This is a genomic window from Shinella sp. (assembly GCF_052438155.1).
GTDB lineage: Bacteria > Pseudomonadota > Alphaproteobacteria > Rhizobiales > Rhizobiaceae > Shinella.
In genome coordinates this window covers 1-48,899 of the sequence record NZ_JBQVPI010000031.1, presented here as the reverse complement: position 1 = coordinate 48,899, position 48,899 = coordinate 1, and the positions used below count along the sequence as shown (strand labels likewise).

Below are 48,899 nucleotides of genomic sequence, written 5' to 3'. Positions count from 1 at the left end.
TCGATGGATTGTGTTTGGCTTAGGAGCCATGGCAGGGCGCCGATTCCAACGCGGGTTTTTAGCTGAGCGCGGACAAGGGCGTGGTAGCTGTCGAGGAAGGCACATTCGGCGGGGCTCAACGTGTCGAGATCGACCATTGCAAGATCGATGGGCACGAGCGTGAGCGAGGCGAAGCGGCAGAAGCCGTCGCCGTCGGCGATGACCTCCACCTGGTTTTCGATGCGCATGCCGAAAGCGCCTTCCTTGTAGTAGCCGGGCTCCACCGTCATGATGTTGCCGGGCACAAGGCCGTGAAGGTTCGGTTTTCGGTCGAAGCGGTGCGGATATTCGTGCACGAGCAGATTATGCCCCACACCGTGGCCGGTTCCGTGATCGTAGTCGAGGCCTGCCTCCCACAGCGCCCGACGCGCAAAGGCATCGAGTTGATGGCCCTGCGTCCCGACCGGAAAACGCACCGACAGCAGCGACAGGAAGCCCTTCAGGACGGCCGTATAGGCGAGCCGCATTTCGGCGCTCGGGGCGCCGAGCATCAGCGTTCGCGTCAGGTCGGTGGTGCCGTTCAGATATTGTCCACCGGAATCCACCAGATAGGGTGTGGCGGTGTCGATTGCCGCATCGGTTTCCGGCCGCGCCGCATAATGGCACATGGCCGCATTGGCACCGGCGGCGGAAATCGTGCGGAAGCTCGGCTCGATGAAGCCGGCCCGCTCCTGTCGGAAGGCGAGCAGCCGTGCCTCGACCTCAAGCTCGGTCAATGGCTTTGCCGTGCCCTGGCGTGCCGGCACCTCAGTGGCGACCCAGGCCAGAAATTCGACAACGGCGATGCCGTCTTCGAGATGGCAATCGCGGTATCCCTGGAGTTCGGCCGGCGTCTTCGCCGCCTTGGCAAGCGTGATCGGGCTCGTCTGCGCCGCCAGTCTGCCACCAGCCCCAAGGACGCAAGCACGGACCGCCTGTGGCGCGAAATCCGCGTCGATCAGCGCCGTCCTACCAGAAACCGTTTCCGCCAGGCGGCCGAGAAACTGCTCCGGCGGCGAGAGCGTCACGTCGGCAAGCTCGTAGGCGTCGAGATCGTTGCCGAGCTTGCGCCGGTCGACGAACCATTCCAGCCGGTTGTCCGCGCCGAGCAGCAGGAAGGAATGCGGCACGGGGTTCATCGGCACATCGGAGCCGCGCACATTGAGAAGCCAGGCGATGTTGTCCGGCAGGGTCTCCACCAGCAGGCCCGCGCCGCGCTCTCGCAAGCCTTCGGAAATGCGCACCCGCTTGTTGGCCGCCGTTTCCCCGGCAGCCTGCGGCGGCATCGCGCGGATCGCGCCGAGCGGGCGGGCGGGACGGTCGCGCCATACGGCATGGAAGGGATCGTCGTCGAGCGCCACCAGCTCCGCCCCCGCTGTCGCGCATCCGGTTGCCAGCCGGTCGTACAGGTTGCCGGCGATCAGCATGGTATCGATGCCGATGCGCCAGCCCGGGCGGGCATGGATTTTCAGCCAGCGGTCGAGCGGATCGTCGTGCAGGTGGCGCACCTCGAACAGCGCCGGATCGACCTCCTGTCGCACCTGGACCTGATAGCGGCCGTCCACGAAGATCAGGGCGCTGTCCTCAAGCACGAGCGCGAGGCCTGCAGAGCCGGAGAAACCGCTGAGATAGTGCAGGCAATCGTCGCGCGGGGCGGTCACTTCGCTCTGGTGGGCGTCCGTGCGCGGCACGATCAGCCCGTCCAGGCCGGACGCAGCCAGCCAGCCACGCAGCGCCGCCAGCACCGGCGCACGGTCGTTTGTCGTCATGATATGTGTCTTTCCCTTACCGGTCCGCGTTCAGCGGTCCGCCCTTTTCGGCCACCAGTGCGACAAGCCGATCGAAGACCGCGCCCGACTGGCGAATGCCGTCATGCTCGAATTCGTTGGTGATCCAGAAATCCAGGTTGCCGACGGCGCGTGCCGTCTGAAGCGACAGCCCGGCATCGACATACATGTCGTCGTGATAGATCGCCGCCGAAACCGGAACCGTATTGGCCGCAAGCCGGTCCTTGTCGTAGAGCCGGCTGTAGCGCGGGCGGCGGGCGAGTGCCTCGGCGGCAGCGCGGAACGGCCGCAACAGGGCAATCTCCTCGAACATCGACGGATAGATCATCTCGCCGGTGAAAAGCAGCGGTCGCGCCTTGGAATCGAACTCGGGGAACTCGCCGAGCAGGCGTTCAGCCGACCAGGCCGTGGCGCCCTCGCCCTCACCGTAGATCGCCTCGTGGATCGCGGCAAACAGCGGATTGCCATGATAGGCGGTCAGGTGCATGACGGACGCGAGGAACTGGTCGGACAGGCGGTCGCCAGCCGCACCGGCAAAGGCTTCCTCGACCAGCCAGTGAATGTTCTCGAAGCCCGTCCCCATGCCCAAGTCGAGGCCGAGGCTCTGGAAGCGTCGCACGGTCAGGCGGTCGCCATCGGGCAGCAGCACCACATTGGCATCGATGAAATCGGCGATGCGCGCCACCAGCGCGCCGTCCTCCGGATATCGCTTGTAGAAGATGTCGTTCTTGGCACGCACGCGCGGGTAGGTATGGCGATAGACCTCGTCGGCCGATGGGTCGAGGCTCGGTATGCCGCCGGCAATGTAACAGGCCGAAAGAGCCTCCGGCGCGCGGCTCAGATAGGTGAGCGTGAGGAAGCCGCCATAGCTCTGGCCGAGCGTCTGCCAGCGCTTGCCCCCGAAGCTGGTCTTGCGCAGGTGCTCGAGGTCGTCGACGATGGAATCGGCACGGAAGCATGCAAGATAGTCGGCTCCCGCCTCGGCTTCGAAGCCCGCGATCGTCGCCGCATCGACTGGCGTCGATCGGCCGGTGCCGCGCTGGTCGGGCAGAATGGCGCGATGGGTCTTCAGCGCCTTGTGCAGCCAGGGCGGGCCACCGCGCGTCGGCCGCGGCGACTTGCCGCCCGGCCCGCCTTGCAGGAAGCAGAGCAGCGGCAGCGCTTCATCCTTGCGGGCGGGATCGACCACCTCGCGGGCAAAAACCTCGATGGTCCTGCCGTCCGGCGCCGCCCAGTCGAGCGGGGCGGTGACGACGTGGTCGCGGATATGCAGGCCGGGAATGGTGTATTCGGAGACGATCATGGGAAGTCCTCAACGTACCCGCGGGTCGAGCAGCACATAGAAAAGGTCGACGACGATATTGGCAATGACAATGAACACGCCGCCGAGCAGCACCACGCCGATAATGATCGGCCGGTCCTGGTTGGCGACCGCCTGCACGGCGAGCGCGCCGACGCCTTGCAGACCATAGACCTGCTCGATGATGATGACGCCACCGAGCAGCATGGCGATATCCGCGCCAAGTTGGGTGACGAGCGGTGTCAGCGCGGCGCGCAGGCCGTGTTTCCACACCACACGGCGTTCGGAGAGTCCCTTGGCACGGGCGGTGCGGATATAGTCCTCGCGCATCACCTCCAGCATCTGACCCCGGGTCAGGCGCGCATAAACGGCGGCCATGGTCAGTGCCAGCGTGGTCCAGGGCAAGGCGAGGTGCCAGGCCCAAAGCATTGGATTGCTCGTCAGCGCCTTGTAGCCACCGGCCGGGAACAGGGTGAAGCCCGCCTGTTTCGGCAGGAAATACAGCAGGTAGAGCGACATCATGCCGAGCACGAAGGTCGGAAAGCTGAGGCCAACGAGAATGAAGGCCTGCCCCAGCCGGTCGCGCAGGCTGCCCACATGACGTGCCGACATGATGCCGACGGGCACCCCGATCGCCAGCCAGAGCACCGCACCACCCAGCACCAGCGACAGCGTCACGGGAATGCGCCGCAGGATGATCGGTGCGACGGGCTGCTGGTTGCGGTAGGAAAAGCCGAGATCGCCGGTGAGCGCCTTGCCCATGAAGGTGCCGTACTGCGCGAGGATCGGCCGGTCGACGCCGAGATTCTTGCGGATTTGCGCAAGCTGGCTTTCGGTCGCCTTGTCGCCGGCGATCATGCGCGCGGGGTCGCCCGGCGCCACGAAGAACAGCAGGAAAACGAAAGCCGAAAGAACAAACAGAACGCCTGCGCCGAAGGCCACGCGGCGGGAGAGGAACCGGATCATCGCTTGGTGGCTCCCTTCGGCTGGCGCTTCAGGCGACGCGCGGTGCGCGCGCTCTTCGGATCGAGCGCATCGCGCAGGCCGTCGCCGAGAATGTTGAAAGCAAGCGTCGTCATCAGCAGCGCCGTGCCCGGCACGAAGACCAGCCACCAGGCGACCAGATAGAGCGAGTTGGACGAGGCGTCCGCCAGCATTCCACCCCAGCTCGGTGTCGGCGGCACGATGCCCATGCCCAGGAAGGAGAGCGTTGCCTCGAAGACGATGGAATTGGGAATCTGCATGGTGGTGTAGACAATGATCGGCACGGCGAGATTGGGCAGGATATCGACGATCATGATCGACAACGGGCCCGCGCCAAGCGAACGGCTGGCCTGCACGAAATCCTGCCGGCGCAGCGAGATCACCTGCCCGCGGATGACGCGGGCCATCGGCGCCCAGCTGAAGAAGACGATGACGGCGACGCTGAGCGAAAGGCTCGGCCCGAAAACCGAGACCAGGGCTAGCGCGCAGAGCAGGAAGGGCACGCTCATCACGAGATCGGTGAGCCGGCTAAGGACAAGATCGACCGTGCCGCCGAAATAGCCCGCGGTCGTACCGACGACGACGGCGATGAAGGAGGCGATCAGCGAGGCGCAGACCCCGACCAGCAACGACACCCGCGCGCCATAGGCGAGCCTGACCAGCACGTCACGACCAAGCTGGTCCGTGCCCAGCCAGAACTCCGCCCCCGGCCCGACGGGAATGCCGGTCGGCGACAGGCCGGTGTCGCGGAACTGCTCGATGGGCGAATGGCCGGTCATCGTGGCGACCAGCGGAGCTGCAATAGCCAGTAGGACGATCGCCAGGATCACGGCGAAGGCCATCACGCTCGCGGTGTCGCGCCGCAGCCGCCGCAACGTCAATTCAAAGGAACCGCGCTGGACGACCCCGGTTTCGGGGATCGGTTCTTTCGTCACGCCGTCACTCATGATGCCACCTGCTTCCGCGTTTCGACCAGGGACCGCTGCTCGCCCTTTGCAAAGGCAGGAATCGTCTTGGAAGCCGCAAGCAAGGTCTTCGTGTAGGGATGCTGCGGATCGGCAAACAGCCACTCGGCGGTGGCGAGTTCGACGATCCGGCCATCCTGCATCACCGCGATACGATCACAGACATGGCGAACGACCGAGAGGTCGTGGGAGATGAACAGATAGGTCAGGCCGAACTCGCGCTGGAGGCGACGAAGCAGGTTCAGCACCTGCGCCTGGATCGACACATCCAGCGCCGAAACCGGCTCGTCGCAGATGATCAGCCCCGGGTTCAACGCCAGGGCCCGGGCGATGCCGATCCGCTGGCGCTGGCCGCCGGAAAACTCCGAGGGGAAGCGATTATAGTGTTCGGGATTGAGCCCGACGATCTCCATCAGGTCGCGCACCTTCGCCCGGCGCGCCTCGCCGGAAGCAATGCCGTGCAGACGGAACGGGTCGCCGATGATCGCGCCGACGCGGCGGCGCGGATTGAGTGATCCGAACGGATCCTGGAAGACGAGCTGGACCTGCTGGCGCATTTCCCGCCATTGCCGGGCATCAAGCGCGCCCATGTCGCGGCCAAGCACCCGGACGCTGCCGGACGTGGCCGGGATGAGGCCTGCAACGATGCGCGCCAGCGTCGATTTCCCGCAGCCGCTCTCGCCGACAAGGCCCACGGTCTCACCGCGCCGGATGGTCAGGTCGATGCCCTTCAGCACGTCGAGGGACCGTTTCGGACCAAAGAAGCTGCCGGCCTGATAGGTGAGGCGTACATTTTCGATTTCCGCGACCGGTTCGGAAACGGTTGCTGGCACGGCGACCGCGGTCGCTTCGGCCATTGGCCGGGCCTTTCCGGCGCCCTCTTCGAGCCAACAGAGGGATTCGACCCCGTCGCTGTAGAGGCGCAGTGGCGGCGGCTCGCTCGTACAGCGCGGCAACGCCTCGGCACAGCGCGGCGCAAAAACGCAGCCGGCCGGCGTCGCCAGCAGGCTTGGCGGCCGTCCGCCGATCGGGGCGAGGTCCGTGCCCGGCCGGTAGCTTGCAGGCGTCGAGCGCAACAGTCCGGCCGTATAGGGATGGGCCGGCTGGCGGAACACATCGGCAGCACGGCCGTATTCCAGCCGGTGGCCGGCATACATCACCATAACGTCGTCGGCGACGCTGGACAGCAGGCCGAGATCGTGGGTGATGAGGATGACGGTGGTGCCGAAATCCCGCCGCATGGTGTCGAGCAGTGCCACGATCTGCGCCTGCACGGTCACGTCGAGCGCGGTGGTCGGCTCGTCGGCGATGACGAGCGCCGGCTTCAGAATGAGCGCCATGGCGATCATCACGCGCTGGCGCATGCCACCGGAAAACTGGTGCGGATAGTCGTCGAAACGGTCTTTCGGCGAAGGGATGCCGACCTTGCCGAGCATATCAACCACCCGCGCCCGCGCCTCCGCAGCGCTCACCCGCTCATGGGCGTGCAGCACCTCGGCGATCTGCGCGCCGATCGTATAGAACGGATGCAGGCTGGAGAGCGGGTCCTGGAAGATCATGCCGATGCGGCCGCCGCGCAGCCGGCGCATGTCTTCCTGCGGCAGGCCGATCAGGTTGCGACCTTCGAACAGGACCTCGCCGCCAATCTCGGCATTGGCAAGCAGGCCCGTCACTGCCTGGGTGAGCACGCTCTTGCCGGAGCCGGATTCGCCGGCGATGCCGAACAGCGACCCCGCCCGCACGGAGAAGGAGACATTGCGCACCGCATGAACCACCCCGTCCTCGGTCGGGATGTCCACGGTGAGACCTTTGGCTTCGAGAATGGTCACGGTCGACCCTGTTTCCCTGTGAAAGAGGAGGCATCCGACGTCGCGAGGCCCGCGACGCCGGCAATCAGGCCTGGGCTCAGCGCTCGAGCCAGAGGTTCGTCCAGTCGCCCTCGACGCCTAGCGCATAGGGCAGGAAGTTCTTCACCGCCTCGCTGCGATAGCGCGGGTGTTTGTTGGCGATCAGCGGAACGACGGGTGAATCGGCCATCACCAGTTCGTCCACTTCTGCCCACAGCTTGGCCGTTTCCTCCGGCGTGGTCGCGTTGATCGCCTTCATGGCGATCTCGGTGGCCTTCGGGTTGTTGTAGTCGGTGTAGTTGTAGGTCTGATGCGTGCCGTCGAAGGTGAACTGCGGCTGGAAGACGGAGCGCGCCGCACCGCCGACCCAATCCGGCGTCCAGCCGACCGGCGCGATGTCCCAGGTGCCTTCCTTGGTGTTGACCGGGTTGGTCATGAACTTGGAATAGTAGTCGGCAGCCGTGACCGGGGTCATTTCCAGCGTGATGCCGGCGCGTGCGACGCTGGCCTGGATCGTCGCGGCGGTCGTCACTTCGAGATCCTTGTTGCGATAGGGCATCTTCAGCGTGATGCCGTTCGGGAATCCGGCTTCGGCAAGCAGGGCCTTGGCCTTCTCCGGATCGCCCTTCGCGTCGGGCGACGGGTAGAGATCGAACTTGTGATAACCGAGGACGCCGATGCCGAAGATACCGTTCGCCGGTTCCGCGACGGTCGAGCCGCCCCATTGCTGGACGATGGCCGCCTTGTCCACCGCATATTGCAGCGCCTGGCGCACGCGCAGGTCCTTCAGCGCGCCGTTGTTGTTGTTCGACACCGTGTTGATGAACAGAAAGTTCGTGTTGCCGGCGGACATCGCCGTCAGCTTCTCGTCACCCGTGGCAGCCAGCGTCGACAGGATTGCTGTCGGCACATTGATATCATAGGCGAGATCGGCATCACCCGATTGCAGCTGCTGCATGATCGCATCGGCCTGCAGGCCCATGGTGATGTCGATCTCCTCGACATAGGCCTTGCGCAACGGGTCGCTCTCAGCCTTCCAGGCCGGATTGCGCACGAGCCTCAGGCTGGTGTCGGGCGTATATTCGCCGATCGTATAGGGACCGTTGCCGACGAAATTGGCGCGGTAGTCCGGGCTGTCGGGAACATAGTCCAGCGTCTCGATCGCCACCGCCGCCGGCATCGGCAGCGAGAGCATGTAGACGAAATCGCCCGCACGCTCCTTGAGCTTGAACACCACTGTCGCATCATCCGGCGTCTCGATGCCGGTGACGTCGTTGCCTTCCATATAGGCCTTCATCGCTTCCGCCGTCGGCTCGACCTTGGCGAAGCCGTCGCAGAATTCGGTGAGGCCGGAGATCAGCGCGGTGAAATAAGTGAGCGTCGAGGCCTGCATGTGCGGATTGCACAGCCGCTTGAAGCCGCGCTCAACGTCGGCGGACGTGACCTGGCGTGCACCGGACGGCGCATTCCACATCGCGCCCTCGCGCAGCTTGAACGTATAGGTGAGGCCGTCATCGGTCGGCTGCGGCACCTCGGTCGCAAGGTCCCCCACCGGCTTGATCGCCGTCTCGGGGTCAGTCGATGCCTCATAGCTCACCAACTGGCGCGAGATGGCACGCATCAGGTTGTTCGTCGGCACCATGCCGGCCAGCGTCGGGTCCATATGGTCCGGTTCGCCGGTCGCCAGAATGCGCAGCACGCCGCCTGCCTGCGGCTCCTCCTGCGCCAGCGCGCCGCCGGCTGCAAGCATGGCAACGACGGCGACCGACGCCATCAAAGACATTCCGTTCCTGTGAATGCGCATTTGGCTCCTCCCTGAGCTTAGACCTTGGATGGCGAAGTCATTACTCAAAAATTGAACCATTGCAAAAGAAATTGAAGTTTTGTAGTGAAATTTTTATAGGGGGCCGAAACGAGCGAGCCGGCACGGTCGCATGCGGCAAAAACCTCGGCAAGGCCCGGCTCCCCTGATCGACATCGCAAAGCGCTTGCGCCATATCTTGGGCAGATCCGTCCATGCTGCGAACCGGGGTTTTGAATGTCGCCAGAATCGAACGTGCAGGAGGAAGGCGTGGCAGACAGCGTCACGGAAGAGGCCCTCGGCAAGAAGATCCGCAAACGTCGCCGCGCCATTGACATGACGCTGCAGCAGGTGGCCGACCGTGTCGGCCTGTCCATCGGTTTCCTGTCGCAGATCGAACGCGGCGTCTCGACGCCCTCGCTTGCGTCTCTCTGCAACATTGCCGAAGCGCTCGATACAAGCATCGACACCTTCGTCAAGGCCCCGCGGCAGGCCGGAACCGTATCGCGGCAGGGCAAGCGGGAGGCCTTCAGCCTCGGCGACACCCGGCGCACCTATGAGTTTCTGGGTGGTGCCTTTCCCGATGCCAAAATGCACCCGACCCTCGTGCGCCGCCCGCCCGGCCACGTGTCTGAGATCATGCACAACGAGGGCGAGGATTTCGTCTATGTCCTGGAAGGCAGCGTATTGCTGGAGGTAGACGGCGAACGCCATATCCTCAACAAGGGCGACTCCATGCATTTCCAGTCGCATCTCCCCCACCGCTCCGCCACCCTCGGCACGGAGCCCGTGCTGGAACTTTGGGTGCGAACACAGCCTTTGCTTCTGTAATTCACCAGCCGCTGGAAGGTGGCGTCCCATCAATCCGACACGCCACACCAGCCGGGCAGATGGCTTGCCGCTTTGGCACGCGCCAGCTTTTCTTACGGCATCGTAACGTTAACTGTTGATTTGCGCTGAGAACTGACCCGGGATTGGAGTGAACCCCTCGAGCTGGATCGGCGAGGCGCATCAAATTCAGCCGCCTGCTGGGCAAGTTGGGTTTCAAATTCTGCTGGCGATCGATAGCCAAGGGCAGAGTGCTGCCGCTTGGCATTGTAGACCTCTTCGATAAACCTGGGCAATCGGTCGGTCACGTCTACAAAATTCTCGCAGCCGGCGAGATACACGTCCTCCACTTTCAGGGTCTTCGTGAAGCTCTCTGCCTGCGCATTGTGATAGGGGTTGCGGACGGCTTTGCGGCTGCAGGCATCGAGAATGACAGCCAGATTGCAGAAGCCTGCGGGAATGCGGATGTACGTAAAATCGGCCACTACCGATACGAGAGCGTTGACGTCGAAAGTTTAGAATCCTGCTGCATGGTCGAGACGCTGTCGATGGCGACACGCATCAAGCCTTGTGCGACCGCTTTGACGCACTCTGCGGTGGTCGCCGGAGCGGGGCAGCTGACGTCATTTTTGCCTGCAATTTCATTTCTGCACCAACCCGGTCTGGCGACGCAAAATAGCGTCGCCTTACGTCCTCGTGAGGAAATCTTCGCGGTGACTATCAGCAATGACCATGATCAGTCGTCCCGAAGTGCCTCCAAGGCGGCTTGGTGGATTGTCGCATTTCCCGCCATCAACACGGTATCATAGCGGGGCGCGTCCGTTAGTGACCTGCCTTTCCAATCGGTCACGACACCGCCGGCGCCAAGCACGATCGGCATTTGCGGAAGGATGTCGTAGTCGAAGACATTGCTTTCGACGAGGAGATCGATGCCGCCCAGCGCCAGGAGACCGGCGGCGTAGCAGTCGTGCGAGAACCGCGTAAAGTGGACCTTCGCGGCCAATGCGGCGAAGCAGTCGTGACGCTGCCGGTCGAACTGCTCGAGAGCGGATGTATAAAGGATCGCCTGGTCAAGCGCTGTCGTTGCACTGGAGCGGATCGGGTCGCCGTTGAGGGTTGCCGGCGCGCCGGGCAGACCAAGCCAGCGTTCCCGGGTGATCGGCTGGTTGATCATGCCCAGCACGGGCTCGCCGCAATGCAGAAGGGCGATCTGCGTGCCGAAGGCGAGCGAACCGGAGACGAAGGATTTCGTGCCGTCGATCGGATCGAGCACCCAGACCCATTCGGCATCGGCCCGACAGACACCGAATTCTTCGCCCCTTATGCCGTGGTCGGGAAACTGCGCCTCGATCATTTGCCGCATAGTCGCTTCCGCATCGCGGTCGGCGATGGTGACGGGGCTGGCGTCGGCCTTGGCGTCGATTTTTAGGCGCTGGCGGAAGTGAGGGCGGATCACGTCGGCGGCGGCATCGGCCATTTTGTGGGCCAGCGCCAGGAAGGCCGGCGGGCAGGTCTGTTCTTTGGTCATTCTTCGATCCTTTCGGCTTCAGTCGCGATTGCGCGCAGCAGGGTTCTGACGGTCTCGACCTGCCGGTTGGCGGCGGCTGTCTCTTGCCGGAGGCGTGCTTGCAGATCGCCGGAGCCGATCGGCGTGAAGCTGGCGGTGCGGGCGGGAATGAAGGGGTCCGGCGCCTCCGAGGGGAAGCGCAAGGCCGGCGCAAAATAACCCTCCTCCTCCTCCAGCCCAAAGGCCAGGACCTGCGGCCGGTCGTCGCCGAGCAGCAGCAATTCCACAAACATCGCCGCAAGTGGCAGATGCCCTTCGCCGGACAGGCAGGCAAGATGGCCCCAACCGCCGCGATCCGCCTGTATCAGGCAGTCCTTCACATGCACGTCGACAATGTGGGGCGCCTGCGCCGCCAGCGCCGGCAACGGCAATTCATAGGCGTTGATCATGTTGCCGAAATCGAACAGCAGGCCGAGGCGCGGATTGTCCACGGCCAGCAGGATGCCGGTCAGTTCCTCCGATTTCAGGTCTTCGTGCTGTTCGAGCGTGTAGCGCAACCGGCCCTCGGGATCGAAGGTCGCAAGGCGGCGCAGGTCCGCGATGGTCCAGTCGATGATCTCGGAGACGCGCCCCTCGTAGCGCGGATAGCAGCGAAGCGACGTGGCGCCTACCGCGAGCGCGATGCGCACGGCATCCGAAAGCCCGGCCGCTTCCGTCGTACTGGTCTCGACATGCAGGTCCAGCCCGCGCTGCGCCACCGCTTCGCCGAAAGCGCGCAGGGCGTCATCGGGCATGCGGGCGAGGCTGGCCGCTTCGCCGTCTTCCACATGGATCTTCACGCCGGAAAGCAGCTGCGCCGCGGCGAACTCGGCCAGGTCCAGCGGCGTCATTCCGCCGAAGCGCATGTTGAGATGAAAGGCATAGGCATGGGCGAACAACGGCGCGCTTCGCGCCCGCGCGGCGAGCCGGACGCGGCATGGCGCGGAAAGTGCGGCGACGCGCTCCCGCCAGTCCGGCAGCGGCATGGCATTCCATGGCAAATCCGTCACCATGCCGGTTCCTCCGCAAGCGATCGGGTTGGTTGAGGGGTGTTCGTCACGCGGCAAGCACCAGCAGGTCGCGGTCCGAGATGCTGACTTCGACGAGCGCGCCGATGGCCGGCGGCGGCCGGTCGGGCTGGTTGAACGTGTCGAGGGAAACGATCTGGTCGGCGATCGCCACGCGGATGCGGATGACCGAACCGAGGAAATGCACTTCGGCAATGCGGCCGGAGAGCACGACATTGCGCCCCTCCGCCCGCCCCAGCGCCACCGTTTCCGGCCGCAGCGCCAGGCTGATATTGTCACCGGCCCGGCCGGGCAGCGGGCGGTTCAGCGCCACCGGCACGTCGCCCAGGCGGATCTTGCCGGCGGCTGCTTCGACCACCGCCGCGTCGAGCAGATTGAGCGTGCCGACGAACTCGGCCACGAAGCGCGTCGTCGGCCGGTTGTAGATCTCGAACGGCGTGCCGACCTGATCGGCGACGCCCTGGTGCATGACCACGACGCGATCCGACATGGAGAGCGCTTCTTCCTGGTCGTGCGTCACGAAGATGGTGGTGATGCCGAGGTCGCGCTGGATGCGGCGGATTTCCTCGCGCAGGCTGATGCGGATTTTCGCGTCAAGCGCCGAAAGCGGCTCGTCGAGCAGCAGCACCTGCGGGCGTGGTGCCAGCGCGCGGGCGAGCGCCACGCGCTGCTGCTGGCCGCCGGACAGTTGGAAGGGATAGCGGCCGCCGAGTTGCGGCAGGCCGATCAACTCCAGCATTTCACCAACGCGCCTTGCGATGTCCGCCTTGCCCTCGCCTGCCACCTTAAGGCCGAAGCCGATATTGTCGGCCACGGTCAGGTTGGGAAACAGCGCGTAGGCCTGGAACACCATGCCGATCTTGCGCCGGTTGGCCGGCAGGCCCGTGATGTCCTGCCCGGCGATGCGGATCGCGCCCGATGTCGGTGTCTCGAAGCCGCCGACCATGCGCAGCACCGTAGTCTTACCGCAGCCGGAGGGGCCGAGGAAGGAAACGAACTCGCCCTTTTCGATGCCGAGATTGAAATCCTTGACGACGCGCGTCGCACCGAAGGATTTTTCCAGATGATGGATGTCGAGAAAGGCCATGGTCAGCGCCTCGCGGTGGAGAATTTGGAAAAGCGGGTGAAGAGCTGCATCAGCCCCATGCAGGCCCAGGTAATGGCGAAGGCGACGACGGCGAGCGCCGAGGGCTCGTAGGCCCGGTTGCCGCCCATCCAGACCATGTAGGGGCCGAAGGAATTGACATTCAGCAGCGCGGCAAAAACATATTCGCCGATGACGATGGCAAAGGTCAGGAACGCCCCCGACATGACCGAGACGAAGACGTTCGGCAGGATGACGACGGCGAGGATGCGCGCCGAGCCGGCCCCGAGGCTTAGCGCCGCCTCGGTGAGGCTGGCGATGTCGATGGTGCGCAGGCCGGTGTCCACCGCGCGGTACATGTAGGGCAGCGACAGCGTCGCATAGCCGAACAGCAACAGGATGTTGGTGCCCCACCAGCTTCCCGTCAGCGGCAGGATTGAGGAGGTGTTGTAGACGCGGATATAGCCGAAGACGATCACGATCGGCGGAATGACCAGCGGCAGCAGCGTGATGAATTCCACGACGGGGCGCAGGCCCGGAAAGCGCAGCCGCACGAAATAGGCCGTCGGCACGACGATCAGGATGCCGAGCACGATGGTCAGCAGCGCCAGCACCACCGAATAGCCGAAGGTCTGCTGGAACTGCGGATCGGCCAGTACCACGCGATAGGCCTCGAAACTGTATTCGCCGCGCTTCATGCGCATCGAGAAATCGAACATGCCGAGGAGCGGCAGCAGGAAATAGAGCCCGCCGAACACGACGGCGAGCCAGGACCAGAGGCGTTTTCCCGTCATTTGACCCACCGTTCGGCGCGCATGCGCAGGAGGATGTAGATGCCGTTGGCGATGCCGGTCAGCACGATCATGGCAAAGGCGATGGCGTAACCGAGATGCGGATCGTTGAGCACGTCGCCGCGGATCTGCGCGAAGAGCACGATGGGTGCAATCGAAAGCGACGAGCCGGTGAGCGCAATGGCGGTGGCGACGGCGCCAAAGGCATTGGCGAAGAGCAGCGCCAGCGTGCCGAGCAGCGACGGCCATAGCACCGGCAGCGCCACCATGCGCCAATACTGGAAGCCGTTGGCCCCGAGGCTTGCAGCCGCCTCGCGCCATTCGCGCCGGAGCCCTTCCAGCGCCGGCGTGATGATCAGCACCATCAGCGGGATCTGGAAATAGAGATAGGTGAGTGCGAGGCCGAGGAACGAGACGATGCTGAAGCCGGAGCCGTAGAGGTTGATGTCGAACCAGTTGCGCAGCAGCATGGTCACGAAGCCGAGACGGCCGAGCGTGGCGATGAAGGCGAAGGCGAGCGGCACGCCGGCGAAATTCGAGGCGACGCCGGAAAAGGTGAGGATGGCGTTGCGCAACGGGCGCGGCAGGTCGCCAAGCGTGATGGCGGCGGCAATGAGGAAACCGAACAGGCAGCCGAGCACCGCCGTCAGCAGGCTGAGTTCGATGGAGATCAAGAAGGCCGACCGGATCGACGGCGAGAAGAGCTTGCCGAGATTTTCCAGCGTCACCTGCCCGTCCGTGTTGCGGAACGCGCCGACGACGATGTTGAACGTCGGCAGGATCAGGAACAGCGTGGCGAAGATGAAGAAGGGAGCAACCCCGAACCAGTTGAGAACCTGCCGCGGCCTGAGGGCGGCCGGCAGGAATGCCGCGCTTGTCGTCATCGGATTTTCCTGATGGTGGGGCAGCGGGAGGCTCCGCAGCAAGCGGAGCCTCCGTAACGAACGCGCGCCTTATTTCACGTTGGCGCCGACAATCTTGTCCCAGCCTTCGACGATGGCGGTCTTGTTGGCGTCCAGTTCCTCGACGCTCGGGAAGATGGCCTTCTCATAGGCTTCCGCCGGCGGCAGCTTGTCGAGAAGCTCTTGCGGGAACTTGCCGGCCTTCAGCATGGCGTTGAAGCGCGCCGGGTGGCAGTAGCCCTTCAGCCAGCCGATCTGGCCCTCGTCGGAATAGAGATATTCCATCCAGAGCTTGGCGGCGTTGGGATGCGGCGCATAGGCCGAGATCGCCTGCACATAGACGCCGGCCACCACGCCGCTTGTCGGCACGATCACCTCCATCGGCGGATTGCCATTGAGCGCGTCGCGCCAGGCAAGCAGGTTGTAGTCCCAGGCGGCGACGATCGGGGTCTGGCCCTGGGCGATCGTGCCGGCCTTGCCGAGCACGGGCACGAAGTTGCCGGATTTGTTCAGCTCCGCGAAGAGTTCCAGTCCCTTGGCGCCGGACTCTGCACCGGGCTTGGCGCCGCGCGAAATACCCGCCGACATCAGCGCGAGAATCGCCTGCGCCGAGGAGCGTGGATCGCCTGTCAGCGCCACGGCGCCGGAATATTCGGGCTTGGAAAGGTCCGACCAGTCGGTCGGCGTGTTTGCGAGCAAGTCCTTGTTCACGCCGAAGGCCATGACGCCGTAGTAGTCGCCGTACCAATAGCCCTTTTCATCCTTGATATTGGCCGGGATTTCGTCCCAGGTCGCCACCATATGGGGCTGAAGCAGTCCCTCTGCGGCTGCAGCCGGCGCGAAGGCGAGGCCGAGGTCGACGACGTCGGGCGCCTGCGAGCCGGTATTGCCCTTGTTGGCGCGGATCGCTTCCAGTTCGTCGGCCGTGCCGGCGTCGGGGTTCAGCTCGTTGACTTCGATGCCCGGATATTTGGCCTTGAAGCCGGCAATGACCTCGCCGTAGTTGCACCAGTCATGCGGCAGCGCGATGACCGTCAGCATGCCTTCCTTGGTGGCGGCATCCACGAGGTCCTGCGGGGCTTCGGCGCGGGCCAGGCCCGGCAGCGCGACCGCAAGGGCAAGCGTGGAGACGAACGCGCGGCTCGTGGCACGGGATAGATAGCGTTTCATGGAGTCCTCCTGTTGACCGTCCGCGACGGCTCGTGGGCGATGGCTGCTGGCTGTCCTTGCAACCGGTCGTCGGCCTCGCCGCCCGTCCGGTTCCCCTTGCACCTGTCTGCGTCCTCGGGGGCTGCATCTGTGCGTTTTCTTGTAGGAACAGAATGTAACAATTGGACAACAATGAAACGTCCATTATGATGTATCCGACTGTACCAATTTTCGGAGACATGCCCTTGGCCAAACAGTTCGAGGGGCCGATCCTGCCCTTCCTTCGCCTCGACGCCGCGATCGCCCTCCCGAAATTCCGCCAGGTGCAGGACCAGTTGCGCATGGCGATCCTGCGCGGGCACCTGCGCGCGGGAACCCGCCTGCCGGCAAGCCGCATCCTTGCCGAGGAACTGGGCCTGTCGCGCCAGACGCTGGTGCGGGTGCTGGAGAACCTGAAGGCGGAGGGGTATCTGGAGGCGCGGCAGGGCGCCGGCACCTTCGTCTCGGCCGCCCTGCCGCGCCAATTGACGAAACTGCACTTTACGCCTGCCCGCGGCGACGCACCGGATGTCGCAGAGCCGCGCCTGTCGCGGATCGGCGAACAGTCTCGTGCGGTATCGGCCGAAATCGGCCGGATGGAGCCAAAGCCCTTCCTGCCCAACCAGCCGGCGCTCGACCGCTTTCCCTTTGCCGTCTGGCGCAAGTGCTGGAACGCCGCGACGCGCAACGGCAAGGCGGCGACCATGGGTTATGGCGACGTCGCCGGCGAACTGGAACTGCGCCAGCGGATCGCCGAATATCTGGCGCTCCACCGGCGCGACCCTTGCGATCCGGAGCAGATCGTCATCACGCCCGGCGGGCACGCCGCCTTCACGCTCGCCGCGCTGGCGCTGGCCAATCCCGGCGACGGCGTCTGGTTCGAGGACCCCGGTCCGGTAACGACCAGCAACCTTTTTCGCACGCTCGGCCTGAATCTCTGCACCGTGGATGTCGATGCAGACGGCATGGATGTCGCGGGCGCCATGGCGCGCCATCCCGACGCGCGCCTCGCCTTCGTCATGCCCTCGCGCCACCATCCGCTCGGGGTGACGCTGTCGCTGCCGCGTCGGCTCGCCCTCCTGGAATGGGCACGAACCAACGACAACTGGATCATCGAGGACGATTACGACAGCGAGTTCCGCTACGACGGTGCGCCGCTGCCCTCCATGCGCTCCATCGACAGCCATGACCGGGTCATCTATGCGGGCAGCTTCAGCAAGGCGCTCTATCCCGGCATTCGCGTCGGCTATCTCGTGCTGCCGCCGCGCCTCGTCGGCACCTTCCGCAACCTCTCGGGCCTGATCCACCGCAGCGTGCCGGTGGAGACGCAGCTTGCCCTTGCCGAATTCATCGGCGGCGGCCATTTCGCCAGCCACCTGCGGCGCATGCGCGGCCTCTATGCCGAACGCCGCGCGGCTTTCCACGCGGTCGGCCGGACGGCCCTTGCCGGGCTTGCCCGCATTGAATGCTCTGAAAGCGGGCTCAATGCACTCGCCTGGCTGGATGGCGACCGAGACGACCGGGCAGCGCATCGCGCGGTGCTCGAAACCGGGCTGCAATGTTATCCGCTGTCCGACTATGCGATCACCACGCCCCGGCCGGGCGCGCTCATCCTCGGCTATGCCGGCGTGCCCGCTGAACGCATGAAGCCCTATCTCGGCCGTCTCGCCGAGGCGCTCTCCCAGCCGTGAGGCCGCTCCCGCCGCTCCGAACGAGGTTCGCGGCCGAAGCGGCCCATCAACCCGCGAAAAAGGGCTTCGATGAACAGCGCCCAATCATGCGGCTCTTCCGGATCGTCGCGATCCCGGCGCGCGACGACGTATCCTATGCCCCGCAACATCCCTGCCTCCTATGGCTGCACCGCGCGCACGGGCGTGCCGCTGCGCTGCGTGACGCCGACACCCGGCGCGACGCCAACCTCGGCATTCGAGGCGGCAAGCAGCGGCTTGCCGCGCACGATGTCGGAAGCACGCTCGGCCAGCATGATCGTCGGCGCGTTGAGATTGGCGTTCGGCTCGGCGGGGAAGACGGAGCTGTCGATGACGCGAAGCCCCTCGAGGCCGCGCACCTTGAGGTCGCTGTTCACCACCGCCATGGCATCCTCGCCCATGCGGCAGGAGCCGCAGGGGTGATAGGTGCTTTCCATGGTCTCGCGCACCCAGGCGTCGATCTCGTCATTGCTGCGCACATTCTTGCCCGGCGCCATCTCTTCGCCGCGGAAGCGGTCGAAGGCCGGCTGGGCGATGATCTCGCGTGTCAGCCTCAAACAACGCCGGAACCCTTCGCGGTCCTCCTCGCGGTCGAGATAGTTGAAGAGGATATCCGGCTGCTCGTGCGCCTCCGGCGAGCGCAGGCGCACATAGCCGCGGCTCTTCGGCTTGTTCGGCCCGGTCAGCACCATGAAACCGTGGCCTTCGAGCGGTTTTTTGCCGTCGTAGCGCATGGCGGCGGGCAGGAAATGGAACTGGATATCCGGCCATTGCAGTGAAGCATCGGAGCGGATGAAACCGCCGCTCTCGAAATGGTTGGAGACCGACAGCCCCTTCTTGAACAGCAGCCATTCCGCGCCGATCAGGGCGCGGCTGAGAAGGCCCATCTTGCCGTTCAGCGTGATCGGCTCCTTGCAGGCATATTGGATATAGACCTCGGAATGGTCCTGCAGGTTCTCGCCGACGCCCGGAAGATCGTGCAGCACGTCGACGCCCGCCTGCCGCAGCACCGCCGCCGGGCCGATGCCGGAGCGTTGCAGGAGATGCGGCGAGCCGATCGGGCCGGAGGAGATCAGCACTTCGCGGGTGGCTTTCGCCACGACGCGCTCGCCGCCCAATTCGTATTCGACGCCGACGGCGCGTTTCCCGTCCAGGAGCACGCGCCGTGTCATGGCATGGGTGATAACGGTAAGGTTCGGCCGGCTCATCGCCGGCTTCAGGTAGGCATTGGCCGTCGACCAGCGCACGCCGTCCTTGACAGTCATATGCATCGGGCCGAACCCTTCCTGCATATGACCGTTCGGATCCTCGGTGGTGATGTAGCCTGCCTCGCGGCCGGCATCGACGAAGGCGCCGTAGAGCGGGTTCTTCATCTTGTTGCCGGCATTGGTGGAAAGCGGTCCGGCGGCGCCACGATAGGCGTCGCCGCCGTCCTGCCAGCTCTCGGCGCGCTGGAAATAGGGCAGGCAATTGGCATAGCGCCAGCCGCGCGCACCCAGTTCCTCCCACTGGTCGAAATCGCTGGCATGGCCGCGCATGTAGACGAGTCCGTTGATCGAGGAGGACCCGCCGATGACCTTTCCACGCGGGCAGTGGACCCGGCGCCCGTCGAGGCCGGGCTCCGGCAGCGTCATGTATTTCCAGTTATACTTGGCGCCGTTCATCGGAATGGACAGCGCCGTCGGCATCTGGATGAAGATCGACTTGTCGCTGCCGCCATATTCGAGGACCAGAACCTTGGTGGCCGGGTCCTCGGAGAGACGGTTGGCAAGCACGCAGCCGGCGGATCCGGCACCGATGATGATATAGTCGTAGCTGTCGGTCATGACGGTTTTCCCGAAGATTACGGATAGAGGCCCCAGCCGCGCCCACGGGCGAAGAGCCGGGTCAGGACATAGTGGACCGTGCCGGCCGCAAGGCAGGAGGGCACGGAGGCCGTGAGGTATTTGAAGATCGGCAGGCTTGCGAGCGTCTGCGGATTGAAGACAAGGACATAGACGCCGAAGCCGACGGCGAGTGCAAAGAGGCCGATCGGATTGAAACCGCCCCAGAAACGGTAGGGACCGTTTTCCTGCGGAGCATGCAGGCTGCGCATGTCGAGCTTCTGGCGGCGCAGGAAGAAGTAGTCGGCAATACCGATACCAGCGAGCGCGGAGTTGAGCGCCGAGGTCCAGACGAGGAAGATGAAGAACCCGTCATACATCTGCGGATAGAAGACCACGAGGCCGAGCGGAATGACGCAGAACAGGAAGAGGATCCCGCCCCAGGACATGGCGCGCACGGACGCCGTGCCGACCTGCCGGAGACCGACGATGGAGGTGTAGAGAATGTTCGCCATCGAGGTCATGTTGGCGAAAGCGACGAAGAGCAGGGCGATGATGCCGATGACGGGGCCGGCGATCTTGGTCATCCAGATGGTCGGATCGCTGTCGCCGAGTGCAACGGCGGCGAGCAGGCCCACGATTTCGCCAAGGGTGGCGGCGCCGAAGATGCCGATGACATTCGGCCAGAAGGCGGTGCGCTCGTTCTTCGTCAGGCGCGCGAGGTTGCCGATATAGGGCCACCAGGAGAAGCCGGCGGCAAGGTTCACCTCGATGGCGATGATGAAGTTGAGCGTGTTGTCCTCGAAGGGTGGCGCCAGCGCCGGCATCGCCAGCAGCTCGGAGAAGGAGCGCTGCTGGAGGATGAGGTAGAGCATCACGATCATCAGGATCACCAGCGCGGGCGAGACGACCATGTTGAAGAACTTGATCGAGGTCGGCCCTCTGGCGACGATGAACCAGGTGACGAGGATGGCGCCGACCGCGGCAATGATCATCTTGATGCCGGTCGGGTTGGCCGCCTCCCCGGCGCTGAGCGCCGCCAGCCCGTCGATCGAGCGGCCGAACATCATGGCGAGAACCGCGAGCCAGCCCATGGTGAGCACCACGACGGCCAGCACATAGACGACGCGGCTGCCATTGTAGCCGAACTGGCTGCGCAGCGCGACGAACTGCTCGATGCCGTAGCGGCCGGAGAGCGGCGTGGTGGAAAGCGCCGTCAGCATGACGCCGATGATATTGCCGATGACGATGGCGGCAATGCCCTCCTTCGGCCCGACAAAAAGACCGACCGAACCGCCGATCAGGAAGGCCCAGGTGGCGATGGCAAGCGCCGAATTGGCATAGGTGAACTCCCAGAAGCCCCAGAGCCGTTCGGACGGCAAGAGCGGCGCATCGCCGCGTTCGGCGGCGGCGCGGTTGCGGTTGGCTTCCTCCCGTTCGGCTTCGACGGCGGTCAGCCCGCCATGGACAACGTGATCGGTCATCTCAAGCCCCCCAGATCCAGAAGACCACGACCAGCACGAGCGTCAGCGCGCTCATGGCGGCATAGTCGATGACAGTCATCTTGCCCTCGAAACGGTGCCCCGCCTCGATGTCCTCATAGATGCGGGCGCGGCGCGCCAGTTCGTTCTGCCAGGCGATATCGTTTTCCATTGTCGTTCCCCTTTTCGCGTCGCGCCTTCGGCGTCTTTCCGCGATGAATGCGGCTCCATCAGCCGCTGATCGTGCGAACCGGCCGCCCATGGGCGGCGGCCGGCGAATGTCATGGCAGCGTGATCCACACGGCCTTGGTCTCCATCAGGTAGTCGAGCTGTTCCGGCCCCAGATCCTTGCCGAAGCCCGAGGCCTTGAAGCCGCCGAAGGGCATGGACGGATCGATCGTGCTGTGCGCGTTGACGTAGATGGAGCCCGCATGGAGGCGCGGGATGAGCGTGTGCACGCGCGACAGGTCGTTCGAATAGATCGCGGCGGCGAGGCCGAAGGGTGTGTCGTTCGCGAGCGAAACCGCATCCTCCAGCGTATCGAAGGGGCTGGTCACCAGAACCGGCCCAAAAATCTCCTCGCGCACGATGCTCATCCCCGGCTTGCAGTGGGCGAAGATGGCGGGCTCGACGAAATGGCCCGGCCCCGCCGGACTGCCGCCGCCATAGATCAACTCGGCGCCTTCGCGGCGGCCGGCCTCGATATAGGTGGAGACGACCTTCTTCTGCTGCGCCGACACCATGGGACCGATGTAGCAGTCACGGTCGAGACCCGGCGCGATTTTTAGCGTGCGGGTAACGGCGACCAGTTCATCGAGGAAGGCGTCATGCACCGAACGCTGGACATAGACGCGCGTGCCTGCATCGCAGACCTGCCCGGAGTTGAAGAACACGCCGTTCGCCACCGCGCGGGCTGCACTCTGCAAATCGGCATCATCGAGCACCAGCACGGGCGATTTGCCGCCGAGTTCCAGCGTGACATGTTTGAGATTGCCGACGGCGGTGCGGCCGACCTCCTGCCCGACGGGCGTCGAGCCGGTAAAGGTGACCTTGTCGATGCCGGGATGGGTCGACATGGCCGCGCCGATGACGCTGCCTTTGCCCGTCACGATATTAACCACGCCATCGGGAATGCCGGCCTCCTGCACCAGTTCCGCGAAACGTAGCGTGGAGAGCGAGGTCAGTTCGGCCGGCTTGACGACGGTGGTGCAGCCGACGGCAAGGGCGGCCGCGAGCTTCCAGGCCATGGTCTGGAGCGGAAAATTCCACGGCACGATGGCGGCGACCACGCCGAGCGGCTCCTTGCGGGTATAGGCCAGATAGTTGCCGGGAATGGACGGCTCGACCGTGCGCCCGTGCAGTTTGGAGGGCCAGCCGGCAAAATAGCGGAACGTATCGACCGTGCCCTGGATATCGATCTCCCGGGCGAAGGCCACGGACTTGCCCATGTCGATCGCCTCGATCTCGGCAAGCTCGTCGCCATGGGCCTCGATCAGATCGGCGAGGCGATGCAGCAGGCGCTCGCGTTCGAGCGGTTTCAGGCGGCGCCATTCCCCGCCGTCAAACTGCCGGCGCGCGGCGCGGACGGCCCGATCGAGATCATCCGTCGTGCCGGAGGGCACGCGGGTGACCAGACCGCCCGTGGAGGGCTCGAAGACATCGAAGGTCGCGCCATTGCCGCTATCGACCCAGGCGCCGTCGATGAACATCTTCTGGGGTTTCGCCAGAAACCGCCGCGTCGCGTCGCTGACGCCATAGTGATCCAGATATTTGCGGACGTTTTCGTCCATGTCATGCCCTCCTCGTCAGCCACTGTGGGCGTGGGGTCTTCGATCAACGTTTTTCGGCTCTTGCATGCATGACGCGGCCGATGAGGTTCATGAGAACCTGCGCGGCCAGGATGGAGGTGGAGCCGGAATGGTCATAGTCGGGCGCGACCTCGACCAGATCGATGCCGACGACCGTGCCGCGCTTGGTCAGCGCCGCCAGGATCTCCAGCACCTCGTAATAGATGAAGCCGCCATGCGACGGCGTGCCGGTGCCCGGTGCGATCGACGGATCGAAGCCGTCGATGTCGATGGTCACGTAGTAGCGTGCTCCCGCCGGCACGCGCTCGGCCACCGCTTGTGTTCCGAGCGCCCGGATCTGGCGCACCGACAGGATGTCGGAGCCCATCTTGCGGGCATCCTCATAGCCTTCCTTGGCCGTCGACGAGACGTTGCGGATGCCGAGCTGTGACAGGCCGCTGACATAAGACTTTTCCGCCGCGCGGCGCATCGGGTTGCCGTGGCCGTAGCGCACACCATGGCGCTCATCGACGAAATCGAGATGGGCATCGATCTGCACGATATGGATCGGGCCGTTCTTTTCGCAATCCTCGGCAAAGGCGTTGATGCAGGGGATGTTGATGGAATGGTCGCCGCCCAGCACCACCGGGAGCGCACCAGCCTCCAGGATCTTGCGCACGCCGAATTCGATATTGGCATGGCTCCTCATGGTGTCGGTGTGGACGATGTCGGCATCGCCGATATCGACGATGGAGACCGCTTCGCTCGGCAGGTAGGTGGCGTCGTCCTCGTGGTCATAGGCGCCGCCATGGCCGAAGGAGAACAGGGTGGAGGCCTCGCGGATGGAGCGCGGCCCGAAGCGGGTGCCGGCGCGCCATTGCGTGCCACAGTCGAAGGGTGCGCCGAGGACCGCCACATCGGCGTCGATGGCATCCCAATCCGGCTGGTAGGGATATTTGCCGAAGGTGCAGATGCCGACAAACGGCAGGTTCAGGCGTCCGGTTTCATAGGAATTGCTGGCCATGTCACTCCTCCACGAGTGCAGGGAGTGTGCCAAACGGCGATACATTTAAAAGTATCTATGATTGCATGTTCACTTGTGCGTTAATCAATGCATGATCAACAAAATCCGCCACCGCGTTCTCAATCTTTCACTCGGCGATGCGGAGCTCAGGCTCCTGCGCGTCTTCGCCTCAGTCGTGCAGCACGGCGGCTTTTCCGCCGCGCAACCGGCCCTGGGCATGACCCAGGCAACAATCTCCACCCATATGCGCCACCTCGAAGAGCGGCTCGGCCTGCGCCTGTGCAGCCGCGGGCGGAGCGGCTTCCTGCTGACGGACGAAGGTCGGCTCGTCTATGATGCGGCGCAGGAGCTGTTCGGCTCGCTGGAAAAATTTCAGAGCCGCATCGGCGAGGCGCAGGGAGAACTCTCCGGCAATCTCAGCTTCGGCACTGTCGATGCCATGATCACCAACCGCGATCTCGACTTGCAGGGCGCCCTCGCCGCCTTCCATGCCCAGGCGCCGCGCGTGCATCTGGAAATCGACGTCGCCGCGCCGCAGGTGCTGCACCAGGGCCTTTTAAACGGCACTTATCAGATCGTGCTGATGCCCTCGGTCGGCAGCGTCACGCCGCATTTCCGTAGCCAGCCGGTCTTCTCCGAAGGGCAGAAACTCTACTGCGCCGAAGGCCACCCCCTCTTCACCCTCAGCGATGCCGACCTCACCGACACGGTGCTCGCCGCCCAGTCTTTCGCCGGCCGCACCTACATGCTTAACGAGACGATCTGCGGCGTGAACTTCACCTGGGCCGCCGCGACACCGCATATGGAAGGCACACTCCTGCTCCTTCTTTCCGGCGCCTACATCGGTTTCCTGCCCGACCACTATGCCGAAGAATGGGTCCGCACCGGCCGCCTGCGAATGCTCGCGCCCGAGCGCATGACCTTCGAGGACATGTTCCACATCGCCTATCCTCGGAACCGGCCCTCCCGCGCGGCCGAGACACTGGCAGCGGCCATTACCGACAGCGTACACAAGCCGCACTGAACTTGCCTCTTGCCACTCTTCGGCATCACGACTTCGCCCGTCGTTGGGCAAGCGGCGTTCGATTCAAGGTCCACGCGGCGGCAAGGCCAGCGCCGAAATAGTGCTTGCTTTGCTAAACGAAAAACGCAGCCTCTAAGGATTGAGGCGTGTGGCACCTCCTCAATCCTCGCAGAATGGCTCCTTCACGCCCAGCAATCGCTTTATGGTAAGAGGCATCTGGGCAAGGCGGCACAGCATCCGCCTTGCCCAGCTGGAAAGCGCAAGGCAGGCAGCTGTTTCACTGCCCACGTTCTTGTCGCCCCGGTTTGCGACCACATAGCCGAGGCCGCGCAGCATATCCCGCCCTTCCTTGGGCCTGCCCCTTGCAGCCGTCACCGAACCCGAACGGGTTCGGTGTAGTAGGGCAGCCGGTCGATCCTTGGCGACCACAGCCCCTTATCGACAACCGTGCGCACATGCGCCGCGATCTCCTCCATCGGAGCGAACCAGACGTCCCCCCGCTGAACAACCTGCTCGAGGAACCGGTGCACCACTTCCCAGCGCGCAAGGCGCCCGGTGGCGAAGGGATGCACGACCGGCACCCAGAGCGCGCCGTGCCGGTAAGCGGCCTCGAATTCCTGCACGAAGGGCGCGAACCCCTGTTCCGGCGCACGAATCGGCATCATGTAGTCGAGGTCCATCGACTGGACATATTGCGGCCAGTCGTCGAGACCCCAGTGCGAGGGTAGTTCGACCAATTGGCCGGCTTCGCATTCCAGCAGATAGGGAATATCGTCCCCCATCAGCGAGGCGTCATACTCGAAGCCGCGCGAGACGAGCAGATCGGCCGACCGGTGGGAAAAGTTGTAGAGCGGTGCCCGCCAACCGCGCGGCCGCCGGCCGCTCGCCTTCACGATCACATCGATGCTGCGATCCAGCCAATAGGCCTCGTCTTCATCCGAAAGCTCACGCGGATGCTCATGCAGGAAGCCGTGATGGGCAAGTTCGTGGCCGCCCTCCAGAATGGCTTCGATTGCCTGCGGATATTGCTCTATGCACCACGCCGGAACGAAGAAGGTCTGCTTGATGCCGAGCTGGCGGTAGCTTTCCACGATGCGCGGGATCGCCACCTTCGGCCCGTATTGCAGCATGGAGATCGCCGAAACGCGGGAATGGCCGTCCTCTGGATGGGCGATATGGATGAGGCTATCCGCGTCCATGTCGAAGGTGATGCAGGCGGCGCATTTCGCGCCGTTCGGCCAGGGAATGGGGTTCTTGATCATGGCATGATGCTCCCGCCGTTGCTGCCGACGCCCTGTCCGGTGAAATAGCGCCCGCCGGAGCCTGCGAGGAAGAGCGCCAGTTCGCCGATTTCCTCCGGCTGGCCGAAGCGGGCGAGCGGAATGGCGAGTTCCCTGGCGCGCCACTCGGCGCTCATGTTCGCCGCGCCGAGCATTTCGGTGTCGATCGGGCCGGGGCAGATGGCGTTGACCAGCACGCGTGGCGCGAATTCCTTCGCCCAGGAGCGGACCAGACCCAGGACGCCGTGTTTCGAGGCGACATAGGGCGAGAAGGTCTCCCGGCCGTAATAGGCCATGTCCGAGGCGATCATGATCACCCGGGCCGGCGCCTCCACCGTGCCCTCTTCCATCAATCCGATCGCCATTTTCCCGACAAGGAAACTGCCGCGCAGGTTGATCGCGATCACCCGGTCGAAATCGGCGACCGGGGTTTCCAGCAAGGGGGCTTCGTGAATGACGCCTGCGCAATGCACGACTACGTCCAGCCCGCCGAACGTTTTCTTCACCGCCTCGCCGACCGAAAGGACGGCGCCTTCGTCGGAGACGTCGCAGGCAAGCGCCAGCGTTTCCGCCGCTCCTGCCTTGGCCGCCGCTGCAGCGGTTTCATCGGGCTTGCGGATGTCGGCGAGTGCGACGCGCGCACCTGTTCCGGCAAAAGCCAAGGCGCAGGCCGCGCCGATGCCACGATAGGCACCTGTCACTAGAACGCGCCGGCTCATGCCATCACCTCGCCGCGATCGAGCATCAGCCCCTGGCCCGTCATGTCCTTTGCCCCATCGGAGGCAAGGAAAAGATAGGGTGCGGCAAGATCCGCAGGCTCCAGCAGGCCGGGCAGAACCTGCGCGCCGACGATTTCGGCCAGCAGGTCCTCCTCGCTACGCCCGGTGCGCAGCGACATGTTTTTCAGCGACAGCATGGCCGCTTCCGTGCGCACCCAGCCGGGGCAGACGGCGTTGACACGAATGCCCTTGGGGCCGAGCTCTTTCGCCATCACGCGGGTGAAACCGAGATTGGCGTGCTTGGAGGTGATATAGGCGGAAAACTCCGGCACCGCGACACGGCTCCAGATCGAAGCCGTCACGATGATGCGCCCGCCCTCCGCCATATGCGGCACGGCATTGCGGGTGACATAGAACGTGCCGTTGGTGTTGATGTCGGTGATGCGCCGGAACGTCTCTTCGATTTCGGCATCGGGATCGAGCAGCGGCGTGATGCGCTCCAGCCCCGCATTGTTGACGAGCACGTCGATGCGGCCGAGCGGCGTAAGCGCTGCCTTCACGGCAGCGCTGTCGGTGATATCGCATTCGAGCGCGGCGACCGTGCGGCCGAAACGGGCCGACATTTCGCGCGCCGTATCATGAATGCCGGCACCGGAAGAGAGGATCGTTACCTCGGCACCGGCGGCGGCGAACCCCTCCGCCACCGCCCGGCCGATGCCACGGCTCGCACCCGTGACGAGCACGTGCTCGCCGGAAAAATCGTATTGAAGCCGTCCCATGGTTCAGCCTTTCCTTGCATGCATGACGCGGCCGATGAGGTTCATGAGAACCTGCGCGGCCAGGATGGAGGTGGAGCCGGAATGGTCGTAGTCGGGCGCGACCTCGACCAGGTCGATGCCGACGACCGTGCCGCGCTTGGTCAGCGCCGCCAGGATCTCCAGCACCTCGTAATAGATGAAGCCGCCATGCGACGGCGTGCCCGTACCCGGTGCGATCGACGGATCGAAGCCGTCGATGTCGATGGTCACGTAGTAGCGCGCACCCGCCGGCACGCGCTCGGCCACCGCTTGTGTTCCGAGCGCCCGGATCTGGCGCACCGACAGGATATCGGAGCCCATCTTGCGGGCGTCCTCATAGCCTTCCTTGGCCGTCGACGAGACGTTGCGGATGCCGAGCTGTGACAGGCCGCTGACATAAGACTTTTCCGCCGCGCGGCGCATCGGGTTGCCGTGGCCGTAGCGCACACCATGGCGCTCGTCGACGAAATCGAGATGGGCGTCGATCTGCACGATATGGATCGGGCCGTTCTTTTCGCAATCCTCGGCAAAGGCGTTGATGCAGGGGATGTTGATGGAATGGTCGCCGCCCAACACCACCGGCAGCGCACCGGCTTCCAGGATCTTGCGCACGCCGAATTCGATATTGGCATGGCTCTTCATCGTGTCGGTATGGACGATGTCGGCATCGCCGATATCGACGATGGAGACCTCGCCGCTCGGCAGGTAGGTAGCGTCGTCCTCGTGGTCATAGGCACCGCCATGGCCGAAGGAGAACAGGGTGGAGGCCTCGCGGATGGAGCGCGGCCCGAAACGGGTGCCGGCGCGCCATTGCGTGCCGCAGTCGAAGGGTGCGCCGAGGACGGCCACATCGGCGTCGATGGCATCCCAGTCGGGCTGGTAGGGATATTTGCCGAAGGTGCAGATGCCGACAAACGGCAGGTTCAGGCGTCCGGTTTCATAGGAATTGCTGGCCATGGTCGTTCCATTTCAGTTGGGTTGAGGGAAAAGAGGCGCCTATTTGCCGCCCCTGACATATTTGCTGCCGATGGCCGCCGGCGGGCGCACCCGGCCGGCGAAGACGACGAGCGCGACGAAAGAGGCTAGGAAGGGCACCATCGAAAAGAGCTGGTAGGGCACGTCCGGATTGTTGAACTGCAGGCGCAGTTGCAGGGCCTCCGAAAAGGCGAAGAAGATGCAGGCGGCGAAGACCAGTGCCGGGTTCCAGCGCCCGAGGATGACCGCAGCAAGCGCGATCCAGCCCTTGCCCGCGCTCATGTTCTCGGTGAAGACGAACACCTGGCAGAGCACGAGATAGCAGCCGCCGAGCCCCCCGAGGACGCAGCTCGCAATCACGCAGAGCGCACGAACCGCCGGGACGCTGACGCCGACCGTGTCGGCGGCGATCGGGTAATCGCCGATGGCGCGCACGATGAGGCCCCAGGGCGTGCGGAACAGGAACCAGTAGGTCAGCGGCACCATCAGATACATCAGGTAGGCAAGCGGATCCTGATTGAACAGGACCGGCCCGATGACGGGAATGGCCGAGAGGCCGGGGATCGCCAGTGGCGTGAAACCCGGCAAGGTCGATGTTGCGTCGGCCCCCAATATGAGGCGTGCCAGATAGGAAGTGAGCCCCAGTACAAGGATGTTGATCGCGATGCCCGTCACAAGCTGGTTGATGCCGAGGTTGACGGCAAGACCGGCGAGGACGCAACCGATGGCGACGGCGGCGAAGAGGCCGACAAGGAGCCCGCCGATTGGCGTCCCGGTGAGATAGGCGCCCGTCGCCGCGCCAAAGGCGCCGCCCAGAATGCAGCCTTCCAGCGAGACGTTGAACACCCCTGCGCGCTCGGAAAGCACCCCGCCGAGCGCGGCGAAGATGATGGGAATGGACAATCTGAGAACGGTGGAAAGGAAATCCACCCAGGCCGACATATCACCTATCAGACTCATGACCTGCCTCCGGAATTGTTCGCAGCGCCCTCGGCGAGGCCGGTGTCCAGTAGCCTGCGCCGTTCGAGGAACCGGCGCCAGTTGCCCCGGTCGAACCGGAAGGCGAGGCTTGCGGCGACGAAGATGATGACGAGGCCCTGGATCGCCTCGACGACCGTGCTTTCAAGCCCGACGGCGCGCTGCATGATGAGGCCACCGACCTTCAGGCCGCTCAGGAAGAAGGCGGCGATCGGCGCCATCAGCGGCGACAATTGTGCGAGGAACGCAACGACGATGCCATCGAAACCGTAACCCGGCGAGAAGAGGTGGTAGAGGCGATGCTTGAGGCCCAGCACCTCAAAGGTGCCGGCGAGCCCGCCGATCGCACCGGCGACGAACATCACCGCCACGACATTGCGCCGCACGCGGATGCCGGAATAAGTGGCTGCCGCCGGGTTCTTGCCGATTATGCCAAGCCCGAAGCCGATCGTGGTGAAGCGGAAGACGAACCAGGCCACGAGGCAGAGCACGATGCCGACTACCACGCCCGCATGGGCATCGGTCTGCGGCATGATGTAAGGTAGCCAGAGCCCCTCGCGGATTTCTTCCGAATAGGGATAGGGCGCGCCCTCCTGCATCATCGGCCCGCCGGCGACATAGCTCACCAGATTGATGGCGATGAAGTTGAGAAGGATGGTGATGATGACTTCGTTGATGCCGCGATAGGCCTTGAGGTAGCCCGGAATGAGCCCCCACAGCCCGCCGCCGACCGCACCCGCGAGGACGCAGAACGGCACCTGAAGATAGGGCGACATCTCCGGTAGGAGCAACGCCGCCATCGAGGAGAAGAGGCCGCCCATATAGATCTGCCCCTCCGCGCCGATGTTGAGCAGGCCCACCCGGAGCGGCAGGATGACGGCAAGCCCCGCCAGGAGGATCGGCGACATTTTCGCCAACGTGCTGGCAAGTCCGTAATAGTCGATGAATGCACCACCGAAGAGGGCCGCATAGGCGTCCCAGGGATTGACCCCGGCGACGGCGATGAGGCCCGCGCCGGCAAGCAGCGCGGCCAACACAGCCCAGACCGGGCGCAACACGTAAAAATACTGGATGGCTCGCAGCATCACGCCACCTCCGCTTCGACAAGCCCGCCGAGGAGAGCACCGACGCGCTCGGCCGTCGCCTCTTCCGGAGAAATGATGCCAGTGATCCGTCCCGCGCACATGACCGCTACGCGATCGCAGACGCTCAGGATGTGTTCCAGCTCGGTCGAGATGTAGAGGATCGCCGTGCCGCGCTCGCGCTCGGCGAGAACCGTGCGATGCACAGCCTCGATGGCGCCGACGTCGAGGCCTTTGCAGGGCTGCATGATCACCAGGAGCCGCGGCCGGCACTCGACCTCCCGGGCAAAGATCAGCTTCTGCTGGTTACCGCCCGACAGGAAGCGGATCGCTTGATCCACCGATTGCAGCCGCACGTCGTAGCGCCGGACCCAGTCCTCCGCCACCGCCTTGGCGCTGGCCGTCCTGAGCATAGGGCCGGATGAAAAGGGATCCTCCCGGAAATCGCGGATCATGGCGTTCTGATAGACGGGGAGATCAAGGACGAGACCCGTGCCGTGGCGGTCCTCCGGCACGAAGGAAATGCCGAGACGATGGCGGCGTTCGTAGACGCCGGCGGTCGTGATGTTCTCCCCGGCCAGTTCCACCGTGCCGCCTTCCGCCACGCGCAGGCCGGTCAGGGCCTCGGCGAGTTCGGCCTGGCCGTTGCCATCGACGCCGGCAACGGCGAGGATTTCTCCCGCCCGGATGTCGAAGGAAACGCCTTTCAGGGCCTGGTTGCCGCGATTGTCGCGCGCCTTGAGGTCGCGCACGCGCACCAGGACCGCATCCGATTTCGGCGGCGATTTTTCGAGCGTGGTAAGAACGACGTCCCGCCCGACCATCATGCGCGCCATTTCGCGCGGCGTGGCGCCTGCCACGGGAAGGTCGGCGGAAACGACGCCGCGGCGCAAAACCGTCACCCGATCGGCCACCGCCGCCACCTCGTCCAGCTTGTGGCTGATGAAGATGATGGTCTTGCCCGCCGCCCGAAGCCGCCGCAGGCCTTCGAGGAAGGCCTCCACCTCGTTGGGCGCCAGCACGCTGGTCGGCTCGTCGAGGATGATGAGGCGGGCGTCGCGATAGAGCACCTTCAGGATTTCGACCCGCTGGCGCATGCCCATTGGCAGCTTCCAAACTTCCTGATGCGGGTCGATGTCGAAGCCGAAGCTGTCGGCAAGTGCCGCGAGCCGGCGCGCATGGCCGTCGAGGGAAAGCCGCATCCCCTGCCCCGGCAGGCCAAGCACGACGTTCTCGACGACCGTCAGCGTTTCCACGAGCATCAGGTGCTGGTGGATCATGCCGATGCCGAGATCCATCGCCCGGCGCGGGGAGGTGATCTTCTGCGGCTTGTCATCAAGAAGGATGCGGCCTCCGTCAGGCTGGTAAAGCCCGTAGAGGATGTTCATCAGCGTGGTCTTGCCCGCGCCGTTTTCACCGAGAATGGCGTGTACGGTTCCCTGCGCGATCGTCAGGTCAACGCCGTCGAGCGCCTTGAAGTCGCCGAACGTCTTGGTGATTTTTTCCAGCCGGAGTCCTTGCGCGGTCATGGCACAGTCCAGGATTCTTGCGAGCGGTGAAGGGGGCGCGCGAGGAGGAATACCCTCCCCGCGCTGAAGCATAACGCCTCAGTGGAAGTCGATTTCGCCGGCCTTGATCTTTTCGATAATCGCCGCCACCTCGTCCTGCACGGCTGCCGGCACGGAGGCGTGATAGGTCCCGATGCGCGCCGCCGTCGGCGTTTCCAGGCCGTAGATGTAGGCCTTGCCTTCCAGCTTGCCTTCCTTGGCCGCAGTCAGCGTGGTGAGCAGCGCACCGCGCATGTCGAAGATGGCGGACTGAACGACCGTATCGGGCCAATCGGAGATTGCATCGTAGTAGATGCCGATAGCCTTCTTGCCCTTCTCCTTCACGCCCTGAAGGCTGCCGACCACGGCATTGTCCATTGACGGGAAGACGACATCCGCGCCCTGGCTGATTTCGTTGAGAGCGGCTTCCTTGCCCTTGGCGACATCATCCCAGTCGTTCGTCCAGGCGGTCATCACCTCACCGTCCGGGCGGGCCGCCTTGAAGCCCTTGGCATAGCCATTGCCGAGATCGACATAGAATTTCAGCTTCTGCGCGCCGATATAGCCGCCCTTGCCGGTCTCGGAGACTTTGCCGGCCACATAGCCCATGACATAGCCGAGCGCCGGGAAATCGAAGCTCATGATCGCGACGTTGCCGCCCGGCTCCGTGCCGTTCACCACAACGAACTTGGTATCGGGAAAGCGGGAGGCGACCTTGGCGACCGAATCCTGGAACTCGCCGCCGTGGCCGATCACCACGGAATAACCGCGCCGCGCATAGTCGGCGAGCGCTTCGGGCTGGTCCGGCTGGGCGACCTTCTCGCTATAGGCGAATTCGAGGCCCAGTTCCTTGGCCGCGTGTTCCACGCCCTCGTAACCCGCCTGGTTGAAGGACTTGTCCGTCTTCACGCCCGGCAGGACGATTGCGACCTTGAGATTTTCGGCAAAGGCCGGCGCCGACAGGCCAAGGCCCGTCAAAACCGTCGCGGTTGCCAGCAAGCAGAAAGAACGTCGGAAAATGTTCATGCTCGTTCCCTTTATTTTTTATAGCATAAAAAGTTTATGTCACTAAAAAATCTTGTCAACACCAATTTTGGTTGCGCATCATGGAAATCGGAGGCAAAAGCCATGCAGGGAGGCAGACGGGTGATATGGCCTTGATGGGACTGAGAGAACGGCAAAAAGCAAATCGCCGCGAGCGCATCCTGGAAGTCGCAAAGGCGCGTTTCCAGACGGATGGGTACGCCCCGACCACGATCGAGCTGATCGCCAAGGATGCCGACGTCTCCGCGGTCACCGTCTACAACTACTTCGATAGCAAGGCCGGGCTTCTTCTCGCGCTGGTCGGCGAAAGCGACCAGTTGCTGATCCGCCAGCTGAAGGCCATGATCGCGCGCCAGCCGACCGACCTCATCGATGCCGTCGCCACCTTCGGCCAGATCCTGCGCCGCCATGCCATGCGCTATCTCGCGAAGTCGACATGGCGCGAGGTTCTTTCGGCCAGCATCCAGGAAGGCAGCAGCGACTTCGGTCGAACCTATCTCGAACTGGATCGTGTTCTCGTTGAGCTCATGCGCTCGATGATCGTCGACTTCCAGGCCCGCCGCCTCGTACCGGAGACCGTGGACAGCGGCGCACTCGCCGATTGTCTGTTTTCACTGCAGAACATCCGGTTCTTTCAGTTCATCGCCGATGACAACCGCGCCGATGAGGATATCGACAGCCACCTGCGCAGCGACCTGAAGGCGCTGCAAGGTCTCTTCTCCACGCCCGCCCTTTAACGGGCGGCGGATCCCCCGGAAATGGAGGCAAGCCCGCCGGCCTGACCGAGGCGTTCCGCCATGTCGGTTTCCAGATAATCGATCGCCTCTTCCGGCCCGGCTGTCGCCCGGCGGTGCAGACGGACGTCCAGATGCCCGAGCGGTGCAAGGCCATCGGCCATCGCCAAAGGCCGGACATCATCAGTGACGGTGCTGTCAGCCATGGCGGTGACGCCGAGCCCGGCCCTCAACGCCGCAAACACGGCACTGTGGCTGGAACTGAGATAGGCGATCCGACAGGGTTTCGCCTCCCGGTTCAACAGCAATTGCGCCACGAGAGGGGCACCAACCGGGCACAGCCGCTGGCGGCCACCGACTGGCTGCTCGTCTATGTCGTGGCGGTCAGCGAGGAGAATGCGACGGAAGTCGCGCTGGAGCATCACCTCGGCATGACCTGCGTCCGGTCGCAGGGCCGGTACAGGTGCCATGCATCGAAACAATGCGCCAGGCCGGGCAGGACATCGCGGAGAAATACAAGGAAACTTCGATCGGTGGGCTCGCGGTGGATCTGTCCGAGTGCTGAAATCCAGCGTTTCGCTTGCCAATCCATCCCCATTATCCAATCGTAGAAAACCCGCCGCCGCGAAAGCTGCGGCGGGTTGAACAATCCGGGAGTCCGGATGTCCCGCTCAGGCCTCCTTGCGCCAGAGCTTCGACAAGGCCCAAAACCCGACGGCGACGCCCGCCAGGACCAATTCACCGATCAAGAAGTCCGTAGTCTGGGTTACGAGAGCATAGCCGGTGAAGGCCACGACGATAATGGGCGGAAGTGGCCAGAATGGCATCTTGAACGGCCGGTGGACATCCTTCTGGGAAATGCGGCTCCAGAAAGCAGCAATCCCGACGAAAAAGTATACCGTCGCGATCATAGTTCCGGCGAACATGATGAGCCAGTCGAGGCTGGACATCATGATCAGGAACACTGAGGGGACGAGCAGCGCGGCAACACCCCAGCCCGGCGAATGAAAGCGGTTCAGTTCGGCGAGCTTGCTGCCGATCGCCGGTGGCCACAGGCCATCGCGCGCCGAGGCGAAGACGCCGCGGGCGAAATACATTTGGAGCGTCAGGGCCGCGTTGAAAAGCGCTGCGATGACGCCGATATTGACGATCGTACTGGCCCAGGAGCCCAGCGCGCTTTCGACCGCGGAAACGATTGGCGCGTCCGACTGGAGGAAAGTGACTAGGTCGGGCGCTGCGATGACGCCGCAGAAAAGCGGAATCGTGATGAGGATCGAGGCGAGAATCGCAGCATAGACAACGGCCTTGCCGACATCATGGGCACCCCCCTTGAGTTCTTCGACGAAACCGCAAACGGCATCGTAGCCGTTCAGGACGTTGAAGGCGGGGGCAAGCGTCGCCAGAGCGATACCAAGGGTCAGGGGAACGAGTTGTCCGTTCTCCAGCACGACTGGATGGAAAACCACGTCGATCGGATTCTGGACTGGAGCGACGAAGGCTGCAAGCACGATAAGCCCGACCACGATGAGCTGCACGAAAAGAATGGCGATGTTCACCTTCGCGCCAATCTCGACTTTCGTGATGGCTATGGCGCCAGAGATGGCCAAGAGCACAAATGCAATCACCTCATTCGGCACGGTGATCCATGGAAGCAGGTTCTTCAGGAAGATCGGGATCCCCAGAAGCAGCGACGCCGGGATCACGATCCCCTGTGTCACGAAATTGAAAAGCGTGATCCATGCCAGCGGCTCCGGCAGGGCGCTGCGCACCATCGAATAGGAGCCTCCCGTAGACGGGTAGGCCGAAGCAAGCTCGCCGAGGCACATGGCTATAAGGACCACGACGACGCTGAGGATCAGCATCGCCCCGACACCAAAGGTCCCACCAACCTGAAAAACACCCGCTGTCAGCAATAGGACGGCCATTGCCGGCGAGGCATCTGCCATTGCCAAGCAGACCACATGCGACACCTTGAGTCGCCGCCGGAGCGTGTGAGCCTCCCCCTCGGTTGCCGCTGCGTCATACTCCGGACTCTGACCGGATCCTTCTAGCACTTTCGTCGATGACATTGGTCACTCCCCCCTCTTTGCATCCGACATAGATGCAACCTTCAACCTTTCGGACTTAGGTCGTCACGCTATGCGACGCGTTCGGCTCCTCCAGCGAAACGCGACACAGCCCTCACAAAATTATAGGCACTTAAAAATTTTACTAAGTAAATTTTTTAGTCGCGAAAATTTCTTTCGTCAACTTCGAATCCACGGGTGTATTCGATGAGATTTTCAACCAGCGACGATCCGCAAACTATCCCCAGCCGACAGCGCGTGAGTTGCGCTGACCGGTCCTGTCGCCGGTGATGCGGTGGCCGACGCGATGAAAGCGGCCGAGGTATTGATTTCCACTGAGAGCTGACCCGGCGTTGCAGTTCCCCTCGGGCTGGACCACCGAGAGGTTCAATGCAGAACGCCCCGGTTCCCGAGAATTCCGGCGCAGGATGGCATGAACAAGCTGATAGCCGTACGGCGATGACGGCCTTGGGCAGCACTGTGCCTGAAAGGCATGGCGAAGACGGCGCGCCGGATTTCAGTATGACCGCTAAACGATCCGTACCTCAGCGCCAAATCCGGGGGAGCTCAATCCCGTCCCACTGTTGACAGCAGAAAAAACCGCCACTACGCTACACTTGTATACAGGTATAGCTGTCTTTACCTACACATGGAGGGGAATCATCATGCTTCGGTCTTATCTCGCGGCAGCGCTCGGCTGCGCCGCCGCTCTGTCAGTCACGCCCCATGCTCAGGCGGGGCCTGTCTTCGACGAAGTGGTGTCGGGCGGCAAGCTCGTCTGCCTGGTCAGCCCCAGCGCGCCGGGCTTTTCCGTGCCTGACAGCGCCGGCGTCTTCCAGGGTTTCAACGCCGATTTCTGCCGCATGGCGGCCGCCGCCATCCTTGGCGATGCCAGCAAGGCGGACATCCGCGGCATCGGCTTTTCCGACTCACTGAAGAGCCTCGTCTCCCGGCAGGCGCACATGGCCTCCCGCTCCGTCACGGAAACCGGCACGCGTTCGGCCGATCCCGGCCTCGCCTTCGTCGCGACCACCTTCTATGACGGCCAGGGCTTCATGGTGCCGAAGGCGCTGGGCGTGAAATCCGCCAAGGAGTTGAAAGGTGCGACGATCTGCGCCGAGGACGGCTCGACGACGCTGCTCAACATCGCCGACTGGTTCGCCGCTGAAAGCCTCGACTACAAGGTTGAGAACATCGCCGACAAGACCGCCCGCCTGCAGGCATTCTTCGCCGGCAAGTGCGACGCCTATGCCTCCGACATGACCGCGCTTGCCGCCGACCGTCGCCTCGCCAAGACGCCCGACGATTACGAACTCCTGCCGGAAATCATCTCCGCCGAGCCGCTGACGCTGGTCACGCAGCCCGACGAAACGCTGGAGAAGGTGGTCCGCTGGGCCTTCGAGGTCATGCTGAATGCCGACGAGTTCGGCATCAACTCTAGCAATGTCGACGCGGCCGTCGCCGATCTCGACAAGCAGCCGAAGGCCGTGCAGCGCCTCTTCGCCAAGGACGGCGCGACCGCCGACATGGCAGCCAAGATTAAGCTGCCCGTAGACTGGGCCTATCAGGTCATCAAGCAGGTCGGCTCCTACGGTGAAGTGTTCGACCGCCATCTCGGCTCCACGACGCCCTTCAACCTGAAGCGCGAAGGCAGCCAGAACGCCTCGGCCAGCAAAGGTGGCCTGATGTACGCCTATCCGATACGGTGAGACGAACAGCCAGAACGAGGAACGGCGGCGTGGCGGATATCGACGATCCCATATCCATCCGCGCCTCCGTCGATTGCCCCGGCGGCGGGCGCCTCATTACGCTCGGCGCGCCCGGCGTGATGATCGATCATCGCGGCGAGGTTTGGGTCGATCTCAATGGCATCAACGAGACGCTTGCAGCGCTTGCCGCCAGCGGGACCGCTCTCTTCCTCTTTCTGGCGCGCGACGTCGATTGCCCGCCCGGCTTCCGCCTCCTCCTTCGCAAGAGTATCAGGCAGGCGGGCATGGCCTTCGTCGCCCTGCCAATCGACGATTTTTCCGCGCCCGGCGCGGCGTGGATACAGGCCTGGCGGCGGCTGGAAGGACGGGTTTCGGCGCTGCTTGCCAAGGACCGGGCTATTGCGCTCTGCTGCAGTTACGGCGCGGGGCGCAGCGGCATGGTCGCCGCTCACATTCTCAACGGACAGGGCCTCTCGGTCGAGGAGGCCTTGTCGACAGTGCGCCGGGCCTTTCCGGAATCGGTCGAAAGTCCGCTTCAAGAAGACTGGCTGCACAATCAGGACAACGGCCGCGCCAAGGCGCGCCAAAGCATTGGAAAGGGGAAAGCGTGAGCTTGCCGCAAACATCGAGATCCGGTCCGCCTCGTTCGGAAGATATGCTGCAGGAACTGCGCTTCCGCATATGCACCACCCATCCCGACACGCCGATGATGTTGCATGAGGGCAAGCTGGCGCAGGAGTTCGGCGTCAGCCGCACGCCGATCCGCCAGGTTCTGCAGCGGCTTTCCTTCGAGCACCTGCTGGAAACGCGCTCGGGCGTCGGCACGGTGGTCAGCACACTCGATCCTGCCCAGCGCAACCTGCATTTCTCCATGCTGTCGGACATGTTGAACCTGTGCACGCGCTGCTGCGCGACGAGCTTCGCCATGCCCGCCCGCATCCAGCTCGCCACGATCGGCGAGATCACCGCCAATCCCGGCGACACACCCGTCGAAAGCTACTTCACCATCCGTGCCAGGCTCCTCGATCTCGTCTCCGGCCTGGTGCTCGACCCCATCGCCGCCGAGGCCCATGCCGCCCTGCACTGGCGGGCGATCCGCTGGCGCATGCAGGCCGCCCATGATGATATCGACGCGGCCTTCCCGGCCCTGCGCGCGACCGTCGCAGCGGTTTCGACGGCGCAGGCGCCAACCGCCCTTCTTTCGCAGCTTGCGGCGGAAAGCTCATGACACAAACACCCTTCCTGCGCCCACTCCGGCTGCCTTCAGGCATTGCCGGCACTCTCTGGCTTGGCCCCATGCCCGGCCGTCTGCGGCCGTTCGATGACGACCTCGCCGATCTGCATGCGCAAAAAATCAGCCGCATCGTCAGTCTCACCCCCCTTATGGAAATCGCGGAGAAGGCACCCGGCTATGCCGCCGCCCTCACCGGGGTGATGGATATTCCCGTCACCCGCTTCCCGATCACGGATTTCGGCGTTCCCGCGGACGAGGCCGGGCTCTTCGCTCTTGCCGGCGAGACGGCGCGGGAACTTGCCGCAGGTGGCCGGATCTTCGTGCATTGTGCCGCCGGCATCGGCCGCACCGGCACTTTCGCCATCTGCGTTCTCCGCGCTCTCGGCCTCGATGCAGCCGCGGCCACCTCGCTTGTCGCCAACGCCGGCTCCGGGCCGGAGACCGAGACGCAGAAGGCGCTGGTCACCCGTTTCGTCCCGCCTGCCGAAACCAACCCCTGAGCGTGCCCCATGGACCGGAAGCTGCAAAACCCTCACGCCACGCAGGACGGTCCGCCCAAGACGGGGCCTGCCGTTTCCCTTGCCGATATCGGCATCTGCCTTGCGATCCTCGTGGCCTTCGCGCTCGTCGCCTTCAACGTCCATTCCAACATGACGACGGCCGGCATTCAGCCAGGCTTCGGCTTCCTCGCCCAGCAGGCCGGCTTCGATCTCAGCGAAACGCTCATCCCCTACGGGGCGAATGACAGTTATCTTCGGGCGATCCTCGCCGGCCTGGCCAACACCATAGCCGTCGCTTGCGCGAGCCTCGTCATTGCCTGCATCGCCGGCCTGCTGCTCGGCCTTCTCAGCGTCAGCGCCGCGCCGCTTGCTCGACTCTTCGCGCTCGCCTATGTCGAGCTCTTCCGGAACCTGCCGAAGATTCTCGTCCTGCTGGTGATCTTTGTCGCCGCGGTGAACGGCCTGCCGGCCATCCGGCAAGCGTTGGTACTCGGCCCCTTCACGATCTCCAACCGGGCGATCTACCTGCCATCGCTGTCGGACGACCCGCGCAACACAATCTGGCTCCTCGTCAGCCTCGTTCTCGTTCCGGCTCTCATCTGGTTCTGGGCGCGCCGGGCCACCCGTCATCAGACCCTCACCGGCAAGCGCGTGCCCGTGCTGCCGGTCGCGCTGGCCCTTTGCATCACTGTCCCGGCGGTACTCGCCATCGTTCTCGCTGCGCCGCTCGGTCTCTCGTGGCCGGTGCTGGAAGGCTTTTCCGTCGAGGGCGGCGTCGCGCTGTCCATCCAGTTCTGCACCGTTGCAGTCACGCTCGGCCTCTATCATGGCGCGCAGATCGCCGAGGTGCTGCGCGGCGGCATCGAGGCGGTGCCGAAAGGCCAGATCGAAGCTGCAGCGGCGCTGGGTCTCAGGAATGGGCAGACCACCCGGCTCGTCGTCGTGCCGCAGGTGCTGCGCACCGTGGTTCCACCGCTCAACAACCAGTTTGCCAACCTTCTGAAGAACACCTCGATCTCCATTGCCGTCGGCTATTCCGACCTCATGTCGGTAGCCGGCACCGCGATCAACCAGACCTTCCGGCCGCTGGAAACCATGCTGATCACCATGTCGATCTACCTACTGCTCTGCCTTGCACTGACAGGCGCGCTGAACCAGTGGAGCGCGCGCATCAGCGCCCGCGAAGGAAGGAACGCACGATGACCCGGGCCAACGCCTTCCTGCAGCGGCAGCTTTCCCGGCCGGGCTCCAGCCTCCTGTCGCTGGCAAGCGGCGGCCTTGTGCTCGCAATCCTCTGGGCCGTCGCCGACTGGTTCATCCTGTCGGCCGTACCACCCTTCGCGGACCCGGCTGCCTGCGCGGAAGCTACCGGCGCCTGCTGGCCCTTCTGGACGGAAAAATCCCGCTTTATTCTCTTCGGCACTTATCCGTTCGAAGACCAGTGGCGACCGATGGCCGTCTCGCTCATTCTGCTGGGCCTTTCCATCGCCACCGGCCAAATGGCCGTCAGCGGGCGCTGGCCGGATATCCGCCTCTTCGCCGGGCTATGGCTTTCAGGCATGGCCGCGTCCTTCGTGCTGATGGGCGGCGGCGTCTTCGGTCTCGCTCCCGTCGATGCCAACAGGTGGAACGGCTTGCCGATCCTCCTCATCCTTTCCACAATCGCGCTCGCCCTCGCTCTGCCCATCGGCGTGCTGCTGGCGCTCGCCCGCTACCAGACACGCCACCGGCTGCTGCACCGCGCAGCAAGTGCCTATGTGGAGATCATGCGCGGCGTGCCCATGGTGACGCTGCTCTTCGTCGGCGTCTTCGTGCTGCCGCTGACCTTGCCCAAGGGCATGGCCATCGATCCGATCGTAGCAGTGCTGATCGCGCTGGTCTTCTTCCACGCCGCCTATTTCGCCGAGGATGTACGCAGTGGCCTCATGGCCTTGCCCGCAGGCCAGCATGAGGCGGCCTCCGCCCTCGGCCTTGGCTTCTGGCAGACCGCCCGCCTCGTGCTGCTGCCGCAGGCCATCGAGCGTGCCATGCCCGCCCTCGTCAACAGCACCATCGGCGCCTACAAGGATACTTCCCTCGTGGTGATCCTCGGCCTGCACGATCTCAGCGCCACCGCCCGCATGGCCTTCAGCGACGTCGCTTGGGGAAACCAGGCGCTCGAGGCCTATGTCTTCGTCGGCGTGTGGTTCCTGCTGTCTTGTTCCTACCTCTCCTGGATCGGCCGCCGCCTTGCCGCACGGGCGGCACAGGGACGGAAGCGGAGCCTTTGAAACATGCGAGCTCGACGCAGGGCAAGCGCAGCGCCAACCGTCACTTGTGTCGCCACGGCCTGAAGGTCGATCGACCCTACATGGGGTCGGAACAAGATTTGTTCCCCCAGACACGCTAAGATCGAACGGACAATGAACTTTCGTCACGAACCCGTATAATGGTCTGCCGGCTGGTGGCAAATTTCCTGACGATGACTGAAACGCTTATCCCTGTCGCGAGATCGTCGCGCACATCCTGCTTCTGTTTGTCGCTGAGTGTCGAAGGGCGGCCGAGGGCCTTGCCTTCTGACTTGGCGCGCTTGAGGCTGAAGTGCGTCCGCTCGATCAGCAAATCCCTTTCGAACTGCGCGACGGCATTCAACACCTGCATGGTCATCGTGCCGGCCGGACTGGTGAGATCGGCCCCGCCGAGCGCGAGGCAATAGACCCTTACGCCCATTTCGGCCAGTGCCCGACGGTGGTGCTGACGTCGATTGCATCTCGGCCGAGGCGGTCGAGCTTGGTTACGATGGGAATGTCCCCGGACTCCAGCTTGTCCACAGCCGGGAAAAGCCACGGCGCTGTACAGTGGCGGTGCTGCCGGAAACGACTTCGGTGACGTTCCGTCGTGGTTCGACCTGAAAGCCGGCGGCTTCGATCTCCTGAATCTGGTTTTCGGTGGTCTGACCGGCCGTTGAGACGCGGGTACAAGCGAAGGTCCATGGCATGAGGTCGATTTCGTCCGAATAGGCTGCCCGCAACATCGGCGCCGTTCGAAAACCCGTCAAGGTAATTTGTGGACAGGGTGTTTTGCCCCTCTAGGCAATCGCTTGTTTTCGGACAAGCCCCCCTGTTCATAGGGGGTGCTGGATGTAAAAGGAGTAGGCAAGTGGGCGAAGGAAACTGATCAGCGCTGCAGAAGCGCGCAATCTTCTCGGTCTGGCGGCAGACGAGGACGGTTTGATCCGGCACTATACGATTGATGCTGCCGATCGCCTCGAATGCGAGTTGCGTCGCCGTCCTCATAACAAGCTGGGCTTTGCCATCCAGATTTGTGTCATCCGGCAAACCGGCCGGCTTCTCGGCGAGGATGAGCAACCGCCTTCAGCCATAGTTGAGTATGTTGCCGTTCAGCCCGGCGTAGATCCCCGCTCCTACTCCTTCTATGCTCACCGTGCGCAAACTCGGTTCGAGCATAGCCGATATCTGACGAATTTCCTTGGCCTGCATACAGCGGATCGCTACGATCGTCGTGCAGCATTGTTGGCCGCGACCGAGGCGGCGCCTTCCTGGGACAAGGGGCTGCCGATCGCCATGGCGGTCATCACGGCCTTTCGTGAGCGGAAGGCGCTGCTGCCTTCTCAACATTCCATCGAGAAGATCGGCATTGCGGCCCGCACCGTTGCTCGCCATCGTGCGGAGAGTGCGCTGATCTCGGATCTCGATCCAGAAAAGCTCAAAACCCTCGATGCCCTGTTGGCCATTGATCCAGCAATCGGGCAGGCGCGCTTTCACTGGCTGCGTTCCGCGCCCGACGCACCGGGAGCAGGGAAGCTGGTCGGATTGACGGAGCGCATCGCGTTCCTACGTTCGCTCGGGATCGATCCCTGTTTGCAGGCCCGCATCCCCCTCCGGACGATGGGACCAGATGGTTCGGGAAGGTGATGCAGCACCGACCTGGCTTGCCGGAGACTTCGGCGCCAGCCGTCGGCGCGCGACGATCGCGGCGCAGATCATCAAGCTCGCCCAGAAGCTCACCGACGATGCAGTGACCATGTTCATCAAGCTGAAGGGCCGGCTGTTTTCGCAGGCGAACAACCGGAAAAAGCAGCGTCACATGAACACCCGCATGGAAACATCCAGGGCGTTGCGGCTGTTCCTCGACACGATTGTCGCCTTGCAGGCCCCGCTAATGATGCTGATGAAGACGCAATCGAGACGGTAAACCGACAGGTCAGCTGGCATCCACGATTGCAGATCAAACCCGGTCTTGAGGCGATGGTGGAGAGCGCCGACGCTTCGCCGCTAATTTTGGCGGCCGAGCAACACGGAAACATCCGCAAGTTCGCGGGGGCCTTCCTTCAGGCGTTCACATTCCGCTCGCGCCGCCGACACGATCCGCTGCTTGCGGCAGTCGCGACCCTGAAAATGCTATATTTGGAAGGGCGTCGTGTCCTGCCGGATCGCGTGCCGGTCGGCCATTTGGGTGTGACCGAAAGGAAACTGATTTCGACGACGGCTAGCCGGATCGGCGGCTTTATGAAATCGCCACGTTCGCTCATTTACGGGACCGGCTGCGTTCGCGGGATATGTGGGTCGAGGGCAGCCGGTGTTCCGGCCGATAGACGAATATCTCATGTCGAAGCCAACCTTTGTCGCTCTGAAGGGGCAAGATCAGCTCGGCCTCGGTGTCCAGAGGATGGTGGAGCCTGGCTCGCCGAGGTCTAGATGATGGACGTCAATCTCAAACGGCTGGCCTGGCGCGCCCGTTTCGGCAAGCTCGATGGCGTGCAGATGGAAAACGGCACGTTGATCGTGACGCCGCATGTCAGCAACGTTCCAGCCGCGGCGGAGGTCCTCAATGCCGAAATCACGGGCATGTATCCTCTGATTGAGGTATCCGATCTCCTGCGGGAGGTGCATGAATGGACCGGATTTGCCGACCAGTTCACCCATGTCCGGACGGGAGATGCGCCGCAGAACATCGCCGCCATGCTCGCCGGCGTGCTTGCCGATGGCACGAATCTCGGCCCGAAACGCATGGTGGGGGCGTCGAAGGGGATCAGTGCTACCAGATCGGCTGGATGCGCAGCTTCCATGCCCGTTCAGAAACCTATCGGGCCGCGCAGGCGTCCGTCGCCGATGCCCATACGCGCCATCCGCATCCGCAAATCCGGGGTGCCGGAACGACGGCCTCATCCGATGGGCAATTCTTCCGCGCCAGCGACCGGACCGCCAGGCGCAGCGACATCAACCTGCATTATGGCAGCGAGCCGGGAGCGAAATTCTATAGCGGGCTTTCCGACCAATACGGCTACTACAGCATCCTCCGACCAGCCCGACCGAAAGCGAGGCCGTCTATGTGCTCGACGGCCTGGTCGACCATGACACGATTCTGGAGATCGAGGAGCTGTTCACCGATACCGGAGGCGCCAGCGATCATGTTTTTGCGCTGTTCTGCCTGATCGGTAAGCGCTTCGCGCCGAGGCTCCGCAATATCAAGGACCGGAAATTCCATACCTTCGAAAAGGCCGATGCCTATCCAACGCTGGCAAATCATATCGACGCGCCGATCAATACCGCGCCTCATCATGGAACATTGGGACGAACTCGTGCGCCTTGCTGCTTCGATCACGACGCGCACCGTTGCGCCATCGGCGATCCTCAAGAAGTTCTCCGCGTCGTCGAAATCCAGCGATCTAGCCAAAGCGTTGCGCGAACTTGGCCGCATCGAGCGCGCGTTGTTTATGAGCGAATGGTATTCCAGCCCAGCATTGCGGCGGCGCTGTCAGGCCGGGCTCAACAAGGGCGACGCCGCGCACAAGCTCAAGCGTGCCGTCTTCTTCCACGAGCAAGGCGAAATCCGCGATCGGTCCTTTGACAGTCAGGCATTCCGGGATTCCGGCCTCAACCTGGTCGTCAGCGCCATCGTCCATTGGAACACCGTCTATCTCAGCCGGGCAACGGTCCATCTGAGCCAACGAGGCCAATTTATTCCCAACGAGCTGCTGAAGCACGTCGCGCCGTTCAGTTGGGAGCACATCAATCTCACCGGCATCTATTCCTGGGACACAGTGCAGCAGATGTCCGACGGCTTCAGGCCCTTGCTGCTTCCCGGCAAAATCCTCCGGGCTGCATGACGTTCACCGTCCGTTCGACCTTAGCATGTCTGGCAGAGCAAATCTTGTTCAGACCCTAATGTCTGGATCAGCGAAATCATCGGAATGCGGGCGCCGAGCCGTGAGGGCGCCTGCCAGGTCTCGGAGAGCTTGGTGAGACACTGCATGACCCTCACCCTGCCGGTTCTAGCCACGGGCTTCCGCACGCGTCATCGTGGTTGACGGATCGCGGATGCGTTCGATTTCCTGCGCGCGCAGCGTGGCAGTCCTCCGGGGCGTTGCCCAGGCTGCACGGGACGGTCTCGCGAAGGAATGCCTGGTAAAGCTGGCCGGTCAGTCTAGGAACCTCATATCGCCGTGAGTGACTGATGCCCATTGAAGGGCAACGGCATTTCCAATGCACTGTTGAAGTTGGGTGCGATCGTTGCGGTCTGCGAATAGCCTAGCAGCGAAGTCGGCATTCCCCATTGACGGCCAGAAATCGATGCTGAATGCCGCCGTTGCATCTCGATTTAGCACCGCGCGGATGGAGCAAATTTTTTCAAGTTTCGTGGATTTGGAAAACTCGGATACAAATGACTGTGGCTGCCTTCGTGATTAGCAAATCCAGGCTTGGTTAGATATCTGCGTGGCGGGATAAAACTATAAATCGTCCGCTTCGGGGCTTCATGCCAACCTATGTTGAAAGCCGCGAGCTTCGGAAAGAATTGTAGCTCGCTATAAGGGAGGTGATCGTGAATCCACCACGCCATAGCTTCCCAACTCACGCCATGATCCAGTTGATCGACTAGCCATGGCACGACAACACATGCGACCGCTCCGATGCCGCTAGGGCTTCTTTGGTCCCAGATATGTCGCGCCATGTTCCTGTGATTTGACGCGCAACTCAAACGATGACGGCAGCCAAATGCGTTGACTTCGGGGGAGCGGTAAGAGAACGGATGTGGAGGCGACCGAACGTGTCCTGAAGCGGCTCTAGGAGGTTTTGGTATAGGCCGCGCCCAGCCGCGATGGCGATCTCCCGGTCATGGGGTAGATTCCGCAAACCCTCGATCGTCGCGATCTCACTGTAAAGGAAATCACGTATAAAGAATGAGTGCGACAAGCGTGTCCGCCCGAATTCTTCAGCCGCACGCACCGATTGAACAGGCTGCTTCATCTGCCCGCCTTCAGCGCAGCCGCCCGATATGCCGCCATGGCAATGATGATCGCAGCGATGACGTTTGATGCGACGCTGGCCGCGATCGGAATGAAATAGCTATGGCTGACATCGTAAGTGAAGCCGGCTGCGCACGGCCCGATGAGTGTGCCTATGGCGACGCTTGTATAGAGAACGCCAATGATGCGGCCGGCCTGCCGCGCACCGAACAGGTCGACCACTACCGCCGGGAGGATCGCGACCCAGCCTCCATAAAACAGGCCGAAAACGATCGCGAACAAAGCGAGTGGATAGAAGGACGAGCTAACAGCCCAGATCGCGAAAGAGGCGGCCATGCCGATATACATGGCAACGAGGAACCGCTCTCGACCCATCTTGTCGGCAATGTCGCCGAGAAAGAAACGGCCGACCGTGCTGCCGACGCCGATCGCGCCAAGCAGCCACACCGCGATTGTTCCGGAAACGCCGTGGTCGATCGCGTAAGGCGTCAGATGGACGAAAGGGACAAACACGCCAATGAGCGATGCGAGATATAGTGTAGTGAAACGCTGCGTTCGGACGGCTTGCCCCACGGACATGACTGATTGCGGGGAATGGGCTTGCAAGGCGAGTGTGCTGTGCGCGGCGTCTGGCTACAACCCGAGCTTCGCCGGATCGTCCTCCATCAGCAAAGCCGCCAGAACACCGAGCACGACCGCGATGATGCCGAGTGTCGTGTAGGCGCTACGCCATCCGACGTACGAGATCAGCCATGTCGCGAACGGTGGTAAGACAAGGGTGCCAACCCCGATGCCGCTGACCGCAAGGCCGGAGGAAAAACCACGACGACTGACAAACCATCGCTGCACCGCGCCCAGTGCAGGCACATATAGAGCGTGCCGCCGTTCGGGCCGCGCGATGCGTCGCCATGGTCGCTATGATGCTGTCGGCGACGGTCGATCACGTCGCGTGACCTGCTGGCCGAAACCGGCGGGCGCAAGATCGGAAGCGTCTGGCGTCATCAGCCGTCGGTCGAGTCAGGTCGCACCGATCTGCCGTTCGAGCCCGGCGGCCGAGAGGATGCGGATATTGGCCTGCCGGTTGCGGCCCGCGTCATAGGCGGCGGCGCGACTTTCGAAATCTCGCGGGATGCGCCACTGGTCGGAGTCGATCCGTTCGGCGATCCCGGCGCGGCGCAGCGCCTCCAGCCGGCGCACATGCGCATCGACGCGGCCACACGGTGGCTTCAGGTGCCGGTGGTTTGTAGTTCAGTGAAGAGTAAGGACGCACGGTGCTGTAGTGCTGCCGCCAGCCCTCGATGATGACCTTCGCCTCCTTGAGCGTGTAGAAGATTTCTCCGTTGAGCAGTTCGTCCCTGAGTTTCGAGTTGAAGCTCTCGCAGTAGCCGTTCTCCCACGGGCTGCCCGGCATGATGTAGGCTGCCTTGGCACCGACCAGCGCAATCCATTCCCTCAAAGCCTTGGCAAGGAATTCAGGACCATTGTCGGAACGAATATGTGCCGGGACGCCGCGCAGGATGAAGAGATCGGAGAACACATCGATGACATCGACAGCCTTCAGCTTCCTCTCGACCCTGATGGCGATGCATTCTCGCGTGAACTCGTCGATCACATTGAGCATGCGGATTTTCCTTCCATTGTGAGTACGGTCCTCGACAAAATCGTAGGACCAGACATGGTTGGGGTATTCCGGCCGAAGCCGGATACATGAGCTTTCGTTCAGCCAGAGCCGACCGCGCTTTGGTTGCTTGCAGGGAACCTTCAGCCCCTCCCGTCGCCATATCCGCTCGACCCCTTTGACGTTCACAATCCAACACGCCAGGTGCAGCATCGCCGTGATGCGGCGATAGCCATAGCGGCCATATTGGAGGGCGAGCGCTGTGATGTCGGCGGTCAATGCCGCTTCGTCATCTGGTGTCGTTGCGACCTTGCGGCTCACGTGGAACGATGCTGGCCAAGAACCCGGCATGCCCGTCGTTCGGACACGCCCAGCACCTCGGTGACATGATCTATACACGCACGGCGGCGAGCGGGGCTTAGAAGTTTCCCCTGGCGGCCTCCGCCAGGATCA

The 48,899-nt window shown here is 63.5% G+C and carries 41 protein-coding genes and 6 pseudogenes; 12 read left to right on the top strand and 35 right to left on the bottom strand.

Annotation, left to right across the window (positions count from 1 at the left end):
- The 6 genes from ACT6VE_RS29950 to ACT6VE_RS29925 all read right to left on the bottom strand — a co-directional run.
- The coding region (locus ACT6VE_RS29950; protein WP_444801903.1) for an aminopeptidase P family protein at positions 1 to 1,787 on the bottom strand (1,787 nt) is incomplete at its 3' end.
- Positions 1,788 to 1,803: 16 nt separating this feature from the next.
- Positions 1,804 to 3,108, bottom strand: coding sequence for an alpha/beta fold hydrolase (locus ACT6VE_RS29945; RefSeq protein ID WP_444801902.1), 1,305 nt, complete (start codon positions 3,106 to 3,108; stop codon positions 1,804 to 1,806).
- Between the two features lie 9 nt (positions 3,109 to 3,117).
- A complete protein-coding gene (locus ACT6VE_RS29940; RefSeq protein ID WP_444801901.1) occupies positions 3,118 to 4,071 on the bottom strand; it encodes an ABC transporter permease in 954 nt (317 codons plus the stop codon).
- The gene (locus ACT6VE_RS29935; RefSeq protein ID WP_444801900.1) at positions 4,068 to 5,036 is read right to left on the bottom strand and encodes an ABC transporter permease; all 969 of its coding nucleotides are present in this window, start codon (positions 5,034 to 5,036) and stop codon (positions 4,068 to 4,070) included. The genes ACT6VE_RS29940 and ACT6VE_RS29935 overlap by 4 nt, the downstream gene beginning before the upstream one ends.
- A complete protein-coding gene (locus ACT6VE_RS29930) occupies positions 5,033 to 6,883 on the bottom strand; it encodes a dipeptide ABC transporter ATP-binding protein (RefSeq protein WP_444801899.1) in 1,851 nt (616 codons plus the stop codon). Before ACT6VE_RS29930 ends, ACT6VE_RS29935 begins: the two co-directional genes overlap by 4 nt.
- Positions 6,884 to 6,959: 76 nt before the next feature.
- A complete protein-coding gene (locus ACT6VE_RS29925) occupies positions 6,960 to 8,675 on the bottom strand; it encodes an ABC transporter substrate-binding protein (protein WP_444801898.1) in 1,716 nt (571 codons plus the stop codon).
- A 264-nt stretch (positions 8,676 to 8,939) separates the two neighbouring features.
- Here ACT6VE_RS29925 and ACT6VE_RS29920 point away from each other — a divergent pair, with 264 nt between their 5' ends.
- The gene (locus ACT6VE_RS29920; RefSeq protein ID WP_444801897.1) at positions 8,940 to 9,533 is read left to right on the top strand and encodes a helix-turn-helix domain-containing protein; all 594 of its coding nucleotides are present in this window, start codon (positions 8,940 to 8,942) and stop codon (positions 9,531 to 9,533) included.
- Positions 9,534 to 9,733: 200 nt separating this feature from the next.
- Here ACT6VE_RS29920 and ACT6VE_RS29915 read toward each other — a convergent pair.
- From ACT6VE_RS29915 to ACT6VE_RS29885, 7 genes and pseudogenes are all read right to left on the bottom strand, one after another.
- Positions 9,734 to 9,946, bottom strand: a pseudogene (locus ACT6VE_RS29915) (integrase core domain-containing protein); the annotation flags it as partial.
- A gap of 320 nt (positions 9,947 to 10,266) precedes the next feature.
- Positions 10,267 to 11,058, bottom strand: coding sequence for an inositol monophosphatase family protein (locus tag ACT6VE_RS29910; RefSeq protein WP_444801896.1), 792 nt, complete (start codon positions 11,056 to 11,058; stop codon positions 10,267 to 10,269).
- Positions 11,055 to 12,089: a sugar phosphate isomerase/epimerase family protein gene (locus tag ACT6VE_RS29905; RefSeq protein ID WP_444801895.1), complete on the bottom strand. Its 1,035-nt coding sequence runs from the start codon at positions 12,087 to 12,089 to the stop codon at positions 11,055 to 11,057. The genes ACT6VE_RS29910 and ACT6VE_RS29905 overlap by 4 nt, the downstream gene beginning before the upstream one ends.
- Before the next feature lie 43 nt (positions 12,090 to 12,132).
- Positions 12,133 to 13,191, bottom strand: a complete 1,059-nt coding sequence (locus ACT6VE_RS29900) for an ABC transporter ATP-binding protein (RefSeq protein WP_444801894.1) — start codon at positions 13,189 to 13,191, stop codon at positions 12,133 to 12,135.
- A gap of 2 nt (positions 13,192 to 13,193) precedes the next feature.
- Complete coding sequence (locus ACT6VE_RS29895) at positions 13,194 to 13,982, bottom strand: ABC transporter permease (protein WP_444801893.1); 789 nt, start codon at positions 13,980 to 13,982, stop codon at positions 13,194 to 13,196.
- On the bottom strand, positions 13,979 to 14,863 hold the full coding sequence (locus ACT6VE_RS29890) for an ABC transporter permease (RefSeq protein WP_444801892.1): 885 nt from the start codon (positions 14,861 to 14,863) through the stop codon (positions 13,979 to 13,981). The genes ACT6VE_RS29895 and ACT6VE_RS29890 overlap by 4 nt, the downstream gene beginning before the upstream one ends.
- 69 nt (positions 14,864 to 14,932) lie before the next feature.
- Positions 14,933 to 16,051: an ABC transporter substrate-binding protein gene (locus ACT6VE_RS29885; RefSeq protein ID WP_444801891.1), complete on the bottom strand. Its 1,119-nt coding sequence runs from the start codon at positions 16,049 to 16,051 to the stop codon at positions 14,933 to 14,935.
- Positions 16,052 to 16,275: 224 nt separating this feature from the next.
- Between ACT6VE_RS29885 and pdxR the strand changes: the two genes are divergently transcribed.
- Positions 16,276 to 17,760 carry a MocR-like pyridoxine biosynthesis transcription factor PdxR gene (gene pdxR, locus ACT6VE_RS29880; RefSeq protein WP_444801890.1) on the top strand — a complete coding sequence of 495 codons (1,485 nt, stop codon included), beginning with the start codon at positions 16,276 to 16,278 and terminating at the stop codon, positions 17,758 to 17,760.
- A gap of 158 nt (positions 17,761 to 17,918) precedes the next feature.
- On the opposite strand, the gene betA is transcribed toward pdxR, so the two are convergent.
- The 5 genes from betA to speB (ACT6VE_RS29855) all read right to left on the bottom strand — a co-directional run bounded on the left by betA (position 17,919) and on the right by speB (ACT6VE_RS29855) (position 23,893).
- Positions 17,919 to 19,604, bottom strand: coding sequence for a choline dehydrogenase (gene betA / locus ACT6VE_RS29875; protein WP_444801889.1), 1,686 nt, complete (start codon positions 19,602 to 19,604; stop codon positions 17,919 to 17,921).
- Positions 19,605 to 19,621: 17 nt separating this feature from the next.
- Positions 19,622 to 21,085 carry a purine-cytosine permease family protein gene (locus ACT6VE_RS29870; protein WP_444801888.1) on the bottom strand — a complete coding sequence of 488 codons (1,464 nt, stop codon included), beginning with the start codon at positions 21,083 to 21,085 and terminating at the stop codon, positions 19,622 to 19,624.
- Between the two features lies 1 nt (position 21,086).
- Positions 21,087 to 21,254 carry a hypothetical protein gene (locus tag ACT6VE_RS29865; protein WP_444801887.1) on the bottom strand — a complete coding sequence of 56 codons (168 nt, stop codon included), beginning with the start codon at positions 21,252 to 21,254 and terminating at the stop codon, positions 21,087 to 21,089.
- A 109-nt stretch (positions 21,255 to 21,363) separates the two neighbouring features.
- Positions 21,364 to 22,872: an aldehyde dehydrogenase family protein gene (locus ACT6VE_RS29860; RefSeq protein WP_444801886.1), complete on the bottom strand. Its 1,509-nt coding sequence runs from the start codon at positions 22,870 to 22,872 to the stop codon at positions 21,364 to 21,366.
- Between the two features lie 43 nt (positions 22,873 to 22,915).
- Positions 22,916 to 23,893 (bottom strand): agmatinase, encoded by a 978-nt coding sequence (speB, locus tag ACT6VE_RS29855; RefSeq protein WP_444801885.1) that lies wholly within the window; start codon positions 23,891 to 23,893, stop codon positions 22,916 to 22,918.
- 91 nt (positions 23,894 to 23,984) lie between these two features.
- Between speB (ACT6VE_RS29855) and ACT6VE_RS29850 the strand changes: the two genes are divergently transcribed.
- On the top strand, positions 23,985 to 24,917 hold the full coding sequence (locus tag ACT6VE_RS29850; RefSeq protein ID WP_444801884.1) for a LysR family transcriptional regulator: 933 nt from the start codon (positions 23,985 to 23,987) through the stop codon (positions 24,915 to 24,917).
- Positions 24,918 to 25,076: 159 nt separating this feature from the next.
- On the opposite strand, the gene ACT6VE_RS29845 is transcribed toward ACT6VE_RS29850, so the two are convergent.
- The 9 genes from ACT6VE_RS29845 to ACT6VE_RS29805 all read right to left on the bottom strand — a co-directional run bounded on the left by ACT6VE_RS29845 (position 25,077) and on the right by ACT6VE_RS29805 (position 33,321).
- Positions 25,077 to 25,253 carry a hypothetical protein gene (locus ACT6VE_RS29845; protein ID WP_444801883.1) on the bottom strand — a complete coding sequence of 59 codons (177 nt, stop codon included), beginning with the start codon at positions 25,251 to 25,253 and terminating at the stop codon, positions 25,077 to 25,079.
- A gap of 35 nt (positions 25,254 to 25,288) precedes the next feature.
- Positions 25,289 to 26,179, bottom strand: coding sequence for a polysaccharide deacetylase family protein (locus ACT6VE_RS29840; RefSeq protein ID WP_444801882.1), 891 nt, complete (start codon positions 26,177 to 26,179; stop codon positions 25,289 to 25,291).
- Positions 26,176 to 26,916, bottom strand: a complete 741-nt coding sequence (locus ACT6VE_RS29835; protein WP_444801881.1) for an SDR family NAD(P)-dependent oxidoreductase — start codon at positions 26,914 to 26,916, stop codon at positions 26,176 to 26,178. The genes ACT6VE_RS29840 and ACT6VE_RS29835 overlap by 4 nt, the downstream gene beginning before the upstream one ends.
- Complete coding sequence (locus tag ACT6VE_RS29830) at positions 26,913 to 27,695, bottom strand: SDR family NAD(P)-dependent oxidoreductase (protein ID WP_444801880.1); 783 nt, start codon at positions 27,693 to 27,695, stop codon at positions 26,913 to 26,915. Before ACT6VE_RS29830 ends, ACT6VE_RS29835 begins: the two co-directional genes overlap by 4 nt.
- 3 nt (positions 27,696 to 27,698) lie before the next feature.
- Positions 27,699 to 28,670 (bottom strand): agmatinase, encoded by a 972-nt coding sequence (speB, locus tag ACT6VE_RS29825; RefSeq protein ID WP_444801879.1) that lies wholly within the window; start codon positions 28,668 to 28,670, stop codon positions 27,699 to 27,701.
- 39 nt (positions 28,671 to 28,709) lie between these two features.
- Positions 28,710 to 29,648 carry an ABC transporter permease gene (locus tag ACT6VE_RS29820; RefSeq protein ID WP_444801878.1) on the bottom strand — a complete coding sequence of 313 codons (939 nt, stop codon included), beginning with the start codon at positions 29,646 to 29,648 and terminating at the stop codon, positions 28,710 to 28,712.
- A complete protein-coding gene (locus ACT6VE_RS29815) occupies positions 29,645 to 30,751 on the bottom strand; it encodes an ABC transporter permease (RefSeq protein WP_444801877.1) in 1,107 nt (368 codons plus the stop codon). Before ACT6VE_RS29815 ends, ACT6VE_RS29820 begins: the two co-directional genes overlap by 4 nt.
- Positions 30,751 to 32,277: an ABC transporter ATP-binding protein gene (locus ACT6VE_RS29810; RefSeq protein WP_444801876.1), complete on the bottom strand. Its 1,527-nt coding sequence runs from the start codon at positions 32,275 to 32,277 to the stop codon at positions 30,751 to 30,753. The genes ACT6VE_RS29815 and ACT6VE_RS29810 overlap by 1 nt, the downstream gene beginning before the upstream one ends.
- Before the next feature lie 78 nt (positions 32,278 to 32,355).
- Complete coding sequence (locus ACT6VE_RS29805) at positions 32,356 to 33,321, bottom strand: BMP family protein (RefSeq protein WP_444801875.1); 966 nt, start codon at positions 33,319 to 33,321, stop codon at positions 32,356 to 32,358.
- Between the two features lie 134 nt (positions 33,322 to 33,455).
- On the opposite strand from ACT6VE_RS29805, the gene ACT6VE_RS29800 reads away from it, so the two are divergent.
- On the top strand, positions 33,456 to 34,076 hold the full coding sequence (locus ACT6VE_RS29800; RefSeq protein ID WP_444801905.1) for a TetR/AcrR family transcriptional regulator: 621 nt from the start codon (positions 33,456 to 33,458) through the stop codon (positions 34,074 to 34,076).
- Here ACT6VE_RS29800 and ACT6VE_RS29795 read toward each other — a convergent pair.
- The gene (locus ACT6VE_RS29795; RefSeq protein ID WP_444801874.1) at positions 34,073 to 34,390 is read right to left on the bottom strand and encodes a hypothetical protein; all 318 of its coding nucleotides are present in this window, start codon (positions 34,388 to 34,390) and stop codon (positions 34,073 to 34,075) included. The two genes, ACT6VE_RS29800 and ACT6VE_RS29795, sit on opposite strands and share 4 nt — an antisense overlap.
- 75 nt (positions 34,391 to 34,465) lie before the next feature.
- Between ACT6VE_RS29795 and ACT6VE_RS29790 the strand changes: the two are divergent.
- Positions 34,466 to 34,638 (top strand): annotated as a pseudogene (locus ACT6VE_RS29790) (L-serine ammonia-lyase, iron-sulfur-dependent, subunit alpha); the annotation flags it as partial.
- Between the two features lie 106 nt (positions 34,639 to 34,744).
- On the opposite strand, the gene ACT6VE_RS29785 reads toward ACT6VE_RS29790, so the two are convergent.
- A complete protein-coding gene (locus ACT6VE_RS29785) occupies positions 34,745 to 36,142 on the bottom strand; it encodes an APC family permease (protein WP_444801873.1) in 1,398 nt (465 codons plus the stop codon).
- Positions 36,143 to 36,804: 662 nt separating this feature from the next.
- Here ACT6VE_RS29785 and ACT6VE_RS29780 point away from each other — a divergent pair.
- The 6 genes from ACT6VE_RS29780 to ACT6VE_RS29755 are packed head-to-tail and all read left to right on the top strand — an operon-like array spanning position 36,805 to position 41,852.
- Entirely contained in the window at positions 36,805 to 37,848 is a 1,044-nt protein-coding gene (locus tag ACT6VE_RS29780) for a transporter substrate-binding domain-containing protein (RefSeq protein WP_444801872.1), read from the top strand.
- A gap of 29 nt (positions 37,849 to 37,877) precedes the next feature.
- A complete protein-coding gene (locus ACT6VE_RS29775) occupies positions 37,878 to 38,459 on the top strand; it encodes a protein-tyrosine phosphatase family protein (RefSeq protein ID WP_444801871.1) in 582 nt (193 codons plus the stop codon).
- 44 nt (positions 38,460 to 38,503) lie between these two features.
- On the top strand, positions 38,504 to 39,076 hold the full coding sequence (locus ACT6VE_RS29770; protein ID WP_444801870.1) for a GntR family transcriptional regulator: 573 nt from the start codon (positions 38,504 to 38,506) through the stop codon (positions 39,074 to 39,076).
- On the top strand, positions 39,073 to 39,582 hold the full coding sequence (locus ACT6VE_RS29765; RefSeq protein WP_444801869.1) for a protein-tyrosine phosphatase family protein: 510 nt from the start codon (positions 39,073 to 39,075) through the stop codon (positions 39,580 to 39,582). The genes ACT6VE_RS29770 and ACT6VE_RS29765 overlap by 4 nt, the downstream gene beginning before the upstream one ends.
- A 9-nt stretch (positions 39,583 to 39,591) precedes the next feature.
- Entirely contained in the window at positions 39,592 to 40,785 is a 1,194-nt protein-coding gene (locus ACT6VE_RS29760) for an amino acid ABC transporter permease (protein ID WP_444801868.1), read from the top strand.
- Positions 40,782 to 41,852 carry an amino acid ABC transporter permease gene (locus ACT6VE_RS29755; RefSeq protein WP_444801867.1) on the top strand — a complete coding sequence of 357 codons (1,071 nt, stop codon included), beginning with the start codon at positions 40,782 to 40,784 and terminating at the stop codon, positions 41,850 to 41,852. Before ACT6VE_RS29760 ends, ACT6VE_RS29755 begins: the two co-directional genes overlap by 4 nt.
- Positions 41,853 to 41,967: 115 nt before the next feature.
- Here the strand turns inward: ACT6VE_RS29755 and ACT6VE_RS29750 are convergent.
- Positions 41,968 to 42,559, bottom strand: a pseudogene (locus tag ACT6VE_RS29750) (recombinase family protein).
- Between the two features lie 175 nt (positions 42,560 to 42,734).
- Between ACT6VE_RS29750 and ACT6VE_RS29745 the strand changes: the two are divergent.
- Positions 42,735 to 45,691: pseudogene (locus tag ACT6VE_RS29745) on the top strand (Tn3 family transposase).
- A 491-nt stretch (positions 45,692 to 46,182) separates the two neighbouring features.
- Here ACT6VE_RS29745 and ACT6VE_RS29740 read toward each other — a convergent pair.
- The 5 genes and pseudogenes from ACT6VE_RS29740 to ACT6VE_RS29720 form a co-directional block, all read right to left on the bottom strand.
- Positions 46,183 to 46,829, bottom strand: a pseudogene (locus ACT6VE_RS29740) (hypothetical protein).
- On the bottom strand, positions 46,826 to 47,434 hold the full coding sequence (locus ACT6VE_RS29735; RefSeq protein WP_444801866.1) for an MFS transporter: 609 nt from the start codon (positions 47,432 to 47,434) through the stop codon (positions 46,826 to 46,828). The pseudogene ACT6VE_RS29740 and the gene ACT6VE_RS29735 overlap by 4 nt, the downstream one beginning before the upstream one ends.
- Before the next feature lie 27 nt (positions 47,435 to 47,461).
- A complete protein-coding gene (locus tag ACT6VE_RS29730; protein WP_444801865.1) occupies positions 47,462 to 47,695 on the bottom strand; it encodes an MFS transporter in 234 nt (77 codons plus the stop codon).
- 150 nt (positions 47,696 to 47,845) lie between these two features.
- Positions 47,846 to 47,980 (bottom strand): DUF3363 domain-containing protein, encoded by a 135-nt coding sequence (locus ACT6VE_RS29725; protein WP_444801904.1) that lies wholly within the window; start codon positions 47,978 to 47,980, stop codon positions 47,846 to 47,848.
- A pseudogene (locus ACT6VE_RS29720) lies at positions 47,922 to 48,899 on the bottom strand (IS3 family transposase); the annotation flags it as partial. The gene ACT6VE_RS29725 and the pseudogene ACT6VE_RS29720, both read right to left, overlap by 59 nt.

Bases quoted from the DNA above. Each gene is read 5' to 3' on its own strand.
- ACT6VE_RS29945 (WP_444801902.1), bottom strand. From the start codon at position 3,108: ATGATCGTCTCCGAATACACCATTCCCGGCCTGCATATCCGCGACCAC.
- ACT6VE_RS29940 (WP_444801901.1), bottom strand. From the start codon at position 4,071: ATGATCCGGTTCCTCTCCCGCCGCGTGGCCTTCGGCGCAGGCGTTCTG.
- ACT6VE_RS29935 (WP_444801900.1), bottom strand. From the start codon at position 5,036: ATGAGTGACGGCGTGACGAAAGAACCGATCCCCGAAACCGGGGTCGTC.
- ACT6VE_RS29925 (WP_444801898.1), bottom strand. From the start codon at position 8,675: ATGGCGTCGGTCGCCGTCGTTGCCATGCTTGCAGCCGGCGGCGCGCTG.
- ACT6VE_RS29920 (WP_444801897.1), top strand. From the start codon at position 8,940: ATGTCGCCAGAATCGAACGTGCAGGAGGAAGGCGTGGCAGACAGCGTC.
- ACT6VE_RS29910 (WP_444801896.1), bottom strand. From the start codon at position 11,058: ATGACCAAAGAACAGACCTGCCCGCCGGCCTTCCTGGCGCTGGCCCAC.
- ACT6VE_RS29905 (WP_444801895.1), bottom strand. From the start codon at position 12,089: ATGGTGACGGATTTGCCATGGAATGCCATGCCGCTGCCGGACTGGCGG.
- ACT6VE_RS29900 (WP_444801894.1), bottom strand. From the start codon at position 13,191: ATGGCCTTTCTCGACATCCATCATCTGGAAAAATCCTTCGGTGCGACG.
- ACT6VE_RS29895 (WP_444801893.1), bottom strand. From the start codon at position 13,982: ATGACGGGAAAACGCCTCTGGTCCTGGCTCGCCGTCGTGTTCGGCGGG.
- ACT6VE_RS29890 (WP_444801892.1), bottom strand. From the start codon at position 14,863: ATGACGACAAGCGCGGCATTCCTGCCGGCCGCCCTCAGGCCGCGGCAG.
- ACT6VE_RS29885 (WP_444801891.1), bottom strand. From the start codon at position 16,051: ATGAAACGCTATCTATCCCGTGCCACGAGCCGCGCGTTCGTCTCCACG.
- betA (WP_444801889.1), bottom strand. From the start codon at position 19,604: ATGACCGACAGCTACGACTATATCATCATCGGTGCCGGATCCGCCGGC.
- ACT6VE_RS29870 (WP_444801888.1), bottom strand. From the start codon at position 21,085: ATGACCGATCACGTTGTCCATGGCGGGCTGACCGCCGTCGAAGCCGAA.
- ACT6VE_RS29865 (WP_444801887.1), bottom strand. From the start codon at position 21,254: ATGGAAAACGATATCGCCTGGCAGAACGAACTGGCGCGCCGCGCCCGC.
- ACT6VE_RS29860 (WP_444801886.1), bottom strand. From the start codon at position 22,872: ATGGACGAAAACGTCCGCAAATATCTGGATCACTATGGCGTCAGCGAC.
- speB (WP_444801885.1), bottom strand. From the start codon at position 23,893: ATGGCCAGCAATTCCTATGAAACCGGACGCCTGAACCTGCCGTTTGTC.
- ACT6VE_RS29850 (WP_444801884.1), top strand. From the start codon at position 23,985: ATGATCAACAAAATCCGCCACCGCGTTCTCAATCTTTCACTCGGCGAT.
- ACT6VE_RS29845 (WP_444801883.1), bottom strand. From the start codon at position 25,253: ATGCTGCGCGGCCTCGGCTATGTGGTCGCAAACCGGGGCGACAAGAAC.
- ACT6VE_RS29840 (WP_444801882.1), bottom strand. From the start codon at position 26,179: ATGATCAAGAACCCCATTCCCTGGCCGAACGGCGCGAAATGCGCCGCC.
- ACT6VE_RS29835 (WP_444801881.1), bottom strand. From the start codon at position 26,916: ATGAGCCGGCGCGTTCTAGTGACAGGTGCCTATCGTGGCATCGGCGCG.
- ACT6VE_RS29830 (WP_444801880.1), bottom strand. From the start codon at position 27,695: ATGGGACGGCTTCAATACGATTTTTCCGGCGAGCACGTGCTCGTCACG.
- speB (WP_444801879.1), bottom strand. From the start codon at position 28,670: ATGGCCAGCAATTCCTATGAAACCGGACGCCTGAACCTGCCGTTTGTC.
- ACT6VE_RS29820 (WP_444801878.1), bottom strand. From the start codon at position 29,648: ATGAGTCTGATAGGTGATATGTCGGCCTGGGTGGATTTCCTTTCCACC.
- ACT6VE_RS29815 (WP_444801877.1), bottom strand. From the start codon at position 30,751: ATGCTGCGAGCCATCCAGTATTTTTACGTGTTGCGCCCGGTCTGGGCT.
- ACT6VE_RS29810 (WP_444801876.1), bottom strand. From the start codon at position 32,277: ATGACCGCGCAAGGACTCCGGCTGGAAAAAATCACCAAGACGTTCGGC.
- ACT6VE_RS29805 (WP_444801875.1), bottom strand. From the start codon at position 33,321: ATGAACATTTTCCGACGTTCTTTCTGCTTGCTGGCAACCGCGACGGTT.
- ACT6VE_RS29800 (WP_444801905.1), top strand. From the start codon at position 33,456: ATGGGACTGAGAGAACGGCAAAAAGCAAATCGCCGCGAGCGCATCCTG.
- ACT6VE_RS29785 (WP_444801873.1), bottom strand. From the start codon at position 36,142: ATGTCATCGACGAAAGTGCTAGAAGGATCCGGTCAGAGTCCGGAGTAT.
- ACT6VE_RS29780 (WP_444801872.1), top strand. From the start codon at position 36,805: ATGCTTCGGTCTTATCTCGCGGCAGCGCTCGGCTGCGCCGCCGCTCTG.
- ACT6VE_RS29770 (WP_444801870.1), top strand. From the start codon at position 38,504: ATGCTGCAGGAACTGCGCTTCCGCATATGCACCACCCATCCCGACACG.
- ACT6VE_RS29765 (WP_444801869.1), top strand. From the start codon at position 39,073: ATGACACAAACACCCTTCCTGCGCCCACTCCGGCTGCCTTCAGGCATT.
- ACT6VE_RS29760 (WP_444801868.1), top strand. From the start codon at position 39,592: ATGGACCGGAAGCTGCAAAACCCTCACGCCACGCAGGACGGTCCGCCC.
- ACT6VE_RS29755 (WP_444801867.1), top strand. From the start codon at position 40,782: ATGACCCGGGCCAACGCCTTCCTGCAGCGGCAGCTTTCCCGGCCGGGC.